Source organism: Pseudomonas frederiksbergensis, assembly GCF_000802155.2.
Classification (GTDB): Bacteria; Pseudomonadota; Gammaproteobacteria; order Pseudomonadales; family Pseudomonadaceae; genus Aquipseudomonas; species Aquipseudomonas frederiksbergensis_A.
This window is the reverse complement of record NZ_JQGJ02000011.1, coordinates 57,672-115,154: the sequence shown is the minus strand read 5'-3', so window position 1 is coordinate 115,154 and position 57,483 is coordinate 57,672. Positions and strand designations below refer to the sequence as shown.

Below are 57,483 nucleotides of genomic sequence, written 5' to 3'. Positions count from 1 at the left end.
GTAGAAATACGCACAACTACATAAATATGCAATCAAGTCGCGGAGTTCTATGGTATCAACCTGCTGGGCGGACAAGGCAAATATTCCCCTCGACTGCTTAAGCTGATCACACCCGATAGTCTAGGAAGAAGAAAAGGATAGTTTTTGGGATAGCCTAGCGATGAGCCAAAAGATTAATCCATTATTATCATAAGGTTACTGTCTTTTTCGATTCTTGGTGCCACCATACAAAACGAAGCCCTCGCAGAAATGCGGGGGCTTTGTTGTTTCTGGGTGTCCATCCCTGAAAAACCTGTGGCAGCAAGCTTGCTCGCGATGAGGCCATCAACCCACCGACAACTCAACCACCTAATCGCTCAGCCGCTTTCCGATAAACTTGATCCCGCTCACGCTTGTCGACAGCCACGACAAACACCACGATATCCTGATCAATCACCTGATAAACCAACCTATAACCGCTGCTCCGCAGCTTGATCTTGTAGCAATCAGACAAGGTATACAGTCGGTTTGCTTCGATGCGCGGATTGGCCAGGTCGTCGTGAGCTTCTTTTTGAGCTGCTCATGAACAGTATTCCCTAGCTTTTACCATTCCTTTAGCGCCCGTGCATCGAATTCGAGGTTATAGGTCATCTAGCGAAACCTTAACCCGCTGCGGGGCTGCGAGTCGCTCGCGCACCGTTGCGATCAAGGCTTCATCGTCCTCGGTCATCAGGACGGGCTTGAACGGCAACTGGCCGCGCTCCGCTACGTACTGCAGAGCTTGGCGCATCAGCTCAGAAGGGGTGACGCCGAGCTTTTCCAGCTCACGGTATGCACGCGCCTTGAGGTCGTCGTCGATACGAACGTTGATGGAAGCCATGAGATAGCCCTCGCTGTAATGACATTAGTCTTTACAGTGAAGAAAAAGCTTGAGGCCGGCAAGCCCCAGAAATCATTCACCTCCAATCCAGGGTTACAAATACTTTTATCGGGACGTTGGCGAGCTCTTCTAGCAACCTAAGAAGGCTGCCAAATACCCGCCAAGCCTAGGTTGACCCGGTCAGCATGCTCAAATCGTGCGGTTTTTTATGCGCTAAAACTATGGGATGTTTTTGGCGGATCCGCGCATACAATACGAATCCATCCCTCGCCAGCATCAGGCCACGATTGCACCCTACCCAATCGCCCGCTACTCTCCAACCGTCGCTGCCAATTCAGCGACCGGGCCTGAGAACCCGGGTAAGATGCAGGCGCTACAGCGCCGGAACCACGTTTTGCGGCGTTTTTTTATTTCCGCATTCCGTGCAATGGCGGCTGTGCGTGGGAGACCTTCGGGTCTGCCGGGTTCCTGTATCTCCGGTTTCTCAGCCTGCGCACAGCTGCCACCCATTCGCCTGAGAACGAACGTGGCAGCTCTCAATTGATATGGGAGTTCATCGATGCACGCCATGGATCTGCTGCAGTCTCGCTTTATCATTTTGCCAGCCACCCGCCGCCAATTGGCGAACGGAGGTGCGCAATGACCCACCCCAAAGACCTCAAAACCCCAGGCCTAACCCCCTTCTCCTACCACTCCGATCGCCCCCTATTCCGCGTCAACAGCGGCATCCCCATCGGCGAAGCTCTGTCCCATGCTTCCGACCTGCTACACGTTGCCAAGGTCTTGGCCGAAGAAGCGGCGATGATTCGCGGCACGGATCGGTATGCCTGGGCTTCGTATTATTTGCAGGACATGAGCAAAGCCGTCATCGATGACGTGGTGAAGGTGCTGGAGGCGCCGGGGAGTAATCCGGCTTAAGGACAACGGGCCCGATGCTGCTCGCTGAGCGGGGCAGCATTGGCCTGGGCAGATAAAAAGAGAGCTACGCAGTCCAGCGGGAGCAAGCTCCCTTGCCACGGGTTCATCTAATCATTCCTTCCGCCGATAGCCTCGAATAAGGGCTTTGCCTGTTCGAAGCCCCCGCTGGCACTCAACTACACTTCCCCAAATATCCCCGCTCCAGGAGCAGCAAGCGATGAAAATCCGCACCAAGGTTGTAGGTTCGGGGTTGGTCAGCCTGTTTTTTGCGCTGTTGCTGGGCGGGATTGGGCTTTGGGGTTATCACGCCATGACCGAGGCCTTGGCGCAGAACGAGACCAGCATTTCGGCCATGCGCAAGCACATGGAGGCAGACATGATGCACGACGCCATTCGTGGCGATGTGTTGGCTGCCTTGCTGGTGGCGCCAGGTGATGCCGAAGGCGCTAAGGAAGTGACCGAGGCGTTCGACGAGCATTCGCAACGGATGCGCAAGGTCATCGCCGAGAACGCCGAGGCCCGGTTGCCTGGGACGATTTCCCAGACCATCGCCGAGCTCAAGCCTCAGGCCGAGGCCTATATCGCCTCGGCAAAACAGGTCATCGCCAAGGCGTTGAGCGGCGCCCAGGATGGCCGGGCGTTGCGTACTGAATTCGATAAGGCATTTTCAGCCCTGGAGGAGCGCAACGAGGCGGTCAGTGAATTGATCGAGAACCAGGCGCGATCTTCTCGCGAGTTTCAAGATCACAGCATCCATACCTCCGAGCGCTGGCTGATCATCACCTTGCTGGCCACATGCGTGGCGTTGGCGTTGCTGTCGTGGAGTTTGCTCAAGGCTGTGCTCACGCCGCTGAATAAAATCATCCTCAACACCCAGGCCATTTCCCAAGGTGATCTGCAGCGCTCGATGGGTGCTCATGGGGATGATGAACTGGGGCAGTTGCAGGCGGTGATCGAGCAGATGCAGGCCAACCTGCGGCAGATGATCGCCACGATCCGCAGCCAGAGCGATGAGTTGCACGGCACGTCGCGAAACCTGGGCGATACGGCTCGCCAGATTGTGTCCAGCGCCGACCAGCAGGCCCAAAGCGCGACCAGCATGGCGGCGAGCATGGAGCAGATGATGGCAAACATCAGCCAGATTCATCAGCACGCCGACAGCGCGCGGACGATTTCGGCGCAATCAGAGCATCTGGCGAGCAGTGGAGGGCAGGTGATCCTTGGTGTGGTGGAAGGCATGAATCGGATCGCCGAGGTGGTCGCTCAGTCCTCCAGCAAAATCACTGCGCTGGATGCATCGTCCGAGGATATTCATTCCATCATCCAGGTGATCAAGAGCATCGCCGAACAAACCAATTTGCTGGCGCTCAACGCTGCCATCGAAGCCGCTCGCGCCGGTGAGGCAGGCCGCGGCTTTGCGGTGGTGGCCGATGAGGTACGCAACCTGGCGGCGCGGACCACGCAATCCACCCAGGAAATCACCGCGATGATCGAGCGCATCCAGTCCAGCGCCCGGGATGCGGTGGCGAACATGCAGGCCTGTGTCAGCCGAGTGGATGAAGGCGTGAACCTGGCTCAGCAGGCAGGGGTGTCCATCAGCGAGATTCGTACGGGGGCGCGTCATGCTGCGGAAGTGGTCGAGGAAATTTCCCAGACCATTGCCGAGCAATCAAAAGCCAGCGATGAGATGGCCCAGCGGGTGGAGTCGATTGCCGAGCAATCGCGGGAAAATACCCGCTCGATTCACGATTTGACGCATACAGCGGATCAGTTGAACGACGCGGCGGGATCGATGCAGGCTTCGGTGCAGCAGTTCAAGATTTGATCAATCAGGGCTGATCACTTCGTGGCGAGGGAGCCTGCTCCCGCTGGGCTGCAGCAGCCCTTCAGTTGCTTGATGGGCAATCTAATGTTTCGCTTCCAGCCTCCGCAAGATCTTAAGCTAAATTATGGCTCAGCAATAATTATGGCTAATCCATAAAACAGGATAATTGCATGAGCAGTATTTTCCAGCGTCCTGAACTGGCTGAAAGCATGGCCAACTAGCTTCTCAATCCAGGCGTACTTGACGAAGGTTTGCGTTCAGGTCTGTTTCTGTCCGGGCTACGCAGAACCGGCAAAACGACTTTTTTGCGAAGTGACCTGATCCCAGCCCTTGAAAAAGAAGGTGCGCTGGTCATTTATGTGGACCTCTGGAGCGATACCCTCGCCAATCCGGCCACCTTATTGCACGACGCCATTCGCAAGGTGCTGCAAGAATTACAGACGCCTGCCTCTGGCCTGCTTGAGAAGCTCAAGCGGGGCGGCGGGGTCGATATCGGTGCGGCAGGATTGAAGTTCGGGTTCAAACTTGAAGGCGTCGGTAATGTTGGGGGCACGACGCTCGCGCAAGCGTTCGCAGAAGTTGTCGATCAGGCCAAGACAGACTTGGTGTTTATCGTCGATGAGGTACAACATGCCATCGCCTGTGAAGACGGCAACCAGATGTTGCTCGCGCTGAAAGCCGCGCGTGACGCCATCAATCCTCGTCCCAATACCCCTGGCTACTTTCTGTTCATCGGCACAGGCTCTCACCGCGCACAGGTCAGCGAACTCACAGCAAAGCGAAACCAGGCTTTTTCCGGCGCTACCTCCACGGCATATCCCGTCTTGAAGGGCGATTATGTCGAGTATCTGTTGAACCGCCTGGCAATGACTGTAAGTCAGCACAAATTGCCTTCACTAAAAGTCGCAACGGAAGCTTTCGACACACTTGGCAACCGCCCGGAAGAAATGCTCAAGGCCCTTAGGCAAGTATTGCAACAAGAGGGTAAACCCGACCTGTTCTTGCCCGTCATCGCCAGTACGCTGCGTTCTGCTGCGGCCAATATAGAGCTTGAGAAGGTTGAGCAATTGGGCAGTCTGGCTCAAGCCATCTTCAATAAAATCGCCTCAGCGGCGGGGGATGCTCGTGGCATTTTTTCCGCTGACGCAGCAGGAGAATATTCAAAAGCCGTGGGTCGGGATGTTCGTATTGAAGAAATTCAACCGGTGGTAATTGCCTTGGTGGCCGAAAATATCATCATGCGTCGCGGACACGGGATTTACGCGATTACAGATCCGTTCGTTCAAGAAATATGGCTGGAAGAACAAGCGTTGATCGCGGCAAGTTGACACAAGACGGGGGCTGCTACGCAGCCCAGCGGGAGCAAGCTCCCTCGCCACGGGGTATTCGCCGTGTAAGGTGTGTTGCGGATTCGCTCAAACCTGGCTCACCTCGAACACGAACGAAATCTCCCGCTTCTGGGCGCTCCAGACATAACGGATGTGCTTGCCCTGCACCGGAATCGACACCGCCGGCGGCCGGAACGCGGCGACGCATTCGTGGCCCGGCAGGCGGACGCTGTTATACAGCAGCCCCCAGGACAAGGTTTCCCGCAGCTCCCGGGCAAATACCTGGGACGGGCCATAGGCCGTGGGGTCTGGATTATGCAGGTGCGGATAATCGTGGCGGATGTCGTGCAAGGGTTTGACGACCTGATTGATATAAGTCCGCATGGTCAATTCCAGATCCGGTTCGTTGGTGGCCCCCAGGAACCGAGCCTGGTGGTAGCACGTCTCGGCAATGGCCGCTTCCTGGCTGCTGGCAGCGTAATAGACCCCGAAGGTGCCATCGCTGAAACGGCTGCTTTTGCCGATGTGGGTAAAAGCCGCCATCACGGGCGACGAACCAGGACCGGAGACGCGATCTTCCGGACGAACCCTGGTCAGCACGCCCGCTTCTTCCATGAGCCGGTCATTGGTCAAAGCCTCCAGGGCATAGGCGGTGGCCAGGTCTTCTGGGTCGAGGACATCTTCAAACAGCGTGATCGGCGGGAAGCTGCTGTTGACGATCCGATAGGCCCGTTTCCATTGCGGGTCCGCCAGGGGCGGCGTCATCAACCGCGCACTCCGTCGAGGTATCGCCGCACATCGGCAATATCCACCACCCGTCCGGCCAGCATGTATGAAAGCGCCGACTGGCCATTGAAAGGCGCGGCGGCATTGGGGCTGCTGACCCATTGATACGCACGGTCACGGTTGTTGCTGAAGATGATGCTCAACGCTTTATGAATACCCATGAGGTATGAAATGCGTTCGAGGGTGTCACGCGGCAACCGTACGTTGTCGGGCAACTGCTTGTACTTGTAAAAGGTCGTGTTCCCTACTTTGCCCAACAAAGTGCGCTGCTGCTCGACACTGCAGCCCCACAGCTCCATAAGATTGAAGAAGAACTTCAACGCGACTCGACCCGCATCCGGGGAGTCCAATTGTTGCTGTGCACCGAGGGTGATTGATGAAGTCGCCATGTGATTTCAGGCTCCTTTGCTAAGGATTGACGCCTAAAGAATAGTACAGATACGGATAGAAATTAATATTTAATTCAAAAACGAACAATCTTGACCTTCATACAGCCTGGTAACCGCGACGATATGCCGTGTGAATTGAATCGTCCGACACGCCGACCCAGCAAAAAACCAGAATCCCGCATAAGCTCCAGTCATCGCCTGCTGGAGCTTTTCGCCACAAAATCGCGACAAGCGTGGCAAGGTGCTTGATGATAGCCAGCATCGCACCGCCAGACCCGGCCGAGTGCACAATAATAGCGAGCCCACTAAAGCAGAGGGCATTACCTCATGGATAGCAGAACCTTACGTAATCTCATGCGCATCATGCAGACCGGCTCGTTGTCGGCCGCGGCGGAACAGTCGTGCCTTACGGTGCAGGCGCTGGCAGCGCAATTGAACAAGGTTGAGGAACAGTTCGGGTTTCGGTTGTTTCGGCGCTCGAACAAGGGCCTGACGTTGACGAGCCAAGGCTCTGAATTGACGCCTTTCATGGACCAAGTCCTGGTGGCCACTCGGCAACTGGAAGAAAAGGTCGCGGCGCTCAAGGCACCCAGGCAACGAAGCCTTAAAGTGGCGCTCAACACGACGCTGCCGACAGATTTCAATCGACGCATGATCGATCGCCTGATCGCGGTGTTCCCTCAGTACCAGCTTGAGTTCAGTTACGCAGAGTCGATGGAGAACCTGAGCAAGCTCAAGAACGAGCATTTCGACCTGGCGATCCTCATCGGGCAACAAAGCGGCTTCACCAGTATCCCGATGCCGGACGTGCAAGTGCAGGTAGTCGGTGCCCATTGCGGTAACCAGGATGACTCCCTTGGCTTGCTCGTCGACAAGTTCCAGGTCCGCCCTGCTGACGAATGCCCCTATTCCCACAGCTTCCTGCGTTTTCTCGACGCGGGTCTCGGCGAATACGGACCCAGCCAGCGAATGGTGTACTCCTGCAGCGAAACGCTGACCTTGTCGCTGATCACCCAGCTCGACGGCCTGGGACTGGTGTCCAGGGACGCGGCGATGCGAAACGGCCTGGCGATCTTTCCGGATTTCGAGGATTTCCTGGAAGTTCGCCTGGCGGTGAACAATCCCGAGCTCAGCGACCAGGCGCTGCACGATGTGGTGGATATGACGCTACAGGAACGAACCGAGCGCGATATACGACGCCGTGCCCACCGCCACACTGAGAAACAGGTTGCGGCTGAAATACGCACATAGCAGTGTCGGAATCGCCGCGTAGAACTCTGGGCGGTCGATCTGTATCTGTTGGTCCTTGATCAACAACGGCGTCAGGCTGATGGCGGCGACAATCGCTACCGGCAAGTATTCCAGCGCGCGGGCGACGAAGGGAGGCCAGTTTTCCGTATTCACCTGCAGCGGCAAGGCCCGAGGCAGAAAGGTCACGGCCATCATCAACACAACGACGAGGATCAGGAACGTTTGGTCAGGCATACGCCTACCCCGCAGCCAACGAACGTGGCGATGAACACATTGAATGGCGAACTGACCAACAGGCTGAGCACGCCCATGCAGGCGACCGCGGCCAAGGCCGCGATCAGTTTATTGCGCGTATTGCACAGTGAAACCAGCACGTAGAGCATCATGGCCGTCAGGGCGTAATCAAGTTGATACTTGATCAGGTGCGCTGCGTACTGCGCGCAGACGGCCCCCAACAAGCCGCCAAGTACCCACGACGCATGGCAAAACAGGTTGAAGCCAATCAGGTAGCGCAGGCTGACCGGCGCCCCGCTGCCCAGCTTGACGCTGTGAAAGGCAAACGACTCGTCGGTGAGCCCCGCCGCGTAGCACCAACGCTCGAAACGACTGAGTCCCAACGCCCGCAATGCCTTGGCCATATAGACGGACATGAGCATGTGGCGCGCATTGATCAGGAACGTGGTGAGCACGATCGTGGTCAACGACGCACCGCTGGAAATCAGTGCCAGCGCGGCAAATTGCGAGGCACCTGCGTAGACGAACAGGCACATCGCAACCGGTAGCCACAAGGGCAGCCCGGCATTCACCGCCATCAGACCGAACACAAACGAAACCGTGAAATAACCCGCTACTACCGGACTGGCTTCAGCAAAGGTTCGCGAGGCTTGTGGTTCGACCGCCAGCGGCTGGCTGGAAGTCTTGTTCATAGATCCCTCTCGAAAGTGATTTCACCTCGGGGCTCGCAGAACCCCTGGGCAGCCCAGAAACGCTTGCCAGCCAGATTGCTATCGTCGACGAACAAGAACATACGCAGTACGCCCACGCGTTTCATGTCCGCCGATGCCGCTTCGACCAAGCGCTGACCCAGGCCTTGGGTGCGATGCCTCGGGCTGACGGCCAGGTGATTGATCGTCCCTCGAGTGCCCAGCATGCCGCCAATGACCGCGCCGACGACTTCCCCCATGGCATCGAAAGCCATGTAGGCCGTGGTGGTTTCCTGCAACAACACGCCGCGCAAGAATCGCGCATCCTGCCACTCGCAGAACGAGACCTCGGTAAAACCGCGGAAAAACTGCTCCAGCCGCTCGGCATCCCTGACCATGGCTCGGCGCAACAGGACTTGTTGCACCGGATCGTCCATGGGTTCGAGCTGTTCAGCGAACAATGTCAAAAGCGGTCCCGGGCCGCGAGAAGGAGATCGCCAGGATCTGCCTGAACGCCATCTCGTGGCTGTGGACGTTGCGCGCTGGGGTCACATAGTGGCGCATGTCACGATCGAGGAAGAATGTCGTATCGAGGATATCCTCGTAGGTGGTTGCCGCCAGTTGCTCTTCCTGGGCGCTATAGAGACGACTTTCTGCGCCGCAAACATTATTGCGGCCCCAGAAATGGACGCCGCTGAACGGATAGCCGTCGCAATGGATGCCTTCCGGGGTGATTTCCAGCTGCTTGCCCGGCTTGATCTCGATGCGGATCTGATGGATCTGGCATTGCCAGACTTCATCATGCAGTTCCTGCGGCAAGACGTTCTTGTACACCTCGAAGTCTGTGTCGATCAGGCTGCGCATCACCGGGGAATTGATCACTTCGTTGGAGAAATCCTGGAAGTGCCGCTCCAATCCGCCGACGTAACTGTTGTTGGCCTTGGACTGGACATAGGCCCGGTGTTCGAGCTGCTTGAGCTCGCGAGTCGTGGGGTTGTATTCGAAGTCGCTGTAGCGGCGAAAACGCATGCCTGACTCGGCCTGGCCGTAATAACTGTCGGGCTCCATGTTTTCCCAGCTTTTGGTCAGCCGGACAAAATCGCCGAAATGACCGTAGAGATTGAAGTCTCCACCGCGGACGTTGACGTATTTGTCACGTCTTAGCGCTTCGCCCACTTCCCTGTTCAGAACGATCATTTTTCATAGGTCTCCGCTGCATTGAGCGGACTAATCTATTAGGTGCAGGATTTGCGTCCATGAAAAAGTATTTGAAGCATTTCAAGTGGCGTTTGAAACGGTGCAAAACGTTTCATTAGTCCGATTTTTTTGCACGGAAAGACGTATTTGCGACGTCATTTTTACAACGGGTGGCTACGAATTCTGCTTTTCCAACGCGCAAGAAACGGCGCAGCAGCGCGCAATTTGTTGAGCACTTTTTATCCAACCCTACCGCATCATCCGCTTTCAGACACCCGCCTCCCCGCTTCAACACGCCGGCTCATGGGCCTTCACTAAACCTGGCTCATTCCTTGATAGATGTGCGGCCCTCATCGGGGCAGATCCCCGAATGCACATCTTTCGGCAAGGAGAGCCCCATGGCGGCACCCACGTTTACGCCCCTCGACCCCAGGACATGGCTGGCGCAACAGCCGATACGGGAAAACGCGCATCTGTACCTGATCATCAGTGCCGCGAGCGAGGCCGATGCACTGCAAGCCCTCCGCACCTCGGTTCCAGTCCATCCGTTGCTACCCATCTGGAGCGAAACGCCCTACGCCGCTTGGCAACCGGTCATGCCCTACGTGACCAAGCTCGACCCCGGCTCGGCATTCCTGTCCTGGATTGCCGAAACCGACAGCCTCGACTGGGGCTGGCTCGCCGTTTCGCGGTGTGATCAAGAAGAGGTGTTGGCGCACCTGCGCAGCCTGACGCAAGTGAAGATGCCGGACGGTCGCGAAGTCTTTTTTCGGTTTTGGGATGGGCGATTCTTTCATTCGATCCTTGAAGGCCTCGGTGATGCCGCCGGGGATATGTTGCCGGTGTTCGAGCGTTATTTGATCAACGGAAAGTCCTTGGATATCGGTCCGACGAAGGTGCCGGCGGTGAAGGATTGGCCGTGGTGGGAAATGCCGAAGCATCTGCTCGATGCGCTGTCGGAGCAGAACCCTTCGGCACGGGTGGAAAATCTGATGCAGTGGCTTGAAGAAGAGCACTTGGATCTTTTTACCGCTTGGCCCGAAAGCAATCTGAAGTTGAAAGTCAGCCGCTGCGTACGCCATGCAACGAATCAGGAAAAAGTTCATGAAATCCTGCTGAACGAGCTGGCTCGGGAGCAATGTTGATGTCAGCGAAGGATCATGTTGCCTTCGTCGATGAGGAGCTTGCGACATTCAAGGACAGTTTGAAGCGCTATCAAGAGCAGACCCAAACCTGGTATGCGCAGCGGGCCGATGACTTCAGCCGACTTCGTGATCTGCCGTCTCTCATGGGTATGGAGCGCATCGTCAAGGTCGGTGACAGTCAAAAAACTGTGGCAGTGAGTGATAGCGACTTCAACTCGAATGTAACCAGATGCCCGCTGAAGGGGCCTTTGCTGATCGAGAGCAAATTCGAGTCGGTCTATGACATCCCGATCGGCAATATCGACGTTGAAATCGTCGACGTGGACAGTGGGGCCATCAGCAAAGTCAGGCTCGACGCCCAAGGAAAGGCCAGTTGGACCGCGGTGTACCCGGCAAGTATTACCAGGTACGCGTGCACAGCAAAGTCACGCCCGACCAGATCGATGCGTTGTTCGGCACCTACGACGGGCTGACAGGCGAGCTGGAAACATTCCTGCGCAATAAATGGGAAGGCCCGGCGGGGTACAGGCAGCAGTGGTCGAGCCTGTCCTTATCCGGTATGGCCATAGCGGTGGGCAGTGGCATTCTCGAAGGTGGATGGGAAGCCATCAAGGGTGTGTGGGACGGCATCAGCCTGGTGCTGGACATGCTGAAAAATCCGGCGAAGTTCATGGATGAGCTGGGCGAAGGGGCCGATCGGCTCATCGAAGTCGCCAGACAAACACCCGAGGTCATGAAAAAGGCCATGCTGCTGGCCAGCGACGAGGCTGCGCTCTTCCTGATGATGCGCTGTGCGCTGATCTGGTTGGCAAGTCTGCCGCCGATGCAGGTGGCCGGCGATGCCGCAAGGATGACCACCGCCGCGGTCATGGGAATCGTGATCGACATCGTGCTGGCAATCGTTCTTACAGTGGTTGCCGAGGGTACCGGCGTTATTTATCTCGCGGCACGGGTGAAAAAATACGGGGAAATCCTCCTTGATGCAGTGACCGGTTTCGTACAGTCCGTGTTCGCCGTCATCAATGGCTTCATGGGGTACGTCGCCCAGTACATTCCCGTGGCGGTGCGGGGCACGGCGGCGCCCATGAAAAAAGGCGCGGTCGAGCTGCGCATCGACGGCAAGAGGAACGCCAGGCTCGTCGCGGGCAAGACGGTTGACGATGCTTCAACGCAGGCGACCACGCCGACCGGCAAGAGCGCCGAGCCCGTCGCCCATACCTGTACCGACAAATGCCCGGTCTCGATGGTGACCGGCGAAGAATTGTTGACGCTCGACGATGGCCAACTCGACGGCCTGTTGCCGTTCGAGTGGACTCGCCTGTATCGAACCAGCGCAGTGGAAATCGACTGCGGCCTGGGTTACGGCTGGAGCCACGCGCTCGCCCATCGGCTTGACATCACCGGTGAAGAAGTCGTTTGGACCGATCACGAAAATCGATCCATCCGCTTCCCGCGCCCGACCAAGCAGCGCCCAACGATTACCAACAGTCTGTCCTGTGCAGCTATTTACCTGGGCAATGCTCCCAACGAGCTGATCGTGGCTCAAGCAGGCCAACGGCCCTCGTTCTATCACTTTCATCTGCGCAACGATGGCGCAACCTTGGAGACCATCAGCGACAGTTATGGCAACCGGCTGCGCGTCACCCGCGACGTTCTTGGGCAGATCAAGCGCCTGGACAACGGTGCCGGGAGAGGGTTGCTCTTCCGCTACAACGGCAGTCGCATCGTCGCGGTCGATTACCAACAGTTCAATGCGCAGAACACGCTGGAACGGTGCTGGACGACCGTCCAGACGTTGGTCACCTACCATTATGACGCCCAGCATCGTCTGGTCGAGGCGACCAACGCCAGCGGCGAGACGGAGCGTTATCGGTACGACGAGCAACACGTCATCGTCGAACGACAGCTAGCCGGTGGCGCCAGTTTTTTCTGGGAATGGGAAAACGAGGGGAAACAGGTCCGTTGCGTTCGTCACTGGGCCAGTTTCGCGCAAATGCACGCCCGTTATACCTGGGACGACAAGGGCAGCGTCACCGTTACCCATGGCGACGGCAGTGAGGAGGTCTATACCCACGACGACAAGGCCCGGCTCATCAGCAAGACCGATCCGGACGGCGCGCAACATCGCAAGGCCTATAACGAAAAGGGCCAGCTGATCGCCGAGCAAGACCCGCTGGGCGCCGTGACCGAATACCGCTACGACGAGGACGGCTTGCTGACAGCCGTCATTGCGCCGGATGAAGAAGCGGTGATTTACGAGCATGTGAACGGGTTCGTAAGCGACGTCCATCGCGGCAAAGCCAGTTGGAAATACCGCCGCAATCGGCAAGGCGACATAACCCGACAGGTCGATCCTGACGGAAACATCACGTACTACCACTACAGCGACCAGGGGCGCCTGAGGCTCATCAGCCACCCCGACGGTAGCGCTCATTCATTGAGCTGGAACACGCTTGGTCAATTAGTGGAAGAAACCCTGCCCGATGGCAGCCAGCGGTGTTTTTCCTACGATGCCCTGGGGCGTTTGCTGACCCGCCAGGACGAATACGGCGCCATCACCCACTACCAATGGGACGCCGTGGGCCGCTTGCTGCAAACCACCTTGCCCAGCGGCGCGACCCGCGCCTGGAGCTACAACGCCTACGGCAAGGTCATCGCCGAGCGGGACGAACTGGGGCGTATCACCCGCTACGAATACGCCGACGACCTGCACCTGATCAGCCGCCGCCTCAACCCCGACGGCAGCGAGCTGAAATATCGCTACGACTCGGCGCGGCTGTTGCTGACGGACATCGAGAACGAATCCGGCGAAAAATATCATCTGGACTACACGCCCAACGGACTGATCCGACAGGAAACCGGCTTCGACGGCCAGCGCACCGGCTATGCCTACGACCTCAACGGCCACCTGCTGGAAAAGACCGAGTTCGGCGCCGACGGCAGCCAACTGATCACTGCCTATCAGCGCGACAGCGCCGGGCGCCTGCTGCGCAAGACCCTGCCGGACGGCACAGCAGTCGATTACCGCTACGACGCCCTCGGCCGTTTGGTCAGCGTCGACGACGGCCATTGGCCGCTGGCCTACGAATACGACGCCCAGGACCGCCTCGTCGCCGAACACCAAGGCTGGGCCACCCTGCGTTATCGCTACGACAGCGTTGGTCGCTTGATCCACTGCCGCCTGCCCGACCGCAGCACCCTCGACTACCGCCACGCCCGCGGCGGCGCGCTGATCGCCATCGACCTCAACGGCACCTGCCTGACCGAGCATCGTTTCAAGGGCGGCCGCGAAACCCAACGCCAGCAAGGCCTGCTGCTCAGCGACTACCGCTACGACGAACAGGGCCGCCTCAAGGCCCAGACCGTCTGGCAAACCCAGCAGCACCAACTGTTCTGGCGCGATTACTCCTACAGCGCCAACGGCAACCTCGCCGCGCTTTCCGACAATCGAAACCGCCGCAGCTACCAGTACGACGCGCAAGATCGCCTGGTCCGCATCGACTATGCCCACAGCCAAGGCCCCGAACGCTTTGCCCATGACCCGGCCGGCAACCTGTTGCTGCGAGACCGTCCCGGCCCGACCACCCTCAAGGCCAATCGCCTGCTCATGGAGGGCGACCGCCACTACGACTACGACGCCTACGGCAACCTCATCCGCGAACGCCGCGGCAAAGCCCAATGCCTCGTCACCCACTACCGCTACGACAGCCAACACCGCCTCATCGGTATCACCAGCCCGGACGGCAGCGAAACGTCCTACCGCTACGACGCCTTCGGCCGACGCATCGAAAAGACCGTGGCGGACCAGACCACGGAATTTATCTGGCAAGGCGACCAAGTCATCGCCGAAAGCAGCGATCGCTACTACCAAAGCTACGTCTACGAACCCGGCACCTTCCGCCCCCTCGCCCTGCTCGAAGGCAAAGGCCCGGACAACGCCACGCCGTTCCACTACCACAACGACCACCTCGGCACGCCCCAGGAACTGACCAGCCACCAGGGCGAAATCGTCTGGGCCGCGCGCTACAACGGCTATGGCAAACTCACCGAACTGCGCCACGGCGACGGCAAACGCCTGGAACAACCGCTGCGCTTCCAAGGCCAATACCACGACCGGGAAAGCGGCCTGCACTACAACCGGCACCGGTACTACAATCCGGAGACGGGGCGGTATCTGACGCTGGATCCGAGCAAGCTCAAGGGCGGGCTCAACGGGTATCGGTACACCCTGAACCCGACGGGGTGGGTGGATCCGTTGGGGTTGGTGGATTGTCCGGGGAATAAAAATAAACCCATTGAACGCGAGCAAAAAAGCGAGCCTCCGCCACCCCAACCTTCTCGCCACGGCGCATTTAGGCATGCAAAATCGGACGCGGGCATACCAAAGTCCCAGCAACCGGACCCTGTATACGACGCCACCACCGGAAAAACACAACAATATAGCTATGCAAGGATGACGGACAAATCCGGTGAAAGAATTTTAACCACCGAAGGAACACCAATTTTGACTCGAGAATATCAATTTACTCGCCCCGACGGTTCTAAAATAATAATCCAAGATCACTCAGCCGGACATCAGTATCATCAACCACAAAATCGAGGCGACCAGGAAGCTCACTTTAATTTGCGCCCTATTGAAAATAGAAGAACAGGAAAAGTTCACAACGCAAAAGATCACTATTACTTTAAGGAGTGAGGAATGATTTCCTGGAACAACCTCGAAGGCAGCATTTTCTTTAATAAAGTCTTTTCTTACGCCGTACCCATCGGACAAATTGAATTATTTTCATTGGCCATAGATAACAGCGCACCTACCATCATCTTGGAATTTGACATTGCAGAATATCCCGACGTTCCACCGCCGAAATGGAAGCAATCAGGGTACAACACGTGCCGCATAGGCCTAAACTGCAGCGCCCCCAAAAATCTAAAAATTGTAAATATCCCAACAGAAAACAAACTAACCCTTCAGATAACCCAGCAGCGAGATGGATATGCTATCCAAGCCTCCAATGCCACCTCACTCATAGAATTTGAAGCCAAACACTTACTACTATGTGGGCCCTCAGCCTATAAAAACGAAATACTATGAGTTACCTTACCCCTCTAAAAACTCTCGATGATTTGGATCAACATGCCCCCCGATCCGAAGACCGGGGGGAACAATCAAACATGTATCACGTTAACAGCCATCAAAAAACATCAATCGGATAATCCACAAACACCCGCAGTTCATTACCGCTGACGTTGTACTCGCTGGACTTCTGCGACACGCGCAGGAACGAGCTACGCAAGCGCACGCTCAAATCCTTGGCCGGGCCGCCCTGGACGACGTATTTGAACTGGTTGAAGATTTCGCGCTCGGTGCCGCCTTCGCTGGTGGAGGTGGTGATGTTATCGCCACGCACATAGGCCACGTTATAGGTCAGGCCCGGGACGCCGAAGGTGGTGAAGTCCAGGCCGTAGCCCAGCTGCCAGCTGCGTTCGTCTTCGGCGTTGAAGTCCGACCAGTAGGAGTTGGCCAGATAGATGGTATTGCCGCCATCACCCACACGGTTCTGGTCACGCTGATAGCCGCCATAGGCGTAGCCGAGGTTGCTGTCGCCGGTACTGCGCTGGTGGGCAAGGGTGAAGCTGTGCGGACCGGTGGCAAAGGTCGCCGCCAGGCTCCAGATCTTGTTGTCGTCGCCGGTGACGTTGTTTTCCCGCACGTAACTGTTATCCAGCTTGGTGCGATAGCCGTTGAAGTCCAGGGTCAGGGATTGGTCCTTGGCCAGCGGGAACACGTAGTTGGCGTTCACGTACTGCTTCTTCAGCACGTCCTCGACGTCAGAGGCGTAGAGCGCAGCCTTGAACTGTTCTGTGAACTGATAGCTGCCGCCCAGGACGTTGATCGACTTCAAGCCACCGCTGTCACGGCCTTCGGCGCTTTTACGCGACTCGGCGGTGAAACGACCGGCGTTCAGTTCAAGGCCTTTGATCTCCTTGGAGGTGATCAGCGTGCCGGTGTAGCTTTCCGGCAGCAGGCGCCCGTTGTCATAACTCAATACGGGCAGGGCCGGCATCTGGTCGCCGTAGGCCAGCACGGTGTTGGAAACGCGGAACTTCACCGCGGCACCAAACTTGGCCAGGTCATCGGCCGCGTTGCCGCTGTCGCCTTTCTTGAAGAAATCGATGCCTTGCGCACCCGTGCGTCCTTTACCGCCGTCCAGACGCAGCGCGTACAAGCCGAATGCATCCACTCCCACGCCCACCGTGCCTTGGGTGAAGCCGGACGAGAACGTACCGATGGCCGCCTGGCCCCATTCGGCCTTGTCCTCGTTACCGTCCTTGTAGTCACGGCTGATGTAGGCGTTGCGCAACAGCACCTTCAAGCTGCTGTCTTCAACGAAGCCCTTGGACTCAGCCTGGTCGTTGGCCATGGCTTGTGTGGTGCTCAATATCCCCAGTGCGATCAAACTAATGCGCTTGTTCAACATGATTATTTTCCTTGTACGGGTTGATTCGCACTGCAACCGGCAACCGGAATGGCGCTTTTGCGCTCTTTATTCGGACTCTTGCTCCTGGAAATAATGAAAAGGCCCGCCCACGGTTCATCGTGTCGGGCCTTTTTATTATTTAAGAGTCATGGCTGTTGGCCACAGGCGTGGGCGAATCCTAGTCGCGCCCTGAACCCTGTGTCAATTTCGTGAATCATCTTGGATTAGGCGAAAAACGTCTAAGAACAGATCCATTTAGGAGCCAGCTACCACAAGGAAATCCAACAGACATAAAAAAAGCGCCGTCCTTTCGGGCAGCGCCTTTATCAATCCGTTGAGTTCTATCCTTGCATCACGTCCCACAACGCTTCCAGCTCCGCCTCGCTGAACAGGCCAACGGGGTAGCGCTCCATGATCATCCGACGCGGATCAGGCTCTCTGATCTGACGCGTCCCATTGGACTTCAACCACTGCGCCACGGCTTGAAGCGACTCACCATTTACAGCCAAAGGATGGCATGCGCGCTCACTTATCATGTTCATTCCAGCGCCCTCCTGGTTGATGAGCGGCCAATCTATCCGAGGTTTATGACAAAACAACGCAGCTCCCCTCCCCGAAACTGCCCGGATGACGATACAAGAGCTATGCCAATGTCATCGCGTCGCCGGCCATCCAGGCGCAAAAAAGCCCGCGCCCCAATCAGGACGCGGGCTTGCCAGCATGGATCCAAAACCGCCGAGATAGAGCCGCTGCGATTGATGTCACCTGGCTGTTACGTCGCCACTCATTTTATGCGCGGTGCCGGTTGCTGTTGGGTAAGGCAATGGATATTCCCGCCTCCCAGTAACAGTTCCCTACCCGGCACCATTACCACCTCGTGCTCAGGAAACAGGCTTTGCAGCAGGTCCCGGGCCGGCCCGTCCAGCGGGTCATCGAAACTCGGCGCGATGATGCCGCCGTTGACGATCAAGAAGTTCACATAGGAACCGGCCAGGCGCACGCTCGGATTGCGCTCCTGGGAACCTTCAACCGCGTCCACACCGGCACATTCTTGCTCGGTGGCGTACAACGGCCCGGGAATCGGCATTTTATGCACTGTGAACGGGCGGCCCTTGGCGTCAGTGCTGTTTTGCAGGACATTCATTGCCGCGTGGCAGCGAGCGTAGTTCGGGTCTTGCGGGTCGTCGGTCCAGGCGAGCAATACTTCACCCGGGCGCACGTAGCAGCAGAAGTTATCCACATGGCCGTCGGTTTCATCATTGAACAGACCGTCCGGTAGCCAGATGACTTTATCCACAGCCAATTGGGCGCTGAGCACCGCCTCGATCTCTTCGCGGCTCATGTGCGGGTTGCGATTGCGGTTGAGCAGGCATTCCTCGGTGGTGATCACGGTGCCTTCACCGTCGACATGGATCGAGCCGCCTTCCAACACAAAACCTTCGGTGCGATAACGCGGGCTGCGCTCGATCTCGAGAATCTTGCCGGCCACTTGCGAATCGCGGTTCCACGGCGAATACAAGCCACCGTCGAACCCACCCCAGGCGTTGAAATCCCAATCGACGCCGCGTACTTCGCCGTTGTCGTTGATGACAAACGTCGGGCCGGTGTCCCGGACCCACGCGTCGTCGCTGGACATTTCCACCAGGCGGATATTCGGTACATCGAGGCGCGCCCGGGCGTTTTCATATTGCGCGGCGGACACCGCCACGGTCACCGGTTCGAAGCGGGCGATGGCCTTAGCAACCGCTACATGGGCGGCCTGCGCCGGCTTGCCGCCCAGGCGCCAATTGTCCGGGCGCTCGGGCCAGATCATCCAGACCTGGGTCTGGGTTGCCCACTCGGCAGGCATGTGGAAACCATCCGCGCGCGGAGTGCTGTGCAAAGTTGTCATCAATCAGGACTCCAGTGAGCCGTCGAGGGTTTTGATCGCGCCGTACAGGTTCGGCCGCCGATCACGAAAAGTGCCCCAGGCACTGCGAATGTGTTCCAGCTCGTCGAGGTCGAAGCTGTGCACCCGCACACCTTCTTCGGTTTCGTTCAGTTCCTGGACTTTCTCGCCATACTGATTGGCGATGAACGACGAGCCGTAAAACGTAATGTCGTAGCCATCCTGCTCTTCGTTGCCGATGCGATTGCTGGCCACCAGCGGCATCAGGTTGGCACCCGCATGGCCTTGCTGCACGCGTTGCCAGTGATCACGCGACGAGATGGTCTTGTCGTGCGGCTCGCTGCCGATGGCGGTCGGGTACAACAGGATTTCCGCGCCTTGCAGCGCCATGCTGCGGGCGCATTCCGGGAACCACTGATCCCAGCAGATGCCTACGCCGATCTTTGCGTAGCGCGTATTCCAAACCTTGAAACCGGTGTCGCCAGGGTTGAAGTAGTACTTCTCATGGTAGCCGGGGCCGTCCGGGATATGGCTCTTGCGGTACACGCCCAGGTTCCGCCCATCGGCATCGATGATCGCAATACTGTTGAAGCGCGCGCGGCCGGCCAGTTCAAAAAAACTGATGGGTAACACAACCTGCAGCTCTTCGGCGATTTTCTGGAAATGCTTGATGGCAACGTTGTCGTCAACCGAGGTCGCCAACTGCATGTAGTCCGGGTTCGGCTTCTGGCAGAAGTACGGCGCCTCGAACAATTCCTGGATAAGGATAATCTGCGCGCCTTGGGCAGCAGCCTGGCGAACCAGCTTCTCGGCGGTCTCGATATTGGCTTCGAGATCCCAGGAACAGGCCATTTGAGTAGCGGCTACGGTGACGATACGACTCATGATTCATCTCCTGGGCGATGGACAGAGACGCCTTTATAGCCGATAAAAATCGGCTTTTAAAGTGGAGAAAATCAACAAGCTGCTAATTTACGCTTAGAATGCCGACAAAAATCGACTTCAAGAACACCGAAAAACCTGTGGGAGCGAGCCTGCTCGCTCCCACAGGGAATACCGTCAGCGCGGAAAAGGGCTACAGCCCCTCCTCCAACACCTTCGCCAGCATATCGACGAAGAAATCCACGCTTTGCCGCGAAGTGACCATTGGTGGCTTGATTTTGAGGATGTTCAGGTAGTCACCGGTCGGTTGCATGAAGATGCCCAACTCGCGCAAGCGATTGCACAGCGCCGTGGTTTCCTCGGTGGCCGGCTCCAGGGTGTCGCGGTTGCGGATCAGCTCCACGCCCAGGTAAAAGCCCGAACCATGCACCGCTCCGACCAAGGGATACTGGTCGATCAACGCTTCCAGCCGGGCTTTGAAATGGCCACCGACCACCCGGGCGTTCTCCCAGAGGTTTTCCTCCTCCATGACATCCAGCACGGCCATGCCGATCCGGCAACTGACCGGGCTGCCGCCTGCGGAGGAGAAGAAATACCCTTCGGCTTCCAGCGCCTCGGCGATCTCCCGACGGGTGATGACGGCTCCCAACGGCTGGCCGTTGCCCATGCCCTTGGCCATGGTGATGATGTCCGGCACCACCCCTTGCTCCTCGAAGCCCCAGAAGAACTCGCCCATGCGCCCGTAGCCAACCTGCACTTCGTCGGCGATGCAAACGCCGCCACGCTCGCGCACCATGGCATATACCTGTTTCAGGTAGCCCGGCGGCAGGGCGATGCCGCCGGCATTGCCATACACCGGCTCGCAAATGAAGCCGGCGAGCTGGCGTTTCTGCTCGGCGATCTTTGCCAGGTTGTGCTCGACGCTGCGCACGTAGTCTGGCGCACTGTCGACCCCGCGGAACTCACCGCGATAAGTGTTCGGCGCTGTCACCGGGTGCACCCAGTCCGGACGACTGCTGAGGGCCTGGGGGTTGTCGGCGATGGACGTCGAGACCGCGTCCGCCGCCACCGACCAACCGTGATAGGCCTCCAGCACGCTGAGCATGTCGCGTCCGCCGCTATAAGCCCAGGCCAGGCGGATCGCCAGGTCGTTGGCCTCGGTGCCGCTGTTGACCAGGAACACCCGGTCCATGTTCGACGGCGCCAGCGCCAGCAGGCGCTCGGAAAACTCGGCGATCGCCGCATAGTGGAAGCGCGAGTTGGTATTGAGCAGCGACCATTGCCGGGCAGCCACCGCCGCCATGCGCGGATGACCATGACCCAGCACCGCGACGTTATTGAGCATGTCGAGGTAGGAGCGGCCCTGCATGTCGATCAGGTGATTGCGCCAGCCGCGTTCGATGCGCGGCGGGTCGACATAGTAGTGCTTCTGCGAGCGGGCAAAACTCGCATCGCGACGGGCCCGCAGCGCCTCGGCATCGATTTCCGGCTCGGCCTCGCAAGCCAGCCCCAGCAAGGCCGCAGGCGACGGGCAGAGCGCCTGCCACGCTTGCGCCCGCGACGGCGAGCAGAACAGCGGAGGATTCAAATGCGCGCCCCGGCACAGTTGGACCCGCAACGGCCCGGCCACCTCCCCGATTATCTGCCCCTTGACCAGCGCGGCCCCTGGCAGCAGCGACGATGCCACGCCCCACAGGCGCACGCTCAACTGCGGGCCGTCGAGCCGCAGCAGGCCGTCGGCATCCTTGTGCACCATGCCGGCGAAGGGCGACTCCAGTGGTGTGCCTTGCGGCACATGCAATTCGACGTGCAACGGATAAGTATCGGGCTCGATGGCGCTGTCCGGCCGGGTGCGGGACAAGCGGTACTGGCCGTAACGGCTGGCCGCCAAACCGTGCACAGCGGCGGCTTCGCTCAACAGACGCTGGTCGATCCCCGCCTGCTCCCAGTTGCCGGCCTCGAAATGCGGGCTGAGCACGCCCAGGTCAATCAGGGCGAAATCACGCCCGACCAGCGTCGGCAGCAGCGGCGCAAAGCCCTCGTTGGCGATGGACGGCGGGCGATGGCCGGCGGCGCTGAGTATCGCCGCCTCCATCAACTCAAGCGGGACGGAATGGGCGACGTTGAAGATTTCCCATTCATGTTCGAGATTGGCGCGGGAATATTGATTATCCGGATCGATAGCCACTTGTTGTTCGCCGCTGAGTACCAGCACGGCGGCGCGGGTCACGATCAACGGCCAGAGCGCCAGGAGTTCTTCGCGCTGCAACGGATTGGCCGAGTGATAGGCCTGGATCGCGGGCAGGATGAAAAACGGATCGCCGTCGGCATGATGCAGCAGGGCCGCACACGTCACCGAGAGGTCGGTGATGCGCCAGGTGCGGACCAAGTCGCCAAAATCAATCACACCCTGCATTTGCCACTGGCGCTGGGTGTCGCGCTGCCAGACCACGTTGTCATCCGTGATGTCCATGTGGATCGCCTGTACCGGCAGGCTGGCCTTGAGTGGCAACAAGCGCCGTTCGGCCTGTTGCGCGACTTCGGCGATCAACTGGCGTCGGCGATCGTCCTGGATGACGGGAAGCAGGTGGTCGATCAAGGCCGGCGCATGGCGCGCATCCCATTGCAGGGTGCGCTCCAGGCCCGGATGGTCGAAGGCGGCAAGGGCAAGGTTCATCTGCGCGCACAGCCGTCCCAGCCCGGTCACCAGGTCTGGGGTAAGGTGCTTGAGTTGAGTCAGGGATTGGCCGTCAATGTACTCCAGCAGGCGTACATGGACCGTCTGCCCGGCGACTTCGAGCGTCAGCAGATCCTGGCCGTTACTGGCGGCAATAACCGCTGGCACCTTCACCGCGCCGTGCCCGGCAAGCGCCTTCAGGGCGGCATGCTGGGCCTGGAGTTCCTCGATGGCGTAGTCGCCGTGGCAAATCTTCAGCACAAACCGGCCGCGTTCGCTATCGACGCGGTAGTTCAGATCCTGGTGGCTGCCGAGGGGTCGCAGGTCGCCGCTGAGTCCGTAATTCGAGCGCAGCAGCACCAACGCCTGTTCGGCGCTGATCTGTGGGCTTGGCAAACTGGCACGGTGAACCAACGTAGCGAGCGGCATACAACGACCCCTGAGTGGTTTTGTTTTGGATGCTTATCTCGCCACTGAGCCAGGGGATTAGCAACCCCTCTTTTCAGCCAGGGCTCGCGCCGCCCTGCCCTTTGGGCAAGAATGGTCTTTTTGAACCCTGGCTTACCGGAGACACACCATGAATGTCATCGCCACCGATCTCCCCGGTGTCCTGATCATCGAACCCAAGGTATTTGGTGACGAGCGCGGTTTTTTTTATGAAAGTTTCAATGCCAAGGCTTTCAAGGACGCGACGGGCATCGACACGGAGTTCGTTCAGGACAATCATTCCCGCTCGCAGAAAGGCGTGTTGCGAGGCCTGCATTACCAACTGCAAAACACCCAGGGCAAGCTCGTCCGCGTGACCGCTGGCGAAGTGCTCGACGTGGCAGTCGATATTCGTCGCAGCTCAGCGCATTTCGGCAAATGGGTCGCGGTGCGCCTCAGCGCCGATAATCACCGCCAACTCTGGGTACCGCCAGGATTCGCCCATGGCTTTGTGGTCTTGAGCGAGTTCGCCGAGTTTCTCTACAAGACAACCCACTACTACGACCCGACGTCGGAACGCAGCCTGTTGTGGAATGACCCCACCTTGAACATCGATTGGCAACTGGGTGACATCCAGCCACAACTGTCTGCCAAGGATCTGGCCGCTGCAACGCTCGAGCATGCCGAGGTCTTCGCCTGATCGAAGACGTTCGCCCGTGTCCTAGGCATAATGCGTCTGTTACCACAGGCGCCCGATGCTCATGAATTCCACCCTCCCCCGCAGACCCCGTTGGCGCAGCCTGGCGTTGCTCGCATTGTGCCTGGCGCCATTGTTGTGGCCACTGGAGCATCTGGCCGAGCGGTATTACCGCAGTGAGCTGGCCGGCCAGAACCGCCAGACACTCGATCTCTACGTCGCCAACCTGCTGGGCACCCTGCATCGCTATGAAGTGCTGCCGCAGATACTCGGCGAACTGCCGGCCCTGCGCGCAGCCCTGTCGGCACCGGACGATGGCGTGACCCAGGGCAATGCCAACCGGCTGCTGAAAAATATCAGCGCCCAGACGGGGGCCGAAGTCATGTACCTGATGGATGCCACGGGCAAGACCCTGGCCGCCTCGAACTGGGACAAGCACGACAGCTTCGTCGGTCGCAATTTTGCCTTTCGCCCTTACTACATCGAGGCCATGGCCGGGCGCCTGGGACGTTTTTTCGGCCTGGGCACCACATCGGGCAAGCGCGGTTATTTTTTCGCCGCCGCCGTACGCGATCGCGAAAAAGTGATTGGCGTATTGGTGGTCAAGGTTGACCTGGACCACACCGAGAGCCTGTGGGGCAAGACCCCCGAACAGCTCCTGGTGACCGACCACAACGGCGTAGTCATTCTCACCTCGCGCCAGGAATGGCGCTTCCGCTCGACGCGGCCCTTGGGCGAAGCGGAGAGCAAGGCGATCAGCGCGATACAACCCTACCCAACCCGCGATCCCAAGCCGCTCAACCTGGACCCCAGCGCCTGGCTGACCCAGACCCAGGCCATCGAAGAGACAGGCTGGAACGTCAGCATCCTGGCGCCACGCACGCTGATTGACCGCCCGGTACGCACGGTGGTCGTCATCGGCGGCGCGGCGTTGCTGGTCTTGATGTTGTTGCTCGGGCTGATGATGCAACGCAGGCGCCATTACCTGGAACGAATCGCCTTCGAGGCCAAGGCTCGTCACGAACTGGAGGGTCGGGTCGCGGAACGCACCAGCGACCTGGAAGGCCTTAACCGTCGGCTCAAGCAAGAGGTGCTGGAGCGCGAGCACGCCCAACAGGAATTGGTCCGTGCCCAGGATGACCTGGTGCAAGCCGGCAAGTTGTCCGCGCTCGGCACCATGTCGGCCAGCATCAGCCACGAACTCAACCAGCCGTTGGCAGCGATTAGAAGCTATGCCGAAAACGCCGAAATACTGCTCGATCACCAGCGCACGGATGACGCCCGTGGCAACCTCAAGCTGATCAACGAACTGACCGGACGCATGGCATCGATCATCGCTCATCTGCGCGCCTTCGCCCGCCGCGACCGCCACGCCCCGGAAAGCGTCGCGCTGCAACCGGCGCTGGACGATGCCCTGGCCTTGCTCGCCAAACGTCGGCGCAGCATGGAAGTGGAGCTGATTCGTGACCTGCCGGCCGCCACCCTGTGGGTCGAAGCCGGCGAAACGCGCCTGCGCCAAGTGCTGGGCAACCTGCTGGCCAATGCGCTGGATGCCCTGACTGAAAAAGGTCCGCCGCGTAGACTCTGGCTCAGTGCCCAGGCGACCGAAACCGGCGTCAACCTGTACATTCGCGATAACGGCCCGGGGTTTTGCATGGAAGCCCTTGGTCGCGCCGGCGAGCCGTTCTACACCACCAAGACCCGCACTCAAGGCCTTGGCCTGGGGCTGGCAATCTGCGACACCCTGATGCGCGCCTTCGGCGGCGAATTGCTATTCGCCAACCACAAGGAAGGCGGCGCCCTGATTACCCTGAAATTGCGCGCGGGCGCGCCTGGGGTGAGCCTGCAACCGTCCGAGGACCGTAGTGTATGACCATCGACAACCAGATTGAGGTGGTGTTGATCGACGACGACCCCCATCTGCGCCAGGCCCTCAGCCAGACCCTCGACCTGGCCGGACTGAAAATACTGCCGCTGGGCGAGGCCAACGGTCTGGCCGGGCAGTTGCCTCGCGACTGGCCGGGCGTCGTGGTCAGCGATATCCGCATGCCCGGCATGGACGGCCTGGAACTGCTGGGCCAACTGCACGCCCAGGACCCGGAGCTGCCGGTGCTGCTGATCACCGGTCACGGCGACGTGCCGCTGGCCGTACAGGCCATGCGCGCCGGAGCCTATGACTTTCTCGAAAAACCCTTCGCCAGCGACCATCTGCTCGACAGCGTACGCCGGGCCTTGGCCTTGCGCCGCCTGGTCCTGGACAACCGCAGCCTGCGCCTGGCCCTCAGTGACCGCCATGAACTCAGCGCCCGATTGGTCGGGCAATCATCACCCATGCTGCGCCTGCGCGAGCAGATCGGGGCCTTGGCAGCGACCCGCGCCGATGTGCTGATCCTGGGTGAAACCGGCGCTGGCAAGGAAGTGGTCGCCCGCGCGCTGCACGACTTGTCGAGCCGGCGCAACGGGCCGTTCGTGGCCATCAACGCCGGCGCGTTGGCGGAGTCCGTGGTGGAAAGCGAACTGTTCGGCCACGAACCCGGCGCCTTCACTGGCGCGCAGAAACGCCGTATCGGCAAATTTGAATTCGCCAATGGCGGCACGTTGTTTCTCGATGAAATCGAAAGCATGAGCCTGGACGTACAGGTCAAGTTGCTTCGCCTGCTGCAAGAGCGCGTGGTGGAACGATTGGGTGGCAATCAACAGATCCCGCTGGACATCCGCATCATTGCCGCGACCAAGGAAGACCTGCGCCAGGCCGCCGATCAAGGGCGTTTTCGCGCCGACCTCTATTACCGCCTGAACGTCGCGCCGCTGCGCATACCGCCGTTGCGCGAACGAGGTGAGGATGTGCTGGTGCTGTTCCAGCATTTCGCCGATGAGGCCAGCGCCCGCCATGGCCTGCCGCGCCACGAATTGCTTCCGGCCCACCGGGCGCTGTTGTTGCGCCATGGCTGGCCGGGCAACGTGCGCGAGTTGCAGAACGCCGCCGAGCGTTTCGCCCTGGGCCTGGAACTGGCCCTGGATAACAACACACCGGAGGGTCATCCCGGCGCCCCGGTGGAGGGGGTCAGCGGCGGTTTGAGCGAGCAGGTGGAGAACTTCGAAAAAACCCTGATCGCCGCAGAGCTGGCCCGCCCCCACAGTTCAGTGCGCAGCCTGGCCGAAGCCCTCGGTGTGCCGCGCAAGACGTTGCACGACAAACTGCGCAAGCATGGGCTGGCCTTCGGCGACCATAGCCAAGGCCAGGCCGATGACGCCGATTGAGCCTTGCCATCCTACTTTTGAAGAGGGCCCGCATGAACAGCGATAGCCTTTATCTGGAAACGATCCTGCACCGGGATATTCCGTTGACCCACGACATGGGCCTGCAAGTGCTCGACTGGCAAGCCCGACGGCTGCGTCTGTTCCTGCCGCTCGAGGCCAATGTGAATCACAAGAGCACCATGTTCGGCGGTAGTCTGTATTGCGGTGCTGTACTCGGCGGCTGGGGCTGGCTGCACCTGGCCTTGCGCGAGGAAGGAATCGAGGACGGGCACATCGTGATCCAGGAGGGACAGATCAGCTATCCGCTACCTGTAACCCGCGACGCAACCGTCGTGTGTGACGCGCCTGATGAAAAAACCTGGAAGCGTTTCCTGGCCACTTACCGGCGGTACGGACGGGCGCGGCTGGCATTACAAACGCAGGTGCTGAACGTGGACAGCGAGGACGTGGCGGTGCAATTCGAAGGGCAGTACGTCTTGCATCGCTGAGCAGGTAGCCGGGTCCCCTTGCCACAATGGGTATCCGATCCTAGGTGCGAGCAAGCTCCAACAATTTCCCACGCCATGCAGCCTTCGCCGGCAAAGCCAGGAACGACGCATTCAACAGCGACTCCCGCGGCGGATAGCAGAACGGTTCGCCGCTCAAGTCCAGTACTTCGCCACCCGCGCCTTCCAACACACCTTGGGCGGCGGCAGTGTCCCATTGAGACGTCGGCGCCAGCCGTGGATAGCAATCGGCAGCGCCTTCAGCCAAAAGGCAGAACTTCAGCGAGCTGCCGATGTTGGTCAGTTGCAAGGCGCCAAGGCTCTCGCTCAAGCCGGCCAACAGGCGCTCCTGCTCCGGGCTGGTGTGGCGCCGACTGGCGACCACGGTAAACGCCTCCCCAGGCGCCAATTCGTTACGCACCGCGATGGGCAAAGGCTCGGCGTTCCGGTCGCCGCGCCAGGCGCCCAGGCCCGTGCCGCCGACATAGAAGCGGCCATTGGTGGGCATCGAGACTACGCCGAACACCACCCGACCGTCTTCGATCAAGGCAATATTGACGGTGAACTCTTCACTGCCGGAGATGAATTCCTTGGTTCCATCCAGCGGGTCCACCAGCCACCAGCGCTTCCAAGTCGCCCGGACGCCTTGCGCGATATTCGCGTCTTCTTCGGAGAGGATCGGGATATCTGGCGCCAGGGCGGTCAGCCCAGCCACGATGACGTCGTGAGCGGCCATGTCGGCGGCGGTCACCGGTGATTCGTCAGCCTTGTGCACGACTTCCACGTTGGCGCGCCAGAACGGCAGGATTGCCGCCCCGGCCTTGAGCGCCAACTCGATCACCGGGGCCATCAGGGGATGGGAAAAATTCATGGCAGATAGGCTCCTCGCTGGGTCAGCAGGTCGCGAGCCAGGTACAACGCCGCCAGCGCTCGGCCCTCGGTGAATTGCGGATTCTGCGCAAGGGCCGAGAGTTCGCCCAGGTTGATCTTGTCCACCCTCATCGGCTCGGGCTCATCGCCCTCCAGCCGCTCTTCATATAAATCGGTCGCCAGTACCACTTGGATCTTTTGGCTCATGTAGCCAGGCGACAACGATAATTCGGTCAGGTGCTCCAGTTGTCGTGCGCCCAGACCGGCCTCCTCCTTGAGCTCCCGCTCGGCCGCCGCCAGCACATCTTCACCCGGCTCGATCAAGCCCTTGGGCAATGACCACTCGTAAGCCTCGGTGCCGCCGCAATACTCCTCAACCAGCACGGCATGGTCGGCATCAAGCATCGCCACGATCATCACCGCACCGTATCCAGGGCTCTTGGCTGCCAGACGCTCGTATGTGCGCTCCACGCCATTGGAAAAACGCAGTTTCATTTCCTCCACGCAAAACAGCCGGCTGGTGGCGACGATCCGTCGGTCGAGTATGGTGGGTTTCTGGCGCATAAACGGCTCCCTGGGCGATAGCGGGCTACTATACCCGGCCTATTCTGATTGTTTGTGTCGGATATTCGATTACCGCTGGAGAAGTTTTATGGCCTTGTTGCCTTGGCATGAGATCGACACAGTCCTGCTGGACATGGACGGCACCCTGTTGGACCTGCACTACGACAACCATTTCTGGATGGAGCACCTGCCCCAGCGCTATGCCGAACTCCATGGCGTCAGCCGCGCAATGGCCGAGATGGAACTGCAGCCGCTGTTCGAGCGCAACGCCGGCCAGCTGCAATGGTATTGCCTGGACTTCTGGAGTGCCGAGCTGAAGTTGCCGGTGCGCGAGTTGAAACAGGAAACCGCCCACCTGATCGCCCTGCGCCCGGATGCCGATACGTTCCTGGCAGCGATCCAGCAGGCCGGCAAACGCGTCGTGATGATCACCAATGCCCATCGCGACTCGCTGTCCTTGAAGCTGGAGCGTATCGAACTCGCCCCCTATTTCGAACGTTTGATCAGCTCTCACGATTACGGTTTCCCCAAGGAGAGCCCGCAGTTCTGGGATGCCTTGCAAGCCGACCTGGACTTCGACCCCGCCCGCAGCCTGTTCATTGACGATACCTTGCCGGTATTGCGCAGCGCCCGGGATTTTGGCGTCGCGCACTTGCTGGCGGTCAGCGAGCCGGACAGCCGCAAGGGGCCGAAGGACACGGGGGAATTTGAGGCGGTTGGGGATTATCGAGCGCTGATCGAAGGGCTTTAGGGTATGCCTTTGTGGCGAGGAGATAAATCTCCTCGCCACAGGAGGGCCAGGTTATTCAGGGATACGCAGCACCTGTCCCGGATAGATCTTGTCTGGGTGCTTGAGCATCGGCTTGTTGGCTTCGAAAATCTTGTTGTACTTGTTTGGATCCTTATAGAACCGCTTGGAAATGGCACTCAAGGTGTCGCCCTTCTCAACGGTGACGAACTTGGCCTCCGCAGCAATCGGCCCGGTGACCGTGATCTGGTCATCCACGCCGCTGATGCCGGCAACGTTGCCCAGAGCCAAAAGGATTTTTTCCTTTTCCTCCTGCGTCGCGGCTTCGCCGGTGGCAATGACTTTTTCACCCTCGACTTTTATCTGGATCTTGGAAGTATCTATACCTGTCAGGGCATCTCGTACGTGCTTGGTCAGCGCCTCGCTGTTGGCTTCAGCCTTATCGGGCGTCAGCGCATCAAGAATTTTTTCACCGGCATCTTTTAAAAAACTGAAAAGGCTCATGGCTGTCTCTCCCTGGGTTCAAATGTCCAGACGCAAAGCCTAGACCAAGCCCACCGAGCCCGCCTCCCAACCGACCAATGACCCCGCCACGTCCAAAGCGCTAGAATCCAATCTTCCCGTATCCAGGAGCGAAGATGGACATCAAGCAGCTGAAATTCCTCATCGCGCTCGACGAAACCCGCCACTTCGGCCAGGCAGCCGCCCGTTGTCACATCACCCAACCCACCCTGTCGATGCGCTTGCGCAGCCTCGAAGAAGAGCTGGGCTTGCCGCTGGTCAACCGCGGCCAGCGTTTCGAGGGTTTCACCGCGCCGGGTGAACGGGTGCTGGCTTGGGCACGCACGGTGCTGGCGGCCTATGACGGGCTCCAGGCCGAAGCGGCGGCCTGCCGGGGCAATCTGGTCGGTACGCTGCGCCTGGGCGTGGTGCCGTTGTCGGATTTCGACCCGTTGACGATGATGCAGCGCCTGCACACTGAACACCCCAGCCTGCGTTTCGAATTGTCGTCCTTGAGTTCCGAGCGCATCCTCGAACAACTGGCGAACAACCGCATCGACCTGGGAATTTCCTACCTGGAGCGCCTGGATAACGAGCGCTTCGAAGCCTTGCCGTTCAGCCATACCCGCATGGGCCTGCTGTACGACCAGCGTTTTTTCTTTTTTGGCGAAGAACCGCTGAGGTGGGAATCGCTGGTCGAGCTGCCCTTGGGCATGCTCACCAGCGGCATGCATTTTCGCCAATCCATCGATCACGCCTTCCACAGCCGCGGCCTGGCACCTCAACCGTTGCTGCAAACCGACGCCGTGCATCAATTGTTGCAAGCTGTTCATGGCGGATTGTGCTGCGCAGTGGTCCCGTTGGACAGTGGACTGAAGGTCCTGACCGAAGAGTTGCGTATCCAGCCCATCGAAAACGCGCAAACCCTGGTTCCGCTTGGGCTGATCATGCGGCGAGGGGCTCCGCGATCGGCGTTGGCGGAGGCGTGCTTCGCCCTCTACCAGAAATCAATAACCTTTCCTTGATCGACGTCATCTATTGAAAGATCAGTAATAGCGATTAGACGTGGCAGATTGCCGCATTTAGTCTTAGAACTATTCCTACTTTCAGTGATGCCCATGAACGACAAGCCTCCGGTCTGTCCTGCGCCTGACGTGGAATCTTCCACGCCAGCCGCCAGCCAGAGCTATCGCTATTGCAACCTGGACCACTCCGAATCGGACAGCGCCGCGCTGGCCGAGGAAGTGGCGTTGGCCATTGCCTATAACGGCATCAGCCAAGCGGTAATGCTGGTTACGCCAACCGATCTAGAAGATTTCATCGTCGGGTTCAGCCTTGGCAGCGGCATCATCGAAGACCCAGCGGATATCTACGACTTGCAACTGAGCGGCGCCGGTTCCGCCCACTATGCCCAGGTCACCATCGCCAATCGCGCCTTCTGGAATCTCAAGCAACAACGTCGCCAGATGGCCGGCACCAGTGGTTGCGGTCTTTGTGGCGTGGAAGCCGTGGAACAGGCGCTACCCGACCTCAAGGCGCTGCCGGGGGCACCGCTGCCACCAGCGCAATGGCTCGATGGCCTGCGCCAACGCATCAGCCAGTTCCAGCCCCTGGGCCAGCACTGTGGCGCCGTCCACGCGGCATTGTTCATGAACGCCCAGGGCGAGCTGCTGATGGGCCGCGAAGACATAGGCCGACACAACGCCCTCGATAAATTGATCGGCGCGTTGATCCGGCAGCAGGTCCCAGTGGCCGGTGGCTTGGCGATCGTCACCAGCCGTTGCAGCCTCGAACTGATCCAGAAAGTACTGCGTGCAGGCATCCAGACCCTGGTCAGCCTGTCGTCGCCCACGGGCCTCGCCGTCCAATGGGCCCGCCAACACAACCTCAACCTCATCCACCTGCCGCAAAAAAGTGCGCCGCGGGTCTATAGCCCTGCGATGGAGAAACAAGCGTGAGCAACTATCAACAAGCCAACCAGAAACCCGCACCGCGCTACAAACCCTACAAGGGCCCGGCCGGTGGTTGGGGCGCGCTGATCAGCGTCGCCCAGGCCTGGCTGACCAGCGATAACGCGCTGAAAAACATTCGCATGATGCTCAAGACCAACCAGAACGGTGGCTTCGACTGCCCCGGCTGCGCTTGGGGCGACTCGCCGGAAAGCGGCATGGTGAAGTTCTGTGAGAACGGCGCGAAAGCGGTGAACTGGGAAGCGACCAAACGCCGTGTCGACGCCGCTTTTTTTGCCAAGCACAGCGTGACGTCGTTGCTGGAGCAAAGTGACTACTGGCTGGAATACCAGGGCCGCCTGACGGAGCCGATGCAATACGACGCGCAGACCGACCGCTACAAGCCCATCAGCTGGGATGCGGCATTTGCCTTGATCGGCAGACATCTGCAGGGGCTGTCCAACCCGAACCAGGCCGAGTTCTACACCTCGGGCCGGGCGAGCAACGAGGCGGCCTATCTGTATCAACTGTTCGTGCGCGCGTATGGCACCAACAATTTCCCTGACTGTTCGAACATGTGCCATGAAGCCAGCGGCGTGGCCCTGTCCCAGAGCGTGGGCGTGGGCAAAGGCACGGTAACCTTTGACGATTTCGAGCACGCCGACGCAATCTTCGTCTGGGGCCAGAACCCCGGCACCAACCATCCCCGGATGCTCGAACCGCTGCGCGAAGCCGTGAAGCGTGGCGCCCAAGTGGTCTGCATCAACCCGCTGAAAGAGCGTGGGCTGGAGCGCTTCCAGCATCCACAACACCCGCTGGAAATGCTCACCAACGGTGATAAACCCACCAACACCGCGTACTTCCGCCCGGCCCTGGGCGGCGACATGGCCGTGCTGCGCGGCATGGCCAAGTTCCTGCTGCAATGGGAGCGTGAAGCGCAGAACAGTGGTGGCCCCGCGGTATTCGACCATGGGTTCCTCAACGAACACAGCACCAACGTCCTGGAGTACCTGGCGGTCGTCGATGACACCCCATGGGAACAGATCGCCCAGCAATCAGGCCTGACCCTGGCCGAGATCGAGCAGGCCGCGCGCATGTATGCCAAGGCCAGCAACGTGATCATGTGCTGGGCGATGGGCATCACCCAGCACCGCCATTCCGTCGCGACCATCCAGGAAATCGCCAACCTGATGATGCTGCGCGGCAACATCGGCAAGCCAGGCGCGGGGCTCTGCCCGGTGCGAGGGCACAGTAACGTGCAGGGCGACCGGACCATGGGCATCAACGAGCGTCCGCCCGTTGCGTTCCTCGATGCACTGGAGCGGCGTTTCCAGTTCAAGGTGCCGCGCGAAAACGGTCATAACGTGGTCGAGGCAATCCACGCCATGGCCGAAGGTCGGGCAAAAGTGTTCATCGCCCTGGGTGGCAACTTTGCCCAGGCGACCCCGGACAGCCACCGGACCTTCCAGGCCCTGCGCAACTGCGATCTGACCGTACAGATCAGCACCAAGCTCAACCGCAGCCACTTGGCCCACGGCAAGGATGCGTTGATCCTGCCGTGCCTGGGTCGCACCGACATCGACCTGCAAGCCGAAGGCTCCCAGGCCGTGACAGTGGAAGACTCGTTCAGCATGGTCCACGCCTCCAACGGCCAATTGCAGCCGCTGTCGAACCAGATGCGCTCCGAGCCCTGGATCATCGCCGGCATCGCTGCCGCTACGCTGGGCAGCCGTCCAGTGGATTGGAATTGGCTCGTGGCCGACTACAGCCGCATCCGCGACCTGATCGCCGAAACCATCCCAGGCTTCAAGGACTTCAACGAGAAACTCAAGAACCCTGGTGGCTTCTATCTGGGCAACAGTGCCGGTGCCCGTCGCTGGAACACACCGTCGGGCCGCGCCAACTTCAAGCCCAACCAGTTGCCGACCGACCTGATCCACGAACGTACCCGTGCCACAGGCCAATTGCCGGACCTGATCCTGCAATCCATGCGCTCCCACGACCAGTACAACACCACCATCTATGGTCTCGACGATCGCTATCGCGGAGTGAAGGGCCAGCGTGACGTATTGTTCGTCAACGAAGCAGACATCATCCGCCTGGGCTTCAAGCCCGGGCAGAAGGCCGATATCGTCTCGCTTTGGGACGACGGACGCGAGCGGCGGGTCAAAGGGTTTACCCTGCTGGCCTTCGACATCCCGGCCGGCCAAGCCGCCGCCTACTACCCGGAAGTGAATCCGTTGGTGCCGCTGGAAAGCACCGGTGACGGCAGCCACACCCCGACCTCGAAGTTCGTGGCGATTCGTCTGGAAGCGGCGAGCGAGAATGGATTGATCATGGCCAAGTCGGCCTGATACAGCCTGTTGGATCGTGACAGCCCTGTGGCGAGGGATTTATCCCCTCGCCACGAAAGATCTTCTTGCAGATACAAAAAAGGCCGTTTTCCATGGAAAACGGCCTGTCTCAAGTAGCTAAAGACCGGCCAATTCGCCATAAGTTCCCTCCTAAAAACAATAACTTAGAGAATTGTGCACAAGTCGTGTTACTCGTCGGATTTCGATTGTAACCAAGCGAAGCCAGCCTCAGGATCGCGCCGTCATCCCTTTGAGGCTCCTCTATGAAGTTCTCCTCCATTCTCTTGTTGTCCCTTGGCCTGGTCAGTGGCGTCGCGTCTGCCGGCGGTACCGCCGAAGCAGGTGTAGGCGGCGCATTGGGCGGGGTTTTGGGTTCGGTCGTCGGCCAGTCCCTGGGCGGAAACACCGGCTCCACTATCGGCGCGGCCCTGGGCGGCGCGGGCGGTAGCGCAGTTGGTGCAGACAGACACAGCCGCGGCGAAGCGGCGATCGGCGGCGCGCTGGGCGCAGCCGGTGGTAACGTGGTTGGCCGCAGCGTAGGCGGCACTACCGGTAGCCTGATCGGTGCCGCAGCAGGCGGTGGCGCCGGTGGCGCACTGGGTAACTACATGGGCAAGGACGACGATGATGACCGTTATGAAGGTCGTCGTGGTGATCGCCGTTACTACCGCGATGGCCACCCAGGTCGCGGTCATGCCTACGGCCATCGCAAGCACAAGCACAAACATCGCTATCACGATGACTGACGGCTGGCTCAACTCCGACCGTTAAATGATCGCAGCCTTCGGCTTTCTCTACAGAGACTGACCGGAGGCTGCGATTTTTCGTTTCAGGCTACCAAAGGCTCCAGCGCCGCGCGCAGCCGATCCGGAATCGCCACGGGCCGATTCGATGCTCGATCCACGAACACATGCACGAAGCGCCCCGCCGCGCAGGCCTCCTCCTCGCCCTCCTTGAACACCGCCAGCTCGTACTGCACTGAACTGTTGCCCAGCTTGCCGACCCGCAGGCCGACCTCGATCCGATCCGGAAAAGCGATCGACGCAAAATAGTCGCAAGCTGAACTCACCACGAAACCCACCACTTCGCCTTCGTGGATATCCAGCCCGCCGGTTTCGATCAGGTAGGTATTCACCGCCGTGTCAAAAAAACTGTAGTAGGTGACGTTGTTCACGTGGCCGTACACATCGTTGTCGTGCCAGCGCGTAGTCACCGGCTGGAAATGGAAGTACTCGGTGCGTTGGGGCATCGCTTGTCCTTGGTCATGCACTGTTGGGATGGGACAGGGTAACGGGCTATCGTTGCGAGAAACCCTTGCCTTGGGCGGCCAGTTCCCCGATCAGGCGCGCAGGCTTCCAATGGTCCCCCTGCTTCGTTTCGAGGTCCACCAAGCGGGCATGGATATCCTCGAGGCCTTGCTGGTCAGCCCAGGCCATCGGGCCGCCCTTGTCAGCCGGAAAGCCATAGCCGTTGAGGTAAACCAGATCGATGTCGTGGGACGACTCGGCAATGCCTTCCTGGAGGATTTTCGCACCTTCGTTGACCAGTGCCAGCAAGCAGCGCTCGAGGATCTCATCGGCGCCGATGTCACGCCGCTGGAAACCCAGCTCCTCACTGACCCGCTGCACCAGCGCATCGACCTCGACATCGTGCTCAGCCTGCCGACTGCCCGGCTCATAGTGATAATAACCATTGCCACTTTTCTGGCCGAACCGGCCCAATTCGCACAGACGGTTATCCACCTGCACCTCAGGCGCGTCCTGCCCCCGGCCCACCAGTTCCCGCGCACGCCATTCCAGATCGATCCCGACCACGTCGTACATGCGAAACGGCCCCATGGCGAAACCAAAGCCCTGCAACGCCGCATCGACCTGATGGGGAAACGCACCCTCCAACAGCATCTTGCGTGCTTCCAGCACATAAGGATGAAGCATCCGGTTGCCGATGAAGCCGTGGCAATTACCCGACACCACGCTCACCTTGCCCATGCGCTTGCCCAGCGCCAAGGCTGCATCCAGCACGGCTTTGGACGTCTGTGCGCCGCGCACGATTTCCAGCAGCTTCATGATGTGCGCCGGGCTGAAGAAATGCAGGCCCAGCACCTGGCTTGGCCGGCGCGTAGCAGCGGCAATCGCATCGATATCCAGCGCCGAGGTATTGCTTGCCAGGATCGCCTCGGGCTTGAGCATGCCGTCCAGCTCGCGAAATATCTTCTGCTTGAGTTCGAGATTCTCGTAGACCGCTTCGATAACCAGGTCCACATTGCGGATCGCCGCATAGTCATCCGCCCGCGTTATCCGGGCGATGCGGGCGTCGGCTTCGCTTTGTTCAAGACGCCCCTGGCGTACGTTATGGGCGTAGGTATCGGCCACCGTGGCCAGCGCCTGCTCCAGCATCTGCGGATTGTTATCGACCCACTGCACGGTGACGCCGGCGTTGGCCAGGCACATCACGATGCCCCGGCCCATGGTCCCCGCACCGACAACGGCGGCACGCTGGATATCGAACGATGTCTGGCTCATGTTTGCTCTCTTGTTGGCGATCCAAAGACTGCTTCACCTTAGTCAGCCAGCGAGTTTTTTTGAAATTTATTCGTGTGATGCCGGGCATTCAGCGGATGGATGCAGCTCAAAGATGCGCCTGTGACCAACGCCGGACCTCAGCGTAGGGATACGCTTGCAGCGCAGCATATCCGAGAATCTGGCGAGCCTTCAGCTTGGTGAACAGCGGTACGCTGATTCCGCAGAGAAACCGGGTCAGCCGCTCGGCAGAAGGGACATTACCCGTGTGCTGCTCATGCCTGTGGATAAAATTCGCGCACAGGGCTTCGAAATTTTTATCCCCAAGCGGTGGTAGGGACGGCGGTTCCGGCAGGTGCGCGACCTGTCCATGACATACGGAACAGTGTCCACATTGGCGCGGCGCGTTTTTGTCGCCAAAGTACTCGGCCAGCCGATAACCGAGGCAGCGGTCCGTGGCGAATAACCCGAGCATGGCGTGGATCCTCGAGATTTCCGTTTCCTCATGCTGGGTGAAGTTGGCGTGTAGCTCGACGCTCAAGGCCTGGGAATCGAAGTCCGCCTCAAGGACGTTGTAGACCTCCGTCATCTGCTTGCTTTCCAGCTCGATCCAGCCTTTTTCCTGGAAATAATCCAACGCCTTGACCACGCGACTACGCTCGGCCCGATATTGCCGGTACATCTCGTCGAAATTCACCGTGGCCCAAGTTCGAGCAAGGCTGGAGGTCTGGATGATCGCCGAGACAAAATCCCTTCGCTCACCCTCGAAGTGCTCCAGCAGTGCCTGCGGCTCGGTCAGGCATTTGAAGCGATACTCCGCGTAGTAGGCATAACGCGGCGCGATCAGCCGACGCAGCTCCAACTGAACCAGCAGCGTCTTGAGCGGCAATTGCCGGATGTTGCTCTGGTCCGCCAATGGTCCCAGCAAGAACTCCCATTGCTCATCCCGGGCGGTAGCTTTCAGCTCATCAAGCACACAACGGATGCCGGAAAGCTCAGGTGTATCGCCATAGACGAAATTTTCCAGGATGTTGAGACTGTCGCGGTTAGCCAATACCAGGCAATCGGACGGCTGCCCGTCCCGCCCTGCCCGACCGATTTCCTGGCTGTAGTTCTCGATGGACTTCGGCAAGTCGAAATGGACCACGTTGCGGATATCGCTTTTGTCGATTCCCATGCCGAACGCGATGGTCGCGACGATGCAGTCGGACTGACCGCCCATGAACCGCTGCTGTATGGCTTCACGCTGATCATGGGGCAGCCCGGCGTGATAAGCCTCGGCCTTGATGCCGTGTTCACTCAGGTACCCGGCAACCTGCTCGGCGGTTCGCTGCAAAGTGACGTAGACGATACTCGACTGCCCGGGGCGCTCGCCCAACCATTGCAACAGCCGCCCACGCTTGTCGTCACTGCGAACAGGCTCGACCAGCAGGTTGAGGTTGGGCCTGTAGAAACCGGTGGTCACCACGTCATCGGCGGCGATGGCAAACTTCGCCTGCATGTCGGCGATGACCTTCGGTGTCGCGGTGGCCGTCAACAGCAGTGCCTGGGGAATATTGAACTGGCGTTGGTAATCGGGGAGCTTGAGATAATCGGGGCGAAAGTTATGGCCCCATTCGGATATGCAGTGGGCCTCATCCACCACCAGCAACGAAATCGACACCTGCTCCAGGAAATTGCGAAAGCGCTCGTTCTTCAGCCGCTCCACCGAAACCATCAGGACCTTCAACTCGCCCGAACGGGCCCGCGCCATGGCCTCGCTGGCTTCATCGCGACTCTGGGCCGAGTCGATACTGGCTGCGGCGATGCCGTGTCGCTTCAGGAACGCCAGCTGGTCCTGCATCAGCGCCAGCAGCGGCGAAACTACCAGCGTCAGGTGCGGCAATAGCAGCGACGGCAATTGATAGCAGAGAGACTTACCGGATCCGGTCGGAAAAATCGCCGCCGCCGACCGACCCGCAAGGACCGCGCCGATGGTCGCCTCCTGACCGGGGCGAAATTGTGGATAACCGAAGACCTGTTCCAGGGTGCTGTGCATAAGCGGTCGCTCCTTTGACTGCTGTGAAGCCCAAAGCCTAGTCGGGCAACGCAGCGAGTCGAGAAAAGGTCCGGGGAAAAACGATACTGGATGATACGGCGTATGCGTCTGGGACCCTGTTCAGTTAACAAGCCCAGCCTACCGTCTGCCCCTACGCATTTACCAAATATCCCGATAATCAAAAGATATTTGATAGTCGTACTTCGACAAATCAAGAGGATGCGTGAAATGTGGCTGAAGGATTTCAACCCATTCGGCATCGACATCAAAGTTTCCATTATTAATATTGTTTTCCAAAGGAATATTGAGTTCATCCAGAATCTTGGAGTCGTTTCCGAAATCCTGTGAATACTCCTTCTCGACCAACAGCTCGGATACCTTGTCAAACCACCTCAGCCTGATTTTTAAACCCATGGCGCCCTCAGAGATATTTCTTAATGTTACGTTTCGGAATTCGTTCTTTCTTTTGCTCACCTGTAAGGTAATCAAATGCACCGAGATGGCTCCCATCGCTTGAGCGATATACTTCTAACTCGCCGTGGCTAGAGTCCCACTCATAAATCCTCCTGCCCTTAGCATCAATCCAACGCTCCCGAAAACCGCCGCCACCTTGACGTGGAGTCTTTGCTTTAACTTCGGTCAGACCACCGAAACCCGTAATTTCGTTTGTCTGGGGTGCGTGATGATACCTATGTGCAGCCTCCGGCAGCCCTTTGCGACGAACATTCAAAACTACATATAACGGCGAAACCCCAGTCCCCACCGGAAACACAAGAATGAAATCCTTGTACTCCGGTGGATAGATCGGATTGACGATGATGCTGTCCGCCATGGGCGTCGGCGGGAAGATCCAGATGCGCGGCGCTTGTGGCGCAGCCTCCAGCGCAGGAATGCCCAACGTGGCGGAAGGGTCCACGGCCGGCGTCCAGATCAACTCGACCCCATCGTCGAAGTCTGCCACTTGCTGCTCGCCGCGGGTCTGGAACGTCACCACCGGGATCATTTCCCAGTCGCGTCTTGACTGGGTGTTGTAGCCATACCCTTTAAGCGTCCCGTCAGCCTGGGTTTCGACGTGTAGGCGAACCCGGCTGCGTGCTTTCTCAAGCGACCTCAATTGCTCTTCGGTGTACAGCGAGCCATCGCCCAGGTTCGAAGGCATCAGCAGCCCCACCAGCCCGACCAACACACCCGCCGCCACAGGCGACGTGACCGCGCCGGCGCCAAGGGAGGCCAACGCCGTTCCACCCAGTGCCAACGTGCCAACACTTGCCGGTAACGCTCCGCTGATGGTCTTCAGCGGTACGCAACCTGACGCGTCTACCTCCCGACCTCCCAACAAGGTGAACGCACCATAGGCGCTCAGCAATTCCGTCGGGATGTAGCCGGTTGGATAGTGATAGTCGATGATCGCATCGGGCAATTCGCAGGACTTGGCGAACACGCAGCCTTTGATGCTCGGCGCTTCTCTTTGGCGTATCTGGCGCAGGCGCTGGCTCATGTACGCCTCTTGCCGGGCAAGCATGTCCTCATAGGCCTTAAAATCGGCGTCTCTTTTTGCCAACTCGTCCGGAGTCATATCCCGCAGAACTCTGTGGCGCCAGTCACCACCTTGGTACTCCCAAACTTGGGGAGTATCGCTTTTTCCGCTTGCCATCCCTCGTCCTTGATCGGTCGTCGCCAACTCAATGCAAGCGGCGCGTCGAACCTTACCGAGCAAGCGGAAAAATGCTCACCAGACGGCTCCGAGTCTGGCGTAAGAACTTTCTTCTTTTTATTGAGAAACGATTTCGTCCTAAACTTTCCTACCGTACAGCCCTGCCATTCCTACCAGCCGGATCCCCAACATGCATTTCGCCCCAGACTTCCCCGACGACGCCGTCATGCGCCAACTCATGGAGTTGCTTCACGAAGAAATAGGCCTGCCGGAACGCAAGACCCTTCGCCTGGAGACCGCGATCAATCATGACCTGGGCTGCGACGGCGCGGATGCCCCGCACTTGATGGAGACATTGGAAGAGCGGTTCGCCATCGAGCTCGTCGACTATGACGCTTATCGCTATTTCCAGCCGGAAGGATTCGATGTATTCCAAAAGCGCAGGGCCAAGGGACGCGGAAACAAAATGCCGTTGACCATCGGCATGCTCTACAAGGCAATCAAGGCCCAGCGATGGGATACACAGGCGCTGGAAGCAAAATAGTCGCACACAAAAAAGCCGCCCTCGAAGGGCGGCTTTTCATTTACCAACCAAGCCTTACAGCTGCGGACCTGCCGCCTTGATCGCGTCGCTCACTTCGAACTTCTTGAAGTTCTCGATGAACAGACCGGCCAGTGCCTTGGCGGCTTCGTCGTAGGCAGCCTTGTCGGACCAGGTATTGCGCGGGTTCAACAGGCCAGTCTCGACGCCCGGAACAGCCAACGGCACGTCCAGGTTGATGATGTCCAGGTGTTCGGTTTCAGCACCAATCAGCGCGCCGCTCTGGATCGCCGCGATCACCGCACGGGTGGTCGGGATGTTGAAGCGCTTGCCGACGCCGTAGCCGCCGCCGGTCCAGCCGGTGTTGACCAGGTAGACCTTGGAGCCGAAACCACGGATGCGCTTGATCAGCAGCTCAGCGTATTCACCGGCTGGACGCGGGAAGAACGGCGCGCCGAAGCAGGTGGAGAAGGTCGACTTGATGCCGCTGCCCGAACCCATTTCGGTCGAGCCCACCAGTGCGGTGTAGCCGGACAGGAAGTGGTAGGCGGCTTGTTCTTCGCTGAGGATCGACACAGGCGGCAGTACGCCGGTCAGGTCGCAGGTCAGGAAGATCACGGCGTTTGGCTCGCCACCGAGGTTTTTCGGCGCGCGTTTTTCGATCAGCTCACGCGGGTAGGCCGCGCGGCTGTTCTGGGTCAGGCTGTCATCGGCGTAGTCGGCTTTCTTGGTGACCGGGTCCAGAACCACGTTCTCCAGTACGGCGCCGTGCTGGATGGCTTTCCAGATAACCGGCTCGTTCTTCTCGGACAGGTCGATGCACTTGGCGTAGCAACCGCCTTCGATGTTGAAGACCACGCCCACGCCCCAGCCGTGCTCGTCGTCACCGATCAGGTAACGGCTCTCGTCGGCGGACAGGGTGGTCTTGCCAGTGCCCGACAGGCCGAAGAACAAGGTCACGTCGCCCTCTTCGCCCATGTTCGCGGCGCAGTGCATCGGCAGCACGTCGGCAGCCGGCAGCAGGAAGTTCTGCACGGAGAACAGAGCTTTCTTCATCTCACCGGCGTAGCGCATGCCGGCGATCAATACTTTCTTGGCCGCGAAGTTGATGATCACGGTGCCGTCGGAGTTGGTGCCATCGCGCTCAGGCTCGCAGACGAAGTTCGGCGCGTTGAGGATCTGCCACTCGTCCTTGCCACCGGCGTTGTATTGCTCGGGGTTGATGAAAAGGCAGCGGCCGAACAGGTTGTGCCACGCGGTCTCGGTGGTCATCTTGACCGGCAGGTAGTGCGCAGGATCGGAGCCTACATGCACATGGGATACAAAACGCTCGCGCTCGCCCAGGTAGGCTTCAACGCGGTTCCACAGGGCATCGAACTTGTCGGCCGGGAACTTGCGGTTGATCGGGCCCCAGGCGATGGCGTCCTGGGTGGTCGGCTCTTCCACGATGAAACGGTCGACCGGCGAACGACCAGTACGATGACCGGTACGTACAACCAGCGCGCCAGTATCGGCAAGCTCGCCTTCACCGCGATTCAGGGCTTCTTTGACCAGATCATCGACACTCAGATCGGTGTACACGGCGTTATTGGCTTGCGTCATGAGATTCCCCGTCGGCCCGTGGCCGAGTGCTCCAAACGTTTTGTAGTAGGAAGTCGCGCACTACTACCCGAAAAAAGTGGGCCGGATTATGCCAGAAAACCCCAAAAAGAGTAGGGCCCTCCCGTCAGTACGGCGTAAATCCGGCGTTTGTCAGGAGATTTACCTGCGCTGAACCGTTTTAGTGACGAGTATCTGACGGTGTGTCGACACCCGCCCCGGCGAACAATTGCGCGATGTCCGCTGCGTCGAACAGGTAGCGCTCATTGCAGAACTGGCAATCGATCTCGATGGCGCCGCCATGCTCGATCACCAGTTGCTGCGCATCTTCCAGACCCAGACTGACCAGCGCATTGCCGGAACGTTCACGGGAGCAACTGCATTTGAAGCGCAACGGCTGACCGTCGAACAGGCGAACCTGCTCTTCGTGGTACAGGCGATGCAGGACGGTTTCGTTATCCAGCCCCAGCAACTCATCGGCGCTCAAGGTGCTTGCCAGAGCGGTGACGTGTTGCCAGCTGGCGTCGCGTTCTTCCGGGTCACGAATGCGGTCGGCGGGCAATTGCTGCAGCAGTAAGCCACGGGCGCGCCGCCCGTCGGCATAGAGCCAGAAACGGGTGTTGGTCTGCTGGGACATGACGAAGTAGTTGGTGAAGCATTCGGCCAGCGTCGCGCCGTCAAGATCGACGATGCCCTGGTAGCGCTTGCCATGACTCGGGTCGACCGTCAGGGCCAGCACGCCGTTGGGCATGAGGTCGGCAAGCGTCGCATCCGGGGCGATCTGCTCGGCGTGATAGCGGGCCAGGCCTCGGATCTCGCGCTCGCTGGAGCATTCGATCATCAGCAATGGCACCGGACCTTCGGAGCGGGCCTGGAGAATCAGCAAGCCATCGAATTTCAAAGTGCCGACCAGCAACGCCGCAGCCGCCATCAGCTCGCCGAGCAATTGCGCGACCGGTTCCGGATAGGGGTGCTTGGCGAGGACTTCGGCGTAGCTACGCTCCAACGCCACCAGCTCGCCACGGGCGTCGCTGTCATCGAAGATGAAACGTTGGGTGTAGTCGGTATCCGGCAAATCAGTCATAGGGTCTGGTATCTGAGGTGATGGCAATTAATGACGGGCATTTTATGGGCATTCAGGGTGGGTTCCAAGCAAGGCCTATTCGCTGTTGCTTCCATGGAACTTGAACAGGTCCCGCCGTTGCTTCTTGCTGGGCTTGCCATCGGTGCTCACGCCCAGGGCCCCGGCCTTGCGTTGCGCGGCCGCGGCTTCACGCTTGGCAATACTGGCCTCGGTTTCGCGATAGAGCGTCTGCGCTTCTGGCGCGCCGCGACGCACGATTGACAGGGCTTCGACGATGACGGTTTTTTCGTCGAAGCCCGTGCGGATGACGTATTCATCACCAACACGTGGCTCTTTGCCAGGCTTGCAACGCTCGCCCCGGTGATGGACCTTGCCGCTTTCAATGGCGGCCTTGGCCAAGGCTCGGGTCTTGTAGAATCGTGCCGCCCACAACCATTTATCGAGACGGACCTTGTCATCCTCTTCGCTTTTTTGTGCCACTGCGATTCCTCTTTCTAACCAATAGCTGGAACTGTACTACCGTTTTTGTCGGGCGCACGAATCCGTCCCGACGGATAGAATGCCCGCCGACCCCACCGTTCGCACGGCATGCGTCGGTAACGGTTACACCTGCAAACAAGTACGTAGATAACTGTCGCCATTTTGTGATTATTCTGCGTGAATACCGCGATTCGCGGAGTCCGCTATCCGATGTGCCAATTTCAGGTTGTTTTATTTGAAGACTTTTGACCATCTGACCGTCGTCGGTCTGCGCGAATGGGTGGCGCTCCCGGACCTGGGAGTCGCGGGGCTGCGGGCGAAAATCGACACTGGCGCCAGCACCTCCAGCCTGCATGCCACCGACATCGAACCGTTCGAGCGTGACGGCGAAAAATGGGTGCGCTTCACCGCACACCTTGGCACCGTCGTACAACTGCGTCATCGCCGTTGCGAAGCGCCGCTGGTGGCGCGCAAGACCATCAAGAGTTCCAACGGCCACGCCCAGGTCCGCTACGTGATCAGCACCACGTTGGCACTGGGCGATCGGTTCTGGCGGGTCGAATTCACCCTCGCCTGCCGCAAATCCATGCGCTATCGCCTGTTGCTGGGTTCCAAAGCCTTGATTGACGGCCAATTGGTGGTCAATCCAGGCATCAAATACGTTCAAGACAAGCCGGCATTCCCGGTGTCCACTACCTCTGCCACAGGTGTTGCATGAAGATCGCTGTGCTGTCGCGAAATCCGCGTCTGTATTCCACTCGTCGTCTCGTTGAAGCCGGGACCGAACGTGGCCATGAAATGGTGGTGATCGATACCCTGCGCGCCTACATGAACATCGCCAGCCACAAGCCGCAGATCCATTACCGCGGCAAACCCCTGGAAGGCTTCGATGCGGTGATTCCGCGCATCGGCGCATCGGTGACCTTCTACGGTTGTGCGGTGCTGCGCCAGTTCGAAATGATGGGTGTGTATCCCCTCAATGAATCCGTCGCGATTGCCCGCTCGCGAGACAAGCTGCGCTCGCTGCAATTGCTGTCTCGGCGCGGTATCGGCTTGCCCGTGACCGGCTTCGCCCACTCCCCGGATGACATTCCCGACCTCATCGCCATGGTCAATGGCGCGCCTCTGGTGATCAAGGTGCTGGAGGGCACCCAAGGCATTGGCGTGGTGCTGTGTGAAACCGCGACGGCGGCGGAGTCGGTGATCGAAGCGTTCATGGGCCTGAAGCAGAACATCATGGTCCAGGAGTACATCAAGGAAGCCGGCGGCGCCGACATTCGTTGCTTCGTGGTCGGCGACAAGGTGATCGCCTCGATGAAGCGCCAGGCCAGGCCAGGGGAATTTCGCTCCAACCTGCATCGCGGCGGTAGCGCCAGTTTGATCAAGATCACCCCGGAAGAACGCATGACCGCCCTGCGTGCGGCCAAGGTCATGGGGCTGGCGGTAGCTGGCGTGGACATCCTGCGATCCAATCACGGACCGCTGGTGATGGAGGTCAACTCTTCGCCAGGCCTGGAAGGCATCGAGACCACCACCAGCAAAAACGTGGCGGGGATCATCATCGAGCACCTGGAAAAGAATGGTGGGCCGAACATGACCCGGACCAAGGGCAAGGGTTGATCCATTTAATTACTGCGGGAGCAAGCTTGCTTCCACAGGTTTGCTGCCTGACTTGAGAGAGTCGCTACACCGCATCCCGAGGCAGCATCAAGCCCAACGGCAGCCGCACCCTCGCTTCCAGCCCGCCACCGACTCGGTTGCGCAGCTCGACGTTGCCGCCGTGCATCGAGGCGATACGCTTGACGATCGCCAGGCCCAGCCCAGTGCCCTTACCGCCTCGGGCACGATCACCCCGGGTGAATGGATTGAAGATCGCCTCCAACTCCGACGGATCGATGCCGGCGCCTCGGTCCATGACGCTCAGCACGACGTAGGGCGCGCTGGTATCGCCGGATACGTAGGCAGCAACCTCCACACCGGTGCCGGCATGGTTCAGGGCGTTGCCAATCAGGTTGTTCAGCAAGCGCTTCATCGATACGCGACGTAACGGAAATGGCTGGATCGGTTCCAGGCGCAGGTGGACCTTCTCTTCGTTCTGGTTATAGGGCGCAGCCACCTCCCGGACAAGGTCGCTGAGGTCGACTTCTTCCACCGACTCATCACGACCGTCTCGAATGAACGCCAGGAACTGGTCGAGAATCGCGTCCATGTCTTCAATGTCACGGACCATTTCGTCGGTCAGGTCGGTGTGCTCGCCCATCAATTCCAAAGAAAGCCGCAATCGGGTCAGGGGCGTGCGCAAGTCATGGGAGACACCCGCAAGCATCAGCTCACGCTCGCGTCCGGCCTGCTCGACATCCTCGGCCATCTGGTTGAAGGCGCGGTACACCTCCGTCATCTCACTGGGCGTGTCGCTGATCGGCAACCGTACGCTACGCCCCTGCCCCAGCTGCCGGGCGGCGTAGACCAGGCGCTTGAGCGGTTGGTTGAGCTGGCTGACGAAGATCCATGCCGAAGCTGTCGATAACAGACCGATCGCCAGGAACCAGCCCAGCACGTTCCAGATTTTCTGGCCACGCAACGGATGAGGGTACAGCGGAACCTTCAGCCAACCATCCCCCAGGCTTGGAGCGCGGACCCACAAGGCCGGCGGCGAATGCATGCGCAATCGTACCTCGGTGTCGGCACCCAGCTCGGCCTGCATCTGCCGCTGATAGATCTCGCTGTACGGCCAGTGCTGCTCGCCTTCCGGTACACCGGCACCGACCACCCGGATCAATGTGGCCGCCTCGGCGATCTTCGCCCGATTGGTTTCGTCTGCCGCCCAGTAGGCTCGCAAGGTCAAGGCAACGCCGTGACTGTATTGACGGTCCACCAGCACATCTTCGTTCATCAGCAGGTAGACCAGCGTCAGCGCCTTGGAAAAAAGCACGACAATGAGCACCAGCCAGAGGGTGCGGGAGAAAAAACTCTGGGGGAACCAAACGGGGGTTTTCATGAATAGCCGCTACACACTTGCAGGAGCGAGCGATGCTCGCACAATGACGGACCGCGAGTCGCCTGGAAAAGACTTCAACCAGCCAGGCTACCCGCTCCTACAAATCGCCGATCACTTTCCGGCGGCGCCATCCGGCACGAATACGTAACCTACGCCCCAGACGGTCTGGATATAACGCGGCTTGGATGGATCGGGCTCGATCATCCGGCGCAGACGGGAAATCTGCACGTCGATGGAGCGCTCCAGCGCATCCCACTCGCGGCCACGGGCCAGGTTCATCAGCTTGTCCCGCGTGAGCGGCTGGCGAGCGTTCATCACCAAGGCCTTGAGCACGGCGAATTCACCGGTGGTAAGCATGTGGATCTCGTCGCCACGCTTCAGCTCGCGAGTGGCCAACGACAGTTCATAGTCGCCGAAGGTCACGCTCTCGTCTTCGCTGCCCGGCGCGCCTGGCACCGGCGCCGACTGGCGACGCAAGACCGCCTTGACCCGCGCCATCAGCTCGTCCGGGTTGAACGGCTTGGCCAGGTAATCGTCGGCGCCCAGCTCCAGGCCCTTGATACGGCTCAGCTCGTCGCCCTTGGCGGTCAGCATGATGATCGGGATCTGGTTGTTCGCGCCACGCAGGCGACGACAGGCGGTAAGGCCGTCTTCACCAGGCAGCATCAGGTCGAGGACCACCAGGTTGAAAACCTCCCGGGCCAGCAGACGGTCCATCTGCTCGGTGTTCGGTACGGTGCGGGCTCGGTAGCCCTTGCTGACAAAAAAGCGCTCCAGCAGGCTGCTCAGCCCAGGATCGTCGTCAACAATCAGAATTTTTTCGCCTTCAGCAGTTTGTGCGGTGCTGCTCATAGGAAGCTCCTTTGATCTCGGCGCGCATTATGGCCTAGCTGCCGCTGTGCGTACCGTGTGCATTGTTAGCAGATTTTTCGCCTATCTCCAGCATTCCACTGATCCAGCCTGCGGGCACGACGCACCCTAACGGCGGAACGCTGGTTATAATGCGCGGCCTTTGTGCCAGGACCGGGCCGGATCGCTGAACCGGCGCAACACTTTTACCCCTGGCCAGGCAGCACTTTTTGAATTTCGCGGGTCAACAGGCAGCCTTTTGACCCAGGCAGCGGCGCATGCCAGGCCGCTCAACCAGTCTTGCCGAGCCCGATTTGCGCGGCGGCGAGCCTGATTTCACAATTTGTCAGGTGGTTTTATGGACAGCATCAACAGCCGCATCGCCGAGGAACTCGGCGTCCGCCCACAACAGGTCGAAGCGGCCGTCGCGCTACTCGATGAAGGCTCCACGGTCCCTTTCATCGCCCGTTACCGGAAAGAAGTGACAGGCAGCCTCGATGACACCCAGTTGCGTCATCTGGAAGAGCGCCTGCGCTACCTGCGCGAACTCGACGAACGGCGCATCAGCATCCTCGCGAGTATCCAGGAGCAGGGCAAGCTGACCCCGCAACTCGAGCGCGACATCAAGCTGGCCGACACCAAGACCCGCCTCGAAGACTTGTACCTGCCCTACAAGCAAAAGCGCCGCACGAAGGGCCAGATTGCCCTGGAAGCAGGCCTCGGCGAGCTGGCCGACGGCCTGTTCAACGACCCGAGCCTGGCACCGGAAACCGAAGCCGCGCGCTTCGTCGATGCCGAAAAAGGCGTGGCGGACGTGAAGGCCGCGCTGGAAGGCGCCAAGTACATCCTCATGGAGCGTTTCGCCGAAGACGCCAATCTGTTGGAGAAGCTGCGCAACTTCCTTAAACAGGAAGCCATCCTCAGCGCCCGCGTCATCGCCGGCAAGGAAGAGGAAGGCGCCAAGTTCCGCGACTACTTCGAGCACGACGAACCACTCAAGAGCATGCCGTCCCACCGTGCCCTGGCGATTTTCCGGGGTCGCAACGAAGGCATCCTCAGCACCGCGTTGAAAGTCGGCGAGGAATTGCCGGGGACCATGCACCCGTGCGAAGGCATGATCGGCCAGCAGTTCGGCATCCAGAACCAGAACCGCGCCGCCGACAAATGGCTGGCCGAGGTGGTGCGCTGGACCTGGAAGGTCAAGCTCTACACCCACCTGGAAACCGACTTGCTCGGTGAGCTGCGCGATAACGCCGAGACCGAGGCGATCAACGTGTTCGCCCACAACCTGCACGACTTGCTGCTGGCAGCGCCGGCCGGCCCGCGCGCCACCCTGGGCCTGGACCCGGGCCTGCGCACCGGTTGCAAGGTGGCGGTGGTGGATTCCACCGGCAAGCTGCTCGACCACGCCACGGTCTACCCGCACGTGCCGCACAATAAATGGGACCAGACCCTCGCCGTGCTCGCCGCCCTGTGCGCCAAGCACTCGGTGGACCTGATCGCCATCGGCAACGGCACCGCCAGCCGCGAGACTGACAAGTTGGCCGCCGAACTGATCAAGAAGTACCCAGCCATGAAAATGACCAAGGTCATGGTCTCCGAGGCCGGCGCGTCGGTTTACTCCGCGTCGGAACTGGCCTCTAAGGAATTCCCGGACCTGGACGTGTCGATCCGTGGCGCGGTGTCGATTGCCCGTCGCCTGCAGGATCCATTGGCGGAACTGGTGAAGATCGATCCGAAATCCATCGGTGTCGGCCAGTATCAGCATGACGTGTCCCAACTGAAATTGGCGCGCGGCCTCGACGCCGTTGTGGAGGATTGCGTGAACGCCGTGGGCGTGGACGTGAACACCGCTTCGGTGGCGCTGCTGGCACGTATCTCCGGCCTGAACGCCACGCTGGCACAGAACATCGTCACCCACCGTGACGAACACGGCGCATTCAAGACCCGCGCCGCGTTGAAGAAAGTCCCGCGCCTGGGTGAAAAAACCTTCGAGCAGGCCGCCGGCTTCCTGCGCGTCATGAACGGCGACAACCCGCTCGATTCCTCGGCCGTCCACCCTGAAGCCTACCCGCTGGTGCAACGCATCGCCGCCCAGACCGACCGCGACATCCGCTCGTTGATCGGTGACGCCGCGTTCCTCAAGCGCCTGGATCCGAAGAAATTCACCGACGAAACCTTCGGCCTGCCCACCGTCACCGACATCCTGCAAGAGCTGGAGAAGCCGGGCCGCGACCCACGTCCGGAATTCAAGACCGCCGAATTCCAGGAAGGCGTCGAGGACCTCAAGGACCTGCAACCGGGCATGATCCTCGAAGGCGTAGTGACCAACGTGACCAACTTCGGCGCGTTCGTCGACATCGGCGTGCACCAGGACGGCCTCGTCCACATCTCCGCACTGTCGGAAAAATTCATCAAGGATCCGCGCGAAGCCGTGAAGGCCGGCGACGTGGTGAAAGTAAAAGTCATGGAAGTCGATATCCCGCGCAAACGCGTTGGCTTGTCGATGCGCATGAGCGACACGCCAGGCGAGAAAGTCGACGGTGCCCGCGGTGCTCGCCCAGGCGCCGCGCCGCGCCAGTCGCAGAACACCGCGCCACGCAAGGAAACCGCCACCGCGGCCCCGGCCAACAACGCCATGGCCTCGTTGTTCGCCAACGCCAAGCAATTGAAGAAGCGCTGATGGACGCGCCGGCCGGGTTGGTGGAGAGCGCGTTCTTCAAGCTGCTCGGCTGCCGTCTGCACAGCCTTGGGGATGGGGTGGCGCAAGTCGCCCTGGGCCTCGAACCCGAGTTGCGCAATCGTGGCGGCAAGCTCCACGGCGGCGCACTGTTCAGCCTGGTGGACATCGCCATGGGACTGGCCTGCTCCAGTGTCCATGGCTTTGACCAGCAGAGCGCGACCATCGAGTGCAAGATCAACTACATTCGCGCTGTGTCCGACGGCGACGTGTTGTGCACCGCCCGGGTCATCCACCCGGGCCGGCGCACGCTGGTGGTCGAGGCCGAAGTGATGCAAGGCGACAAGCTGGTCGCAAAAGCGCAAGGCACGTTCGCAGTCCTATAGCTCCCTGTCATCGATTTGAGTTAATTTCGATGTCATGTGGGACTGCGGCGATTAGCCTTGGGCCGCACAGAAACCAGGCGAACACGCCAGTTTTAACTTCACCCTTGTAGACCGTCTTGCCCACCCCCATATTGGGGCGACTGACGCGTGAAGGAATTCAACTTGAGCGACCTTTTAAACCGCCGCCTGGCCCTGCTCGGCGAGCGCGCCAACCTCTCCCTGCTCGAGCAGTGCCTGCACGGTATCGAGCGTGAATGCCTGCGCGTCACGGGCGATGGACGCCTGGCGCAGACCCCGCATCCCGAGGCCCTGGGCTCGGCGCTGACCAACGAACAGATCACCACCGACTATTCCGAGTCGCTGCTGGAGTTCATCACCCCGGCCCTGGCCAACCCGGCCGACACCCTGCGCAGCCTCGACAGAATCCACCGGTTCGTCTACAGCAAGCTCGGCGACGAATACCTGTGGAGCCCTTCGATGCCGTGCCCGCTGCCGGCTGAAGAAGAAATTCCGATCGCCTACTACGGCACCTCGAATATCGGGCGACTCAAGTACGTTTACCGCAAGGGCCTGGCGCTGCGTTATGGCAAGACCATGCAGTGCATCGCCGGGATCCACTACAACTTTTCCCTGCCGGAAAAGCTCTGGCCCTTGCTCCGGCAGGACGAAGCCAGCGATCTGAGCGACCGGGATTTCCAGTCGTCGGCCTACATCGCGCTGATCCGTAATTTCCGCCGCTACAGCTGGCTGCTGATGTACCTGTTCGGCGCCTCGCCGGCTCTGGACGCGGGTTTCCTGCGTGGCCGGCCGCATCAATTGGAACAATTGGACCCGGACACGTTGTACTTGCCCTACGCCACCAGCCTGCGCATGAGCGACCTGGGTTACCAGAGCAACGCCCAGGCCGGATTGACGCCTTGCTACAACGACCTGGCGAGCTACACCGACAGCCTGCGCAAAGCGGTGGCGACGCCCTACGCGCCGTATGTCGAGATCGGCACGCACCAGAACGGCGAATGGGTGCAGCTCAACACCAACATCCTGCAGATCGAAAACGAGTACTACTCCAACATCCGTCCCAAGCGCGTGACCTACACCGGCGAGCGGCCGATCCAGGCGCTGATGGCCCGGGGCATCCAGTACGTCGAAGTGCGTTGCCTGGACATCAACCCGTTCCTGCCGATGGGCATCGACCTCACCGAATCGCGATTCCTCGATGCGTTCCTCTTGTATTGTGGCCTCAATGACAGCCCGCAACTGGAAAACAACGAGTGCAGCAACGCCACCAGCAACTTCCTGAGCGTGGTCAAGGAAGGCCGCAAGCCTGGCCTGCAACTGCAGCGCCAGGGCCAGTCGGTAGACATGCAAGCCTGGGCGCTGGAACTGCTGGAAAAAATCGCTCCGCTGGCGGCGCTGCTGGACCAGAACCAAGGGAGCGATCACCATCGCCAGGCGCTGGACGCCCAACTGGCAAAAGTCCGCGACCCATCCCTGACGCCATCCGCCCGGGTACTGGCCGCCATGGCCGAGCACCAGGAAAGCTTCGCCCAATTCTCCCTGCGCCAGAGCAAGGCCCACGCCGAGTTTTTCCGCGCCGAGCCCTTGTCGGCCGACGAACACGTTGCGTTCGAGGAAAACGCTCGGAAATCGCTGGTCCAGCAAACCGAACTGGAGCAGAACGAGGTGGGGGATTTCGACGTGTTCGTGGGTTCGTACCAGGCGAGCATCCTGGCGATCAGTAACTGACCAAAGCATTCCCACTGACCCGCGCGGGAATGCAGATTTGTGGCCAGGGGATTTATTTCCTCGCCACAGGGTTATGTACTGCCACTAAGGTTGGATTAAACCTATTGCGCCGTCGAAGGCTTTTCCCACAGGTTGATCCCGCCCTCCTGGGCAAACCGATCGATCTCGGCCAGTTCTTCGGCGCTGAAGTCGAGGTTGCGCAGCGCCCCGACGTTTTCGACGATCTGCTCCGGCCGGCTGGCGCCGATCAGGGCGGAGGTGACCCGTGGATCACGCAGCGTCCAGGCCAGGGCCATCTGGGCCAGGCTTTGGCCGCGACGCTGGGCGATTTCGTTGAGCGCGCGCACGTGGGCGATGTTTTCCTCGGATAAATGCGAAGCTTGCAACGAGCCACCGCCCGGGCGGTTGACCCGCGCATCGGCCGGAATGCCCTTGAGGTATTTGTCAGTCAACAGGCCCTGGGCCAGCGGAGTGAAAGCGATCACCCCAGTGCCCAGTTCCTCGGTGGCGTCCAGCAAGTCTTTCTCCACCCAGCGATTGAGCAGGTTATAGGCCGGTTGGTGGATCAACAGCGGGATTTTCCATTCCTTTAGCAGCGCAGCCATTTCCCGGGTTTTCACACCCGAATACGAAGAAATGCCGATATACAGAGCCTTGCCCTGCTGCACGGCTGTCGCCAGTGCGCTGGCCGTTTCCTCCAGCGGCGTATCGGAATCGAAGCGGTGGGAATAGAAAATGTCCACGTAATCCAGCCCCAAGCGCTGCAGGCTCTGGTCGAGGCTGGCGAGCACGTACTTGCGCGAGCCGCCACCCTGGCCATAGGGGCCGGGCCACATGTCCCAGCCGGCCTTGCTGGAAATGATCAGCTCATCGCGGTACTGCTTGAAATCTTCACGCAACAGCCGGCCGAAATTGATTTCGGCGCTGCCATAGGGCGGGCCGTAGTTGTTGGCGAGGTCGAAGTGGTTGATGCCTAGGTCGAACGCTGTACGCAGCAAGGCTCGCTGGGTATCGATCGGCGTGCTGTCGCCGAAGTTGTGCCACAAGCCGAGTGACAAGGCCGGAAGCACCAATCCGCTGCGCCCGACGCGGCGATAGGGAATGGACTCGTAGCGGTTTTGCGCAGCGGTGTAGGTCATCGAAAGGCTCTCTGTTCGGACAACGGGTGGCAGAAGCTAACATTTCACAGACGCATCGGTCAGGCCGAAAGTTCGCATGGCAACGTGCAGCATCAGGGAATCGAAAATCACATTAACGCGCCTGCGCAAACACCTCAGCCACCCAATCCACGAACACCCGTACCCGTGGCGACATGTGCCGGTTATGGGGATAGACGACCGACACCGGCATCGGCGGTGGCGGCATGGACACCAGAACCTCCTGGATCAGGCCCTGCCGGATCGGCTCCTCCATCCGGTAATGCGGGCATTGGATCAGGCCCATGCCGGCAATCGCCGAAGCGGCGTAGATCTCCGCGCCGGACACTGACAACGTGCCCCCGATCGACACTTCCTTGAGTTCGCCGTCGACCATGAACTCGAACGGATACAGCTTGGCGGTGGTGCGCGAGACGTAATTCACTGCCTTGTGGTGTTTCAAATCATCGAGGCTTTTGGGTTCGCCGTACTGGCGCAAATAAGCGGGGCTGGCGCAGGTGATCTGCCGAAGATTGGCGACGCGCCGGCCGATCAGTGACGAATCTGCCAACGTGCCGGAGCGCACGACGCAGTCGACGCCCTCGGCAATCAGGTCGACAAACCGATCCGCCTCGCTGATGAACAGTTCTATTTCTGGATAGCGGGCCATGAATTGCGGCAACGCCGGGATGACGAAATATCGCGCCTGCGTTCCGTGCAGGTCCACCCTGAGCTTGCCTTTGGGCGCCACGCTGCGGAACGCCAGTTCGGCTTCTTCCAGCTCGGCCAGCAATTGCACGCAGCGCGGGTAATAGGCTTCGCCATCAAGGGTGGGGCGTACCTTGCGGGTGCTGCGCTCCAGCAGGCGCACCCCTAGCCAGGCTTCGAACTGATTGAGCGTGTGGGTCAGCGTCGCCCGGGGCATGTTCAGGTCTTCGGCGGCCAGGGTGAAGCTGCTGCGCTCGTAGATGCGGACAAATACCCTCATCGCCTTGACTTGGTCCATCTGAATTCCACGCCCCAATTGTTGATGAATATTGAACAGTCAAGGCAACTCTCGTGCATTTATCGCCACGAGTAAACATGTGAATCTGCCTTCAACCCAATCACCACACCTCAAGGGATTTCTCGCCATGACTGTCCAAGACTCCAAAGTTGCCATCGTGACCGGCGCCTCCCGTGGCATCGGCGCGCAACTGGCCAAGCAATTGGCCAGCGACGGTTTCGCCGTCGCCATCAACTTCGCCAGCAGTGCCACCGAAGCCTCCAGGCTGGTCGTGCAATTACGCCAGGCCGGACACCAGGCCATAGCGGTAAAGGCCGATGTGTCGGTTGCCGCCGATGTCAGCCGGATGTTTGATGAGGTCGAAGCGCAACTGGGCAAGGTCGATGTATTGATCAACAACGCCGGCATCCTCCAGGTCATGCCCTTGGCGCAGCACAGCGATGAATTGTTCGACCGCACGTTTGCCATCAATACGCGCGGCACCTTCAACACCTTGCGCGAAGCCGCGACCCGGCTGAACGACGGCGGCCGCATCATCAATTTCTCCAGCAGCACCGTGGGCCTGAACCTGCCTGGCTATTCGGTGTATATCGCCAGCAAGGCCGCGGTGGAATCCCTGACCCAGGTGTTTGCCAAGGAACTGCGCGGGCGCCAGATCACGGTCAATGCCGTGGCCCCGGGGCCGGTCGCCACCGAGTTGTTCATGCACGGCAAAAGCGAAGAGCAGGTGCAGCACTACGCGAAGATGCCGCCCTTGGAGCGCCTCGGCCAGCCGGAAGACATTGCCAGCATCGTCTCCTTCCTGGTCAGCCCGGCCGCCGGCTGGGTGAACGGCCAGGTCCTGCGAGCCAACGGCGGGCTGGTCTGAGGCACCACTCGATCAGCGCACCAGATGCAGGAACTGCATGTGCCGCTCGTACTGGTCGAGAATGTCGTTGATGACCTGTTCCCTGGAATAGCCCACCAGGTCGTAATCCTGGCTGCCTTCGCTCAGGTGCACCTCGGCACGGTAATAGCGTCGATTGTTGATTTGCTTGGAGCCCATGCCACCCCGGGCGAAGGACGGCGTGAAGTAGCCGCGCATCTGCACTTGGTAGATGAACGGATGCTGCTCGCCGTGGCCGATTTCCAGACTGACGCTGTCGTTGGCCGGGTCTGGCTGGGTCATCACCGCCAGGCCTTTTTCAGCGAATACCGTTTTAACCTCTTCGATGGCCGGACGCACCGTGGTGTCCAGGAAACGATACACCTCGTCGCGAGAGGGGAAATGCACAGCCTGGCTCAGGCGCTGGCGCCAGCCACCCGTGCCCCGGCGAGAAGCCGCCACCGGCGCGAGGGAATGCAGTTGCGCAATCTGCTTCTGGGATTCGAGATAGAACGCCTTGTGCAGCCCCCACATCATCAGCAACAGGATCATCGAGAACGGCAACGACGTCAGCACCACCGCCGACTTGAGCGCGTCAATGCTGCCGGAAAACAGCAAGGCACTGGTCACCAGGGCCGTCATCGCCCCCCAGAACACCCGCAGCCATTTCGGCCCATCTTCATCGGGGCTGCCACCCTTGGCCGACAACGTCGAAAGCACCACGGTGCCGGAGTCGGCGGACGTGACAAAAAACACGAAGCTGATAAACACCGTGACCGCAATCACCGTCTTGCTCCACGGATAGGTTTCCAGCAGCAGATACAGACTCATCGACGGGTTTTCCAGGGCGGACATGCCCAGGGCGCTCATGCCGTGGTTCAGCACCTGATCGAGGGCGCTGTTGCCGAAAATCGACATCCACGCCAGGGTGAAGCCCAGGGGAATCAACAACACGCCAAACACGAATTCGCGGATCGTACGGCCACGGGAAATCCGTGCGATAAACAGCCCCACGAAGGGTGACCAGGCGATCCACCAGGCCCAATAGAAAACGGTCCAGCCACCCAGCCAGTCACTGGGCTTGTTGTAGGCATACAGGTCGAAACTCTTCATCGGCAGCGCGCCGAGGTAATCGCCCAGGTTCTGCATCAGGGTGTTGAGCAAATGCTGCGTCGGCCCGGCAAACAGCACGAACAGCAACAGCGCGCAGGCCAGCAGCATGTTGATATCGGACATGACCCGCACGCCCTTGTCGACCCCCGCCACCGCGACGATGATCGCCGCGCCCATCATCAGAACGATCAGCCCAACCTGGATCCACTGGGTGTGAGCGATGCCGAACAGGTAGTCCAACCCGGAATTGAGGTGCAAGACGCCGAAGCCCATGTCCGCGCCCAGGCCGAACACGGTCGCGATGATGCCGAAGCCGTCCACCGCGTAACCGATCGGACCGTTGATGCGCTTGCCGATCAGCGGGTACAACGCGGACCGCAAGGCCAG

General features: G+C 59.8%; 52 protein-coding genes and 1 pseudogene (1 of these 53 cut by a window edge). 24 read left to right on the top strand and 29 right to left on the bottom strand.

Annotated elements, in window-relative coordinates; all coding sequences use genetic code 11:
• Window positions 1–340: 340 nt before the first annotated feature.
• Together JZ00_RS30355 and JZ00_RS19955 are read right to left on the bottom strand one after the other, a co-directional pair.
• A pseudogene (locus JZ00_RS30355) lies at window positions 341–630 on the bottom strand (type II toxin-antitoxin system RelE family toxin).
• A complete protein-coding gene (locus tag JZ00_RS19955) occupies window positions 620–859 on the bottom strand; it encodes a type II toxin-antitoxin system RelB/DinJ family antitoxin (RefSeq protein WP_027911784.1) in 240 nt (79 codons plus the stop codon). Before JZ00_RS19955 ends, JZ00_RS30355 begins: the two are co-directional and overlap by 11 nt.
• Before the next feature lie 639 nt (window positions 860–1,498).
• Here JZ00_RS19955 and JZ00_RS19950 point away from each other — a divergent pair.
• From JZ00_RS19950 to JZ00_RS19940, 3 genes are all read left to right on the top strand, one after another.
• Window positions 1,499–1,777 (top strand): DUF3077 domain-containing protein, encoded by a 279-nt coding sequence (locus JZ00_RS19950; protein ID WP_039592676.1) that lies wholly within the window; start codon window positions 1,499–1,501, stop codon window positions 1,775–1,777.
• A gap of 217 nt (window positions 1,778–1,994) precedes the next feature.
• Entirely contained in the window at window positions 1,995–3,602 is a 1,608-nt protein-coding gene (locus JZ00_RS19945) for a methyl-accepting chemotaxis protein (protein ID WP_039592675.1), read from the top strand.
• 251 nt (window positions 3,603–3,853) lie between these two features.
• Window positions 3,854–4,930 carry an ATP-binding protein gene (locus tag JZ00_RS19940; RefSeq protein WP_235433104.1) on the top strand — a complete coding sequence of 359 codons (1,077 nt, stop codon included), beginning with the start codon at window positions 3,854–3,856 and terminating at the stop codon, window positions 4,928–4,930.
• 87 nt (window positions 4,931–5,017) lie between these two features.
• Here JZ00_RS19940 and JZ00_RS19935 read toward each other — a convergent pair whose 3' ends face one another.
• On the bottom strand, window positions 5,018–5,695 hold the full coding sequence (locus JZ00_RS19935) for an RES family NAD+ phosphorylase (RefSeq protein ID WP_039592674.1): 678 nt from the start codon (window positions 5,693–5,695) through the stop codon (window positions 5,018–5,020).
• Window positions 5,695–6,105: an MbcA/ParS/Xre antitoxin family protein gene (locus JZ00_RS19930; protein ID WP_039592673.1), complete on the bottom strand. Its 411-nt coding sequence runs from the start codon at window positions 6,103–6,105 to the stop codon at window positions 5,695–5,697. The genes JZ00_RS19935 and JZ00_RS19930 overlap by 1 nt, the downstream gene beginning before the upstream one ends.
• 327 nt (window positions 6,106–6,432) lie before the next feature.
• On the opposite strand from JZ00_RS19930, the gene JZ00_RS19925 reads away from it, so the two are divergent.
• Complete coding sequence (locus JZ00_RS19925) at window positions 6,433–7,356, top strand: LysR family transcriptional regulator (protein ID WP_039592672.1); 924 nt, start codon at window positions 6,433–6,435, stop codon at window positions 7,354–7,356.
• Here the strand turns inward: JZ00_RS19925 and JZ00_RS19920 are convergent.
• Genes JZ00_RS19920 through JZ00_RS19905 form a run of 4 tightly spaced genes read right to left on the bottom strand, consistent with a single transcriptional unit; the run spans window position 7,273 to window position 9,476 of the window.
• Window positions 7,273–7,590 carry an AzlD domain-containing protein gene (locus JZ00_RS19920; RefSeq protein ID WP_039592671.1) on the bottom strand — a complete coding sequence of 106 codons (318 nt, stop codon included), beginning with the start codon at window positions 7,588–7,590 and terminating at the stop codon, window positions 7,273–7,275. The genes JZ00_RS19925 and JZ00_RS19920 overlap by 84 nt on opposite strands.
• The gene (locus JZ00_RS19915) at window positions 7,569–8,282 is read right to left on the bottom strand and encodes an AzlC family ABC transporter permease (protein ID WP_039592670.1); all 714 of its coding nucleotides are present in this window, start codon (window positions 8,280–8,282) and stop codon (window positions 7,569–7,571) included. The genes JZ00_RS19920 and JZ00_RS19915 overlap by 22 nt, the downstream gene beginning before the upstream one ends.
• Window positions 8,279–8,716, bottom strand: coding sequence for a GNAT family N-acetyltransferase (locus JZ00_RS19910; protein WP_196304736.1), 438 nt, complete (start codon window positions 8,714–8,716; stop codon window positions 8,279–8,281). The genes JZ00_RS19915 and JZ00_RS19910 overlap by 4 nt, the downstream gene beginning before the upstream one ends.
• 13 nt (window positions 8,717–8,729) lie before the next feature.
• On the bottom strand, window positions 8,730–9,476 hold the full coding sequence (locus tag JZ00_RS19905; protein ID WP_039592669.1) for a 2OG-Fe dioxygenase family protein: 747 nt from the start codon (window positions 9,474–9,476) through the stop codon (window positions 8,730–8,732).
• Window positions 9,477–9,874: 398 nt separating this feature from the next.
• Between JZ00_RS19905 and JZ00_RS19900 the strand changes: the two genes are divergently transcribed.
• Genes JZ00_RS19900 through JZ00_RS19890 form a run of 4 tightly spaced genes read left to right on the top strand, consistent with a single transcriptional unit; the run spans window position 9,875 to window position 15,713 of the window.
• Window positions 9,875–10,621: a DUF4123 domain-containing protein gene (locus tag JZ00_RS19900; RefSeq protein ID WP_039592668.1), complete on the top strand. Its 747-nt coding sequence runs from the start codon at window positions 9,875–9,877 to the stop codon at window positions 10,619–10,621.
• Window positions 10,621–11,094: a hypothetical protein gene (locus JZ00_RS32030; protein WP_412177687.1), complete on the top strand. Its 474-nt coding sequence runs from the start codon at window positions 10,621–10,623 to the stop codon at window positions 11,092–11,094. Before JZ00_RS19900 ends, JZ00_RS32030 begins: the two co-directional genes overlap by 1 nt.
• Complete coding sequence (locus JZ00_RS19895; protein ID WP_412177686.1) at window positions 10,995–15,317, top strand: RHS repeat-associated core domain-containing protein; 4,323 nt, start codon at window positions 10,995–10,997, stop codon at window positions 15,315–15,317. The genes JZ00_RS32030 and JZ00_RS19895 overlap by 100 nt, the downstream gene beginning before the upstream one ends.
• A 3-nt stretch (window positions 15,318–15,320) precedes the next feature.
• On the top strand, window positions 15,321–15,713 hold the full coding sequence (locus JZ00_RS19890; protein WP_039592667.1) for an Imm50 family immunity protein: 393 nt from the start codon (window positions 15,321–15,323) through the stop codon (window positions 15,711–15,713).
• A gap of 100 nt (window positions 15,714–15,813) precedes the next feature.
• On the opposite strand, the gene JZ00_RS19885 is transcribed toward JZ00_RS19890, so the two are convergent.
• The 5 genes from JZ00_RS19885 to JZ00_RS19865 form a co-directional block, all read right to left on the bottom strand.
• A complete protein-coding gene (locus JZ00_RS19885) occupies window positions 15,814–17,100 on the bottom strand; it encodes an OprD family porin (RefSeq protein WP_039592666.1) in 1,287 nt (428 codons plus the stop codon).
• Window positions 17,101–17,441: 341 nt separating this feature from the next.
• A complete protein-coding gene (locus JZ00_RS19880; RefSeq protein WP_039592665.1) occupies window positions 17,442–17,642 on the bottom strand; it encodes a hypothetical protein in 201 nt (66 codons plus the stop codon).
• A gap of 242 nt (window positions 17,643–17,884) precedes the next feature.
• On the bottom strand, window positions 17,885–18,991 hold the full coding sequence (gene aguA, locus JZ00_RS19875) for an agmatine deiminase (RefSeq protein WP_039592664.1): 1,107 nt from the start codon (window positions 18,989–18,991) through the stop codon (window positions 17,885–17,887).
• Window positions 18,992–18,994: 3 nt separating this feature from the next.
• Window positions 18,995–19,873 (bottom strand): N-carbamoylputrescine amidase, encoded by an 879-nt coding sequence (gene aguB, locus JZ00_RS19870; protein ID WP_039592663.1) that lies wholly within the window; start codon window positions 19,871–19,873, stop codon window positions 18,995–18,997.
• Between the two features lie 190 nt (window positions 19,874–20,063).
• Window positions 20,064–22,976, bottom strand: a complete 2,913-nt coding sequence (locus tag JZ00_RS19865; protein ID WP_039592662.1) for an aminotransferase — start codon at window positions 22,974–22,976, stop codon at window positions 20,064–20,066.
• Between the two features lie 148 nt (window positions 22,977–23,124).
• Between JZ00_RS19865 and rfbC the strand changes: the two genes are divergently transcribed.
• The 4 genes from rfbC (at window position 23,125) to JZ00_RS19845 (ending at window position 27,419) form a co-directional block, all read left to right on the top strand.
• A complete protein-coding gene (gene rfbC, locus JZ00_RS19860; protein WP_039592661.1) occupies window positions 23,125–23,673 on the top strand; it encodes a dTDP-4-dehydrorhamnose 3,5-epimerase in 549 nt (182 codons plus the stop codon).
• Between the two features lie 61 nt (window positions 23,674–23,734).
• Window positions 23,735–25,543, top strand: a complete 1,809-nt coding sequence (locus JZ00_RS19855; RefSeq protein ID WP_039592743.1) for a sensor histidine kinase — start codon at window positions 23,735–23,737, stop codon at window positions 25,541–25,543.
• Window positions 25,540–26,931, top strand: coding sequence for a sigma-54-dependent transcriptional regulator (locus JZ00_RS19850; protein ID WP_039592660.1), 1,392 nt, complete (start codon window positions 25,540–25,542; stop codon window positions 26,929–26,931). Before JZ00_RS19855 ends, JZ00_RS19850 begins: the two co-directional genes overlap by 4 nt.
• Window positions 26,932–26,963: 32 nt before the next feature.
• Window positions 26,964–27,419: a YiiD C-terminal domain-containing protein gene (locus JZ00_RS19845; protein WP_039592659.1), complete on the top strand. Its 456-nt coding sequence runs from the start codon at window positions 26,964–26,966 to the stop codon at window positions 27,417–27,419.
• Between the two features lie 40 nt (window positions 27,420–27,459).
• Here JZ00_RS19845 and cysQ read toward each other — a convergent pair whose 3' ends face one another.
• Both cysQ and nudE read right to left on the bottom strand, forming a co-directional pair.
• Entirely contained in the window at window positions 27,460–28,287 is an 828-nt protein-coding gene (gene cysQ, locus JZ00_RS19840) for a 3'(2'),5'-bisphosphate nucleotidase CysQ (RefSeq protein WP_039592658.1), read from the bottom strand.
• Window positions 28,284–28,850: an ADP compounds hydrolase NudE gene (nudE, locus tag JZ00_RS19835; RefSeq protein WP_039592657.1), complete on the bottom strand. Its 567-nt coding sequence runs from the start codon at window positions 28,848–28,850 to the stop codon at window positions 28,284–28,286. The genes cysQ and nudE overlap by 4 nt, the downstream gene beginning before the upstream one ends.
• Before the next feature lie 88 nt (window positions 28,851–28,938).
• Here nudE and yrfG point away from each other — a divergent pair, with 88 nt between their 5' ends.
• Window positions 28,939–29,601, top strand: a complete 663-nt coding sequence (gene yrfG, locus JZ00_RS19830) for a GMP/IMP nucleotidase (RefSeq protein WP_039592656.1) — start codon at window positions 28,939–28,941, stop codon at window positions 29,599–29,601.
• A 51-nt stretch (window positions 29,602–29,652) separates the two neighbouring features.
• Here yrfG and lysM read toward each other — a convergent pair whose 3' ends face one another.
• Entirely contained in the window at window positions 29,653–30,102 is a 450-nt protein-coding gene (gene lysM, locus JZ00_RS19825) for a peptidoglycan-binding protein LysM (RefSeq protein WP_039592655.1), read from the bottom strand.
• Window positions 30,103–30,236: 134 nt separating this feature from the next.
• On the opposite strand from lysM, the gene JZ00_RS19820 reads away from it, so the two are divergent.
• From JZ00_RS19820 to JZ00_RS19805, 4 genes are all read left to right on the top strand, one after another.
• Entirely contained in the window at window positions 30,237–31,124 is an 888-nt protein-coding gene (locus JZ00_RS19820) for a LysR family transcriptional regulator (RefSeq protein WP_039592654.1), read from the top strand.
• Between the two features lie 93 nt (window positions 31,125–31,217).
• A complete protein-coding gene (gene fdhD / locus JZ00_RS19815; protein ID WP_039592653.1) occupies window positions 31,218–32,057 on the top strand; it encodes a formate dehydrogenase accessory sulfurtransferase FdhD in 840 nt (279 codons plus the stop codon).
• Complete coding sequence (locus JZ00_RS19810; RefSeq protein ID WP_039592652.1) at window positions 32,054–34,402, top strand: FdhF/YdeP family oxidoreductase; 2,349 nt, start codon at window positions 32,054–32,056, stop codon at window positions 34,400–34,402. Before fdhD ends, JZ00_RS19810 begins: the two co-directional genes overlap by 4 nt.
• Before the next feature lie 263 nt (window positions 34,403–34,665).
• Entirely contained in the window at window positions 34,666–35,148 is a 483-nt protein-coding gene (locus tag JZ00_RS19805; protein ID WP_039592651.1) for a glycine zipper domain-containing protein, read from the top strand.
• Window positions 35,149–35,231: 83 nt separating this feature from the next.
• Here the strand turns inward: JZ00_RS19805 and JZ00_RS19800 are convergent, their stop codons facing one another.
• From JZ00_RS19800 to JZ00_RS19780, 5 genes are all read right to left on the bottom strand, one after another.
• On the bottom strand, window positions 35,232–35,651 hold the full coding sequence (locus tag JZ00_RS19800) for an acyl-CoA thioesterase (protein ID WP_039592650.1): 420 nt from the start codon (window positions 35,649–35,651) through the stop codon (window positions 35,232–35,234).
• A 46-nt stretch (window positions 35,652–35,697) separates the two neighbouring features.
• Window positions 35,698–36,924, bottom strand: a complete 1,227-nt coding sequence (locus tag JZ00_RS19795) for a 3-hydroxyacyl-CoA dehydrogenase (RefSeq protein WP_039592649.1) — start codon at window positions 36,922–36,924, stop codon at window positions 35,698–35,700.
• 106 nt (window positions 36,925–37,030) lie between these two features.
• Window positions 37,031–38,959: a RecQ family ATP-dependent DNA helicase gene (locus tag JZ00_RS19790; protein WP_039592648.1), complete on the bottom strand. Its 1,929-nt coding sequence runs from the start codon at window positions 38,957–38,959 to the stop codon at window positions 37,031–37,033.
• A 159-nt stretch (window positions 38,960–39,118) separates the two neighbouring features.
• Window positions 39,119–39,373, bottom strand: coding sequence for a colicin E3-like toxin immunity protein (locus JZ00_RS19785; protein ID WP_039592647.1), 255 nt, complete (start codon window positions 39,371–39,373; stop codon window positions 39,119–39,121).
• A gap of 7 nt (window positions 39,374–39,380) precedes the next feature.
• Window positions 39,381–40,613 carry a colicin E3/pyocin S6 family cytotoxin gene (locus JZ00_RS19780; protein ID WP_039592646.1) on the bottom strand — a complete coding sequence of 411 codons (1,233 nt, stop codon included), beginning with the start codon at window positions 40,611–40,613 and terminating at the stop codon, window positions 39,381–39,383.
• 190 nt (window positions 40,614–40,803) lie between these two features.
• On the opposite strand from JZ00_RS19780, the gene JZ00_RS19775 reads away from it, so the two are divergent.
• Window positions 40,804–41,157 (top strand): DUF1493 family protein, encoded by a 354-nt coding sequence (locus tag JZ00_RS19775; protein WP_039592645.1) that lies wholly within the window; start codon window positions 40,804–40,806, stop codon window positions 41,155–41,157.
• 54 nt (window positions 41,158–41,211) lie between these two features.
• Here JZ00_RS19775 and JZ00_RS19770 read toward each other — a convergent pair whose 3' ends face one another.
• From JZ00_RS19770 to JZ00_RS19760, 3 genes are all read right to left on the bottom strand, one after another.
• Complete coding sequence (locus tag JZ00_RS19770) at window positions 41,212–42,756, bottom strand: phosphoenolpyruvate carboxykinase (protein ID WP_039592644.1); 1,545 nt, start codon at window positions 42,754–42,756, stop codon at window positions 41,212–41,214.
• Window positions 42,757–42,934: 178 nt separating this feature from the next.
• The gene (gene hslO / locus JZ00_RS19765) at window positions 42,935–43,837 is read right to left on the bottom strand and encodes an Hsp33 family molecular chaperone HslO (RefSeq protein ID WP_039592643.1); all 903 of its coding nucleotides are present in this window, start codon (window positions 43,835–43,837) and stop codon (window positions 42,935–42,937) included.
• Between the two features lie 75 nt (window positions 43,838–43,912).
• Window positions 43,913–44,317: an RNA-binding S4 domain-containing protein gene (locus JZ00_RS19760; RefSeq protein ID WP_039592642.1), complete on the bottom strand. Its 405-nt coding sequence runs from the start codon at window positions 44,315–44,317 to the stop codon at window positions 43,913–43,915.
• Window positions 44,318–44,552: 235 nt separating this feature from the next.
• Here JZ00_RS19760 and rimB point away from each other — a divergent pair, with 235 nt between their 5' ends.
• Both rimB and rimK read left to right on the top strand, forming a co-directional pair.
• On the top strand, window positions 44,553–45,035 hold the full coding sequence (rimB, locus tag JZ00_RS19755; protein ID WP_039592641.1) for a retropepsin-like aspartic endopeptidase RimB: 483 nt from the start codon (window positions 44,553–44,555) through the stop codon (window positions 45,033–45,035).
• The gene (rimK, locus tag JZ00_RS19750; protein ID WP_030141550.1) at window positions 45,032–45,937 is read left to right on the top strand and encodes a 30S ribosomal protein S6--L-glutamate ligase; all 906 of its coding nucleotides are present in this window, start codon (window positions 45,032–45,034) and stop codon (window positions 45,935–45,937) included. The genes rimB and rimK overlap by 4 nt, the downstream gene beginning before the upstream one ends.
• A gap of 64 nt (window positions 45,938–46,001) precedes the next feature.
• Here the strand turns inward: rimK and JZ00_RS19745 are convergent, their stop codons facing one another.
• Complete coding sequence (locus tag JZ00_RS19745) at window positions 46,002–47,315, bottom strand: ATP-binding protein (protein WP_039592640.1); 1,314 nt, start codon at window positions 47,313–47,315, stop codon at window positions 46,002–46,004.
• A 111-nt stretch (window positions 47,316–47,426) separates the two neighbouring features.
• Entirely contained in the window at window positions 47,427–48,167 is a 741-nt protein-coding gene (ompR, locus tag JZ00_RS19740) for an osmolarity response regulator transcription factor OmpR (protein ID WP_039592639.1), read from the bottom strand.
• 355 nt (window positions 48,168–48,522) lie between these two features.
• On the opposite strand from ompR, the gene JZ00_RS19735 reads away from it, so the two are divergent.
• From JZ00_RS19735 to gshA, 3 genes are all read left to right on the top strand, one after another.
• Window positions 48,523–50,847, top strand: coding sequence for a Tex family protein (locus JZ00_RS19735; protein WP_039592638.1), 2,325 nt, complete (start codon window positions 48,523–48,525; stop codon window positions 50,845–50,847).
• On the top strand, window positions 50,847–51,230 hold the full coding sequence (locus tag JZ00_RS19730) for a PaaI family thioesterase (RefSeq protein WP_045154803.1): 384 nt from the start codon (window positions 50,847–50,849) through the stop codon (window positions 51,228–51,230). Before JZ00_RS19735 ends, JZ00_RS19730 begins: the two co-directional genes overlap by 1 nt.
• A 162-nt stretch (window positions 51,231–51,392) precedes the next feature.
• A complete protein-coding gene (gshA, locus tag JZ00_RS19725; RefSeq protein WP_039592636.1) occupies window positions 51,393–52,976 on the top strand; it encodes a glutamate--cysteine ligase in 1,584 nt (527 codons plus the stop codon).
• A 101-nt stretch (window positions 52,977–53,077) separates the two neighbouring features.
• Here gshA and mgrA read toward each other — a convergent pair whose 3' ends face one another.
• Together mgrA and JZ00_RS19715 are read right to left on the bottom strand one after the other, a co-directional pair.
• A complete protein-coding gene (mgrA, locus tag JZ00_RS19720; protein ID WP_039592635.1) occupies window positions 53,078–54,115 on the bottom strand; it encodes an L-glyceraldehyde 3-phosphate reductase in 1,038 nt (345 codons plus the stop codon).
• Between the two features lie 112 nt (window positions 54,116–54,227).
• Complete coding sequence (locus JZ00_RS19715) at window positions 54,228–55,118, bottom strand: LysR family transcriptional regulator (protein WP_039592634.1); 891 nt, start codon at window positions 55,116–55,118, stop codon at window positions 54,228–54,230.
• Window positions 55,119–55,245: 127 nt separating this feature from the next.
• On the opposite strand from JZ00_RS19715, the gene JZ00_RS19710 reads away from it, so the two are divergent.
• Window positions 55,246–55,986 (top strand): SDR family oxidoreductase, encoded by a 741-nt coding sequence (locus tag JZ00_RS19710; RefSeq protein WP_039592633.1) that lies wholly within the window; start codon window positions 55,246–55,248, stop codon window positions 55,984–55,986.
• A 12-nt stretch (window positions 55,987–55,998) separates the two neighbouring features.
• Here the strand turns inward: JZ00_RS19710 and betT are convergent, their stop codons facing one another.
• A protein-coding gene (gene betT, locus JZ00_RS19705; protein WP_162488972.1) for a choline transporter BetT crosses the window boundary here: on the bottom strand, window positions 55,999–57,483 show its 3' portion. 477 nt of this gene lie beyond the right edge of the window; 1,485 of the gene's 1,962 nt are visible here — the last part of the coding sequence; its start codon lies off the right edge, out of view — the gene reads right to left on this strand; the stop codon is at window positions 55,999–56,001.

Coding starts and splice junctions, on each gene's coding strand:
- JZ00_RS19770 (WP_039592644.1), bottom strand. CDS start 42,756: ATGACGCAAGCCAATAACGCCGTGTACACCGATCTGAGTGTCGATGAT.
- hslO (WP_039592643.1), bottom strand. CDS start 43,837: ATGACTGATTTGCCGGATACCGACTACACCCAACGTTTCATCTTCGAT.
- nudE (WP_039592657.1), bottom strand. CDS start 28,850: ATGCGCCAGAAACCCACCATACTCGACCGACGGATCGTCGCCACCAGC.
- yrfG (WP_039592656.1), top strand. CDS start 28,939: ATGGCCTTGTTGCCTTGGCATGAGATCGACACAGTCCTGCTGGACATG.
- fdhD (WP_039592653.1), top strand. CDS start 31,218: ATGAACGACAAGCCTCCGGTCTGTCCTGCGCCTGACGTGGAATCTTCC.
- JZ00_RS19855 (WP_039592743.1), top strand. CDS start 23,735: ATGAATTCCACCCTCCCCCGCAGACCCCGTTGGCGCAGCCTGGCGTTG.
- rfbC (WP_039592661.1), top strand. CDS start 23,125: ATGAATGTCATCGCCACCGATCTCCCCGGTGTCCTGATCATCGAACCC.
- JZ00_RS19950 (WP_039592676.1), top strand. CDS start 1,499: ATGACCCACCCCAAAGACCTCAAAACCCCAGGCCTAACCCCCTTCTCC.
- JZ00_RS19935 (WP_039592674.1), bottom strand. CDS start 5,695: ATGACGCCGCCCCTGGCGGACCCGCAATGGAAACGGGCCTATCGGATC.
- JZ00_RS19925 (WP_039592672.1), top strand. CDS start 6,433: ATGGATAGCAGAACCTTACGTAATCTCATGCGCATCATGCAGACCGGC.
- JZ00_RS19820 (WP_039592654.1), top strand. CDS start 30,237: ATGGACATCAAGCAGCTGAAATTCCTCATCGCGCTCGACGAAACCCGC.
- lysM (WP_039592655.1), bottom strand. CDS start 30,102: ATGAGCCTTTTCAGTTTTTTAAAAGATGCCGGTGAAAAAATTCTTGAT.
- rimK (WP_030141550.1), top strand. CDS start 45,032: ATGAAGATCGCTGTGCTGTCGCGAAATCCGCGTCTGTATTCCACTCGT.
- aguB (WP_039592663.1), bottom strand. CDS start 19,873: ATGAGTCGTATCGTCACCGTAGCCGCTACTCAAATGGCCTGTTCCTGG.
- JZ00_RS19735 (WP_039592638.1), top strand. CDS start 48,523: ATGGACAGCATCAACAGCCGCATCGCCGAGGAACTCGGCGTCCGCCCA.
- JZ00_RS19845 (WP_039592659.1), top strand. CDS start 26,964: ATGAACAGCGATAGCCTTTATCTGGAAACGATCCTGCACCGGGATATT.
- JZ00_RS32030 (WP_412177687.1), top strand. CDS start 10,621: ATGTCAGCGAAGGATCATGTTGCCTTCGTCGATGAGGAGCTTGCGACA.
- JZ00_RS19910 (WP_196304736.1), bottom strand. CDS start 8,716: ATGGACGATCCGGTGCAACAAGTCCTGTTGCGCCGAGCCATGGTCAGG.
- JZ00_RS19780 (WP_039592646.1), bottom strand. CDS start 40,613: ATGGCAAGCGGAAAAAGCGATACTCCCCAAGTTTGGGAGTACCAAGGT.
- JZ00_RS19710 (WP_039592633.1), top strand. CDS start 55,246: ATGACTGTCCAAGACTCCAAAGTTGCCATCGTGACCGGCGCCTCCCGT.
- JZ00_RS19955 (WP_027911784.1), bottom strand. CDS start 859: ATGGCTTCCATCAACGTTCGTATCGACGACGACCTCAAGGCGCGTGCA.
- JZ00_RS19885 (WP_039592666.1), bottom strand. CDS start 17,100: ATGTTGAACAAGCGCATTAGTTTGATCGCACTGGGGATATTGAGCACC.
- JZ00_RS19790 (WP_039592648.1), bottom strand. CDS start 38,959: ATGCACAGCACCCTGGAACAGGTCTTCGGTTATCCACAATTTCGCCCC.
- JZ00_RS19850 (WP_039592660.1), top strand. CDS start 25,540: ATGACCATCGACAACCAGATTGAGGTGGTGTTGATCGACGACGACCCC.
- JZ00_RS19905 (WP_039592669.1), bottom strand. CDS start 9,476: ATGATCGTTCTGAACAGGGAAGTGGGCGAAGCGCTAAGACGTGACAAA.
- aguA (WP_039592664.1), bottom strand. CDS start 18,991: ATGACAACTTTGCACAGCACTCCGCGCGCGGATGGTTTCCACATGCCT.
- JZ00_RS19775 (WP_039592645.1), top strand. CDS start 40,804: ATGCATTTCGCCCCAGACTTCCCCGACGACGCCGTCATGCGCCAACTC.
- JZ00_RS19785 (WP_039592647.1), bottom strand. CDS start 39,373: ATGGGTTTAAAAATCAGGCTGAGGTGGTTTGACAAGGTATCCGAGCTG.
- JZ00_RS19945 (WP_039592675.1), top strand. CDS start 1,995: ATGAAAATCCGCACCAAGGTTGTAGGTTCGGGGTTGGTCAGCCTGTTT.
- JZ00_RS19745 (WP_039592640.1), bottom strand. CDS start 47,315: ATGAAAACCCCCGTTTGGTTCCCCCAGAGTTTTTTCTCCCGCACCCTC.
- JZ00_RS19930 (WP_039592673.1), bottom strand. CDS start 6,105: ATGGCGACTTCATCAATCACCCTCGGTGCACAGCAACAATTGGACTCC.
- JZ00_RS19800 (WP_039592650.1), bottom strand. CDS start 35,651: ATGCCCCAACGCACCGAGTACTTCCATTTCCAGCCGGTGACTACGCGC.
- ompR (WP_039592639.1), bottom strand. CDS start 48,167: ATGAGCAGCACCGCACAAACTGCTGAAGGCGAAAAAATTCTGATTGTT.
- JZ00_RS19805 (WP_039592651.1), top strand. CDS start 34,666: ATGAAGTTCTCCTCCATTCTCTTGTTGTCCCTTGGCCTGGTCAGTGGC.
- mgrA (WP_039592635.1), bottom strand. CDS start 54,115: ATGACCTACACCGCTGCGCAAAACCGCTACGAGTCCATTCCCTATCGC.
- JZ00_RS19880 (WP_039592665.1), bottom strand. CDS start 17,642: ATGAACATGATAAGTGAGCGCGCATGCCATCCTTTGGCTGTAAATGGT.
- JZ00_RS19890 (WP_039592667.1), top strand. CDS start 15,321: ATGATTTCCTGGAACAACCTCGAAGGCAGCATTTTCTTTAATAAAGTC.
- JZ00_RS19915 (WP_039592670.1), bottom strand. CDS start 8,282: ATGAACAAGACTTCCAGCCAGCCGCTGGCGGTCGAACCACAAGCCTCG.
- JZ00_RS19730 (WP_045154803.1), top strand. CDS start 50,847: ATGGACGCGCCGGCCGGGTTGGTGGAGAGCGCGTTCTTCAAGCTGCTC.
- cysQ (WP_039592658.1), bottom strand. CDS start 28,287: ATGAATTTTTCCCATCCCCTGATGGCCCCGGTGATCGAGTTGGCGCTC.
- JZ00_RS19900 (WP_039592668.1), top strand. CDS start 9,875: ATGGCGGCACCCACGTTTACGCCCCTCGACCCCAGGACATGGCTGGCG.
- JZ00_RS19715 (WP_039592634.1), bottom strand. CDS start 55,118: ATGGACCAAGTCAAGGCGATGAGGGTATTTGTCCGCATCTACGAGCGC.
- JZ00_RS19795 (WP_039592649.1), bottom strand. CDS start 36,924: ATGAGCCAGACATCGTTCGATATCCAGCGTGCCGCCGTTGTCGGTGCG.
- JZ00_RS19865 (WP_039592662.1), bottom strand. CDS start 22,976: ATGCCGCTCGCTACGTTGGTTCACCGTGCCAGTTTGCCAAGCCCACAG.
- JZ00_RS19920 (WP_039592671.1), bottom strand. CDS start 7,590: ATGCCTGACCAAACGTTCCTGATCCTCGTCGTTGTGTTGATGATGGCC.